The organism is Bradyrhizobium hipponense (genome assembly GCF_008123965.1).
In the GTDB taxonomy this organism is placed as follows: domain Bacteria; phylum Pseudomonadota; class Alphaproteobacteria; order Rhizobiales; family Xanthobacteraceae; genus Bradyrhizobium; species Bradyrhizobium hipponense.
This window is the reverse complement of the sequence record NZ_VSTH01000019.1, coordinates 109,894-166,915: the sequence shown is the minus strand read 5'-3', so window position 1 is coordinate 166,915 and position 57,022 is coordinate 109,894. Positions and strand designations below refer to the sequence as shown.

The window sequence follows — 57,022 nt, the reverse complement described above, 5'->3', positions numbered from 1 at the left end:
GGGCTCCTCGCAATGACGGCAGAAATCGAGACGCTACTTTCCAGCCACATACTCCGCCCACCCCTTCGCCCGCAGGCTGCACGCCGGGCACCCCCCGCAGCCATAGCCCCACTCATGCTGGGCGCCGCGTTCGCCGAGATAGCAGGTGTGCGACTGCTCGCGGATGAGATCGACCAGTCCGTCGCCGCCGAGGTCATGTGCGAGCTTCCAGGTCGCAGCCTTGTCGATCCACATCAGCGGCGTGTGCAGCTCGAACTGTCTCGCCATCCCGAGCGAGAGCGCGGCCTGCATCGCGCGGATGGTGTCGTCGCGGCAATCGGGATAGCCGGAATAATCGGTCTCGCACATGCCGCCGACGATATGGGTGATGCCACGCCGGTAGGCCAGCGCCGCGGCGAAGGTCAGGAACACCAGGTTGCGGCCGGGCACGAAGGTGTTGGGCAGCCCGTCGGCGCCCATCGCGATCGCGACATCCCGCGTCAACGCCGTATCGGAGATCGCGGCCAGTGTTGGGATCGACAGCGTGTGGCTCTCGCCGAGCTTGTCCGCCCAATCGGCGCGCAGCGTCTTGACGCCGGCGAACAGGCTGTCACGGCAAGCAAGCTCGATCGCATGACGCTGGCCGTAGTCGAACCCCAGCGTTTCCACGCGCGCGAAGCGGCTCAAGGCCCAGGCGAGGCAGGTGGTGGAGTCCTGGCCGCCGGAAAACAGCACCAGCGCGGTTTCGGATGAAAATGCGTCACTCATGGCCCGCGCTTTAGCACTGCGGACGCTGCTCGCCAATCTGGCCCGCCAATCGGTGGAAATCGGCCTGTTCCGCCGGCTTGCGCTGGGAACGGCGGACCGCTTTTGGCATAAGTCTCAAGACCCAGGAGACGACCCCGCAATGACCCCTTCCCGCGACATTTCCCGCTTGATCGAGATCATGGCGGCGCTGCGCACGCCGGTGACCGGCTGCCCCTGGGACCTCGAGCAGAACTTTTCGACGATCGCGCCCTACACCATCGAGGAAGCCCATGAAGTGGTCGACGCGATCGACCGCGGCGATCTCGACGATTTGCGCGAGGAGCTTGGGGATCTTCTGTTGCAGGTCGTGTTCCATGCCCAGATGGCGGAGGAGCAGAACGCGTTCGCCTTCGGCGACGTCGTCGAGGCCATCACCCGCAAGATGATCCGGCGCCACCCCCACGTCTTCGCCGACAAGGATGGCAATCTCGCCTCCTCCCACGTCAAGGAAGTCTGGGACCGCATCAAGGCCGAGGAAAAGGCCGAGCGCGCCGCGCGCCGGCCGCCGGAGCAGACCTCGCACAAATCGCTGCTTTCGGGCGTGAAGGCCGGCCAGCCGGCGCTGACCCGCGCCATGGAGCTCCAGCGCAAGGCCTCGAGCGTCGGCTTCGACTGGAACGATCCGCGCGCGGTGCTGCAAAAGATCCGCGAGGAAGCCGACGAGATCGAGGCGGCGCTCGACCGCAACGACAGCGAGGGGCTTGCGGAAGAGACCGGTGACCTGATGTTCGCGCTGGTCAATCTGGCCCGCCACGTCGACGCGGATCCGGAAGCAGCCCTACGCGCGACCAACGCGAAATTCGAACGCCGCTTTGCGTTTATCGAACAGGCGCTGGAGGCACAGGGTCGAACGCTGGATCAGGCGTCGCTGGCAGAGATGGACGCGCTGTGGAACGCAGCGAAGGGGGACGAGAAACCGGCGTCAGAAGGGTGCACGGAAGCTCGCCGCTAACTCAGGTGTCGTCATGGCAAGGCCAGGATCCATTACCGCGACTGCAGTTTGTTGAAGCATGTCGGAGCCATCAGCGTGCCAATTTCCTACCGCTTGTGGTAATGGATCCCGGATCCGCGCTTACGCTTGTCCGGGACGACGTGGGGAGAGATCACGCCACACGCGGCACGGCGTCGAACCGGTTGACCACGATATCCCGCTTGGTCTCATCCACCCGCACCGTCATGTCGAAGCGGCCGTCGTGCAGCTCTTTCGCCAGGACCTCGGCATTGCGATGCAGCCAGCTGATGCCGGCGCCGTCGGCGGCATCGATCGAGAGATCGAGCGTGGTGCGTTTGGCGGCGAGCCGCTCCTCGATCGCGGCAAGCAGCGCATCGATCCCCTCGCCTGACACGGCTGAGACCAGCATCGCCGGATGATCCTCCGGCCTGCGCGCGGCGATGTTCAGGAGCTCCTCGCGCTGTTCCGCGCCATAACGATCAATCTTGTTCCAGACCTCGATGATACGGCCGGAATCGTCGGGGTTGATACCGAGTTGGCGCAGCACTGCATCGACGTCGCTCTGCTGCGCCTCGGCGTCCTCATGCGAGATGTCGCGAACATGCAGGATGACGTCGGCCTCTAGCACCTCCTCCAGCGTGGCGCGGAAGGCGGCGACGAGCTGGGTCGGCAGATTGGAGATGAAGCCGACGGTGTCTGACAGCATCGCCTTGCCACCATGCGGCAGGCTGAGCGCGCGCAGGGTCGGATCGAGGGTTGCGAACAGCATGTCGGCAGCCTGCACGTCGGCGCGCGTCAGGCGGTTGAACAGCGTCGACTTGCCGGCATTGGTGTAGCCAACCAGCGCCACGACGCGATAAGGCACGCGCTGACGCCCGGCGCGGTGCAGGCGCCGTGTGGCCTGAACCTTCTTCAGTTCGCCTTCGAGTTTGGAGATGCGTTCCTGGATCAGGCGGCGGTCGGCTTCGATCTGGGTCTCGCCGGGACCGCCCATGAATCCGAAGCCGCCGCGCTGGCGCTCGAGATGGGTCCAGGAGCGTACGAGGCGCGAGCGCTGGTAGTTGAGATGCGCGAGCTCGACCTGGAGCGAGCCTTCCTTGGTCTTGGCGCGCCGGCCGAAGATTTCGAGGATCAGGCCGGTGCGGTCGAGCACCTTTGCTTGCAACTCCTTCTCGAGATTGCGCTGCTGGATCGGCGCAAGCGCGCAATCCATCACCACGAGCTCGACATCGAGGCTGTTGGCAAGCGCCGCGATCTCCTCGACCTTGCCCTTGCCGATATAGGTGGCCGGGCGGATCTGGCTGATCGGCGCGATAATGGCATCCGCGATGACGAGATCGATCGCGCGTGCGAGGCCGGCGGCTTCGTCGAGCCGGGCCTGGGCGTCGCGCAGCACGTGACTCTCCGTTTGCGTGTCGGCACTGCCGGCGCGCACCCGCAAATAGGGGCCGATGACAAGCACCCGCCCCGTCTGCTTAGCCCCGGCCGACCGCGGACGGTCGGCCTCCCCGTCGAAATTCCGGGGTTCCAATCAGATCACTCTCAAGCCGGCTGGTCCTCGCCGCCTTCAAACAACTGGATCGGAGCGCCTGGCATAATGGTCGAGATCGCATGCTTGTAGACGAGCTGCGAGTGACCGTCGCGCCGAAGCAGCAAACAGAAATTGTCGAACCAGGTCACGATGCCCTGGAGCTTCACTCCGTTGACCAGAAATATCGTCAGTGGCGTCTTGGTTTTGCGAACGTGATTAAGGAAGGTGTCCTGCAGGTTTTGTGCGCGGTCTGCCGCCATTGTTTTTTTCTCGCTTTGAGTTTCTTTTTATTGCGCCGGTTGCGGCCCTCTTTGTGAAATTCGGAGCCTCTCCCGGCTGCCGTTCCTCATGAGATCCCCCTCGGAAGGAACAGCTGTTCGATTAGAGGACAGGTGAACTTATTAGGCAAGCCGCTTCACACGCCAGCCCATGCCGTACTGCCCCGAAAAACTACGGAAATCGATGATTTTCCTCGCCTATCCCTAAGGTCGAGCCGCAATCTTGCGGCGCTAGCCTACGCCGAGCGCTTTTAGCTTCCGGTGCAACGCCGAGCGTTCCATGCCAACGAACTCCGCCGTGCGAGAAATATTTCCTGAAAAACGGCTGATCTGGGCAATCAAATAGTCGCGCTCGAACACTTCGCGCGCCTCGCGCAGCGGCAAGCCCATGATGTGCTCGCCATTGTTGCTGGTCGGCATCGCCGGCACCATCGAGCCGACGTCCTGCGGCAGCATGTCGGCGGTGATGATCACCTCCGGCCCGCCCGCGGCGAGAATCATGACTCTCTCAACATTGTTGCGGAGCTGGCGCACATTGCCCGGCCAGACATGGGATTGCAGCACCGCCATCGCGTCTTGCCCGATCTGGCGCCTGGGCAGGCCGCTGCCGGCCGAAATCTGCTCCATGAAATAGTCGATCAGTTCCGGAATGTCCTCGCGCCGCTCCGACAGCGCCGGCACGCGGATCGGCACGACCGAAAGACGATGGTAGAGGTCCTCGCGGAAATGACCCGCCGCGATCTCCTCCTCCAGGTTGCGCGCGGTGGACGAGATGATGCGCACGTCGACCTGGACCTTGCCGGCACCGCCGACACGCTGGAACGACTGCTCGACCAGCACGCGCAGGATCTTGTTCTGGGTCTCACGCGGCATGTCCGCGATCTCGTCGATGAACAACGTGCCGCCATGGGCTTCTTCGAGCGCACCCGGCTTTCGCGGCTGCTCGCCGTTGGACTGCTCGATGCCGAACAACTCGTGCTCCATGCGCTCGGGCGTGATCGCGGCGGCATTAATCACGACGAACGGGCCATCGGCGCGGCCCGAGGCCATATGCAGCGTACGCGCGGTTAATTCCTTGCCGGCGCCGGCAGGGCCGACGATCAGGATGCGGCTGTTGGCCTTGGCCGCGCGTTCGATGGTCTGGCGCAGCTGGTTCATGCTGGGCGAGCGGCCGACGAGCGAGCTTGCGCTCGGTGCGAGCTGCTTCAGTTCCTTGACTTCGCGCTTGAGCCGCGAGTTCTCCAGCGCCCTGGTCGCGACCAGGATCAGCCGGTCGGCCTTGAACGGCTTCTCGATGAAATCGTAGGCGCCGCGCTTGATCGCTGCGACCGCGGTCTCGATGTTGCCGTGACCGGAGATCATCACCACCGGCAGATCGGCATTGTCCTTCTTGACCTGCTCCAGTAGTTGCAAGCCGTCGAGCTTGGAACCCTGGAGCCAGATGTCGAGGAACACCAGATGCGGCCTGCGGTTCGCGATCTCGGCCAGCGCCGTGTCGCTGTCGCGCGCGGTCCGCGTGACGAACCCCTCGTCTTCGAGAATGCCCGCAACGAGATCCCGAATATCGGCCTCATCGTCGACAATCAGAATTTCACTAGCCATGGGTCGCGCCTGTCTTGTCAGAGGCCTGTTGAGGCTTCGATCTTCGTTGAGTCATTGGTCTTTTCTTCCGGCTCTTTGGTTCCGGCAGCCGCCTGCTTTGTTTCCGGGTCCTTGGCGATCTTCGTGACCGCTTCCGTCGTTTCCTTGGTCATTTCTCCGGCGGCCGGCGCCTGCTCGGCCGCTTCGGCCTTGGCGGGATGGCCGGAGATCGCAAAGCGCATCCGCATCCAGGCGCCGCGCTGGCCTTCGCGGAAGTCGGAGGCGTCTTTCAACTCGATGCGGCCGCCATGGTCTTCCAGCACGCGGCCGACGATTGCAAGCCCGAGGCCAGTGCCCTTGGCGCGCGTCGTGACATAGGGCTCGAGCAGACGCGAACGCGCGACCTTGGGCAGGCCGATACCATTGTCGATGACGTCGATCAGCACGTCCTCGCCTTGGCGCGACACCACGACGTCGATGCGGCCCTTGCCATTGTCCCTGCCGAGTTCCTCCGGCGGGACCTGCTCGATCGCCTCGGTGGCGTTCTTGACGATGTTGGTGACCGCCTGCGAGATCAACCGCCGGTCGAACTGGGCGCGCAGCGGATCCTCCTTGAATTGAGCCTCGATATCGATCTCGGGATGGGCGACCTTCATCAGGAACACCGCCTGCCGTACGGTGTCGGCGACGTCCTCGCCCTCCATCACCGGCTTTGGCATGCGCGCAAAGCGCGAGAACTCGTCGACCATGCGGCGGATGTCGTCGACCTGGCGCACGATGGTGTCGGTGCACTGCTCGAAGATCTGCTTGTCCTTCTCCTCGGTGATGGACTTGCCGAACTTGCGGCGGATGCGCTCGGCCGAGAGCTGGATCGGGGTCAGCGGGTTCTTGATCTCGTGCGCGATGCGGCGCGCCACGTCGCCCCAGGCCGAGGTCCGCTGTGCCGAGACGAGGTCGGTGATGTCGTCGAGCGTGATGATGTAGCTGTCGTGCGGCTGGCTGGTCTTCTCGGCGCTGACACGGACCGACAGATTGCGCTCCTGCCCGTCGCGCGTGATCGTGATCTGGCCCTGCACAAGGCGCTGGGTCCCTTCCCGCGCCGCCTTCATCATCTCGTCGAGCTCGGGCAGGACGTCGGAGAGTGGATGGCCGAGCGTCTCTGCTTCGGAGTGCCCGATCAGCTTCTCGGCGGATCGGTTGAGGATGCCGACGCTGCCCGACGTGTCGACACCGATGATGCCGGCGCTCGCCGAGGACAGCACGGCCTCGATGAAGCGGCGTCGGCTGTCAATGAGATCGCTGGCATTGACGAGCTCGTCGCGCTGGCTGCGCAACTCCTGCGTCATCTTGTTGAAGGTCTCACCCAGCTGCGCGAGGTCGCCTTCCGACTGGTGCACCGGCACCTTGACGTTGAGGTCGCCGGTCGAGACCGTGTGGGCCGCGTTCATCAGCCGCCGGATCGGCGCCACTAGCGAGTTGGCGAAGTTCAGGCCGATCAGCACCGATGCCATCAGGATGGTCAGCGCGATCACCGCGAACATCAGCGCGAAGGCGACCTGGATGCCGAGCCGGCGCGACTCGATCTGGGCATATTCGGCGACGCTGACCTCGGTCTGCTTGAGCTGATTGACGACGTTCGGATCAAGCGGCCGCGCCACATAGAGGAAAGTGTCGCTGAACGCCCGCAGCCGGATCACCGCGGCGACGAAGCTGGCGTCCGGCAGCACGGCGATCTCGGGCTCGGACTCGTTGACGTTGCTGAGGAAGTCCGGTGCAGGCGGCGAATAGGCTAGCCGCATGCCGGTGTCGGCGGATTCCAGGATGTTGGTGTTCTTGTCGATGATCATCGCCCCCGGCAGGTTGCGGGAGCTGGCGCTGGCCGCCAACATTTCGCGAAACGACCGGCGATCCTGGTCGTAGAGCGGCCGGGCATGGGCGATGTCGTTGGCCATGCCGAGAATGTCGCCGCGGATCAGCTGCGCATGATCTTGCATGTAGGCCCGCGCGATCGTCAGCGAATTCTGGATCACCTCCTTGGTCGGTCCGGAGAACAGCCGGTCGAGGCCGCGCTCGAGGGTGACGTTGGCAACGACCGCGACCATCACCGCCGGCAGCACCGCCACGATCGAGAACAGGCTGACGACCTGGACATGCAGGCGTGCCGCCGCCCTGCCCCGCCGTCGCGCCAGGATCAGCTGCCAGAGTTCGCGGATGATGATCCCGACCAGGAGCAGGATCGTGGCCGCATTGACCAGATAGAAGGTCCGAACGACCTCCGGCGTAGGCTCGATGTTCGTCAGTCCGGTCAGGACCAGGAAGGTCAGGAACGCCGACAGCAGCGCCAGCGCCACGGCAAAAGGCGCCAGCCAGCGCCGCAGCGACCAGCGCCGGGGCTCTTCGGCTGGGGCCGTGTCAAAGGATGCGGCCGAGGGATCTGCGCTGGTCATTCCGGCAATGAGGTGCTGAAAACGGGGATCCGCAAGCGGCGGATACTGATGTATTCCTACCACAATGTTGCCAAATTGCGACAATTCCGCGGCGCCTACACCGGCACGTCCACAGGCATTCACCGGCCAGCGGGAACAGTTTTCCATCGCTGCGGCTTGCCCTCCATGGAGAGGTTCTTTCTTGCGATGATGATTTGCGCCGTTCTGCTGCTGATCGTGGCCGCGGACCTCCTCGTCAACGGGCCGGCCCTACACCAAGCGTCGGTGGACATGGCCTACGTCCTGCCGCCGTAAGGCCGGCTTATCAGATGAGTTCGAGGCCGATCGGCGGCCAGTCGAGCCATTCGCGCGGAACGTTTCGGCCCTGTCCGGACTTGGGTTCACCGCGTCAGCCACAATGGCCAGCGCATCCGGACAGGCTCAGCTCCGCTTTGGTAGGGGGAGCTGAGCCACCGTTCCGCGAAAACTAGCCGCCGCTCCGGTACACCTGGATATCGAGATCGCGGATCTTCTTCCGCAGCGTGTTGCGGTTGAGGCCGAGCAGGTCCGCGGCGCGGATCTGGTTGCCGCGGGTGGCAGCGAGCGCGGCCGTAAGCAGCGGCACCTCGATCTCCTTGAGGATGCGGTGATAGAGCCCGGGCGGCGGCACGCCGTTCGGAAAGCCCTGGAAGTGCGAGGACAGGTACGCCTCCACCGCGCCGCCGAGATTGTCGACGCCCTGCTGGACCGCGGCCCCCGGGCTCACCGAGGGCGGCGCCAGTTCGCCGTCGATCACCGAGGCGGTGATCACGTCCTGCGGGTAGAGTGCCGCGAGGCGCCGCGCCAGGTTTTCGAGCTCGCGCACGTTGCCCGGCCAACGATGCTGCTTCAGCCGCTCTAGTGCCAGCGAGTCGAGCTTCTTCGGCGGCAGGCCATCCTTCTCGGCCAGTGCGAAGAAGTGACGGATGAGATCCGGCAGGTCCTCGATGCGTTCGCGCAGCGGCGGCAGCCGCAGCGGCACGACGTTGAGGCGGAAGAACAAATCCTCGCGGAACAGACCCTGCTGGATCAGGACGCGCAGATCCTTGTTGGAAGCCGCGACGATGCGCACGTCGGTCTTGATCGGGGTGCGGCCGCCGACGGTGGTGTATTCGCCCTGCTGGAGCACGCGCAGCAGGCGGGTCTGCGCCTCCATCGGCATGTCGCCGATTTCGTCGAGGAACAGCGTGCCGCCTTCGGCCTGCTCGAACCGTCCGGAGGCGCGGGTGTTGGCGCCGGTGAAGGCGCCGCGCTCATGGCCGAACAGCTCGGACTCGATCAGGTCGCGCGGGATCGCCGCCATGTTGACCGCAACGAACGGACCGTTACGGCGCTTGCCGTAATCGTGCAGCGCGCGCGCCACCAGTTCCTTGCCCGTGCCGGACTCGCCCGTGATCATCACGGTGAGGTCGGTCTGCATCAGGCGCGCCAGCACGCGGTAGATTTCCTGCATCGCCGGCGAACGGCCGACCAGCGGGATTGCTTCCATCTCGGCGTCTTCGTCCGGCGTCGAGGTGCGCTCCTTCGGCTCGGCGAGCGCGCGGCCGACGATGGCGATCAACTCCTTCAGGTCGAAGGGCTTCGGCAGGTATTCGTACGCGCCGCGCTCGGAAGCGCGGATCGCTGTCATGAAGGTGTTTTGCGCGCTCATGACGATGACCGGCAAGTTCGGCCGCATCTTCTTGATCCGCGGCAGCAGATCGAAGGCATTTTCATCCGGCATCACCACGTCGGTGATGACCAGATCGCCCTCCCCCTGACTGACCCAGCGCCAGAGCGTTGCGGCATTGCCGGTGAGCCTGACTTCGTAGCCGGCGCGGGAAAGCGCCTGATTGAGAACCGTGCGGATGGCGGTGTCGTCATCTGCAACGAGAATGCTACCTGCGGGCATTGTTAATCCTCATTTTGCCCCCTGTGATGCAGACGACGACTTCCCGGCAGAGCCGTCGCGACTGCTGTGATCGGCATATTTCACCGATGTCGAGTACATCGGCATCAGCACGCGGAAGGTGGTCTTGCGCGGCTGAGATTCGCATTCGATGATGCCCCCGTGATCGCCGACGATTTTTGCGACCAGCGCCAGGCCGAGACCGCTGCCGGTCTGCTTGGTGGTCACGAAGGGATCGAACAGGTTGGACAGAAGATCGTCGGGCACGCCTGGTCCGTTGTCCTTGACGCAGAATTCGAGCGGCAGGGATACCCTGGATTTTTGACCGGGGACTGACAGGCGTACGCCGGGGCGGAACGCGGTGGTGAGCTGGATCTCGCCATCGGGAACGTCGATCAGGGCTTCGGCGGCGTTCTTGACGAGATTGAGGAATACCTGAATCAGCTGATCCTGGTTCGCCAGCACCGGCGGCAGCGAGGGATCGTAGTCCTCGACGAAGCGGATGTTGCGGGCAAAGCCGGATTGCGCCAGCCGCTTGACGTGATCGAGCACCGAATGGATGTTGACGGGACCGCGCACCACGGGACGTTCGTCGCCGAACACCTCCATGCGGTCGACCAGCGTCACGATGCGGTCGGCCTCGTCGCAGATCAGCCGCGTCAGCATGCGGTCTTCGGACGAAGCCTGCTGCTCAAGCAGCTGGGCCGCGCCGCGGATGCCGGACAGCGGATTCTTGATCTCATGCGCCAGCATGGCGGCGAGCGCGATCACCGAGCGCGCGGCGCTGCGATGGGTGAGCTGGCGGTCCATCTTGTCGGCGATGGTGCGCTCCTGGAGCATCACCACGATGTGGCCCGGCCGCTCGGTCAGCGGTGCCACATGCAGATCGACCTGGCGGTCGCCGCCCATGCGCGGTGTGCCGAGATCGACCTTGTATTCGTTGACCGGAGAATTCGACGAACGCACCTGATCGATCAGGGCCAGCAAGGGGCTGCCGAATGGCACCAATTCCTTCAGCGACTGCCGCTTCAGGAATTGCGTCGATATCTCGAAGAAGGCTTCGGTCGCGATGTTGGCGGCGACGATCTTGCCGTCCGGCCCAATCAGGAGCACGGGATTGGGAAGAGCGTCCAGGATCGCCTCGCTGTCGGACGGAAGCGGCCGACGATGTTCAGCAGCCGAGCTCATGCAGCAGCGCTCCATGCGAAGTCGTCGAAGGCATCTTGCAGTGACCGGTGAACGAGGCGCGGATCCTCGGAGGTGAGAATCTTCTGGCGCCACGCTTTCAGCTTCTCCGCCGGAGCGCGGCTCGCGTCGGCCGCGACGTCGAGCGCCCAGCCGAGATGCTTTCGCGCATGCCGGAGCCCGATGCGCAGGCCGTAGAGCGCGCAGACACCCTCATAAAGCGTGCGGACATAGCCAAGCTGCGCCTCGAGCGACGGCGCGGCTTCAGCCGCCCCACCCCTCAGGCGCCGGCCGATCTGGCCGGGCAACCAGGGTTGGCCTTGTGCGCCGCGACCGATCATCACGGCGTCAGCGCCGGAGGCATCGAGTGCCGCGACCGCTTTCTCATAAGACGTGATGTCGCCGTTGACGACGAGCGGAACCGAGATCGCCTCGCGGACCGCGCGGACCGCGTCCCAATCGGCCTCGCCCTTGTAGAACTGGCAGCGGGTGCGGCCGTGCACGGTGACGAGCTTGACGCCGGCGGCTTCCGCGCGCCGCGCCAGTTCCGGCGCGTTGCGGCTGCGGTCGTCCCAGCCGAGCCGCATCTTCAGCGTCACCGGCACTTTCACCGCTGCGATGGTCGCGTCGATCAAGCTGACGGCATGGTCGAGATCGCGCATCAGCGCCGAGCCGGACTGGCCGCCGGTGACATGACGGGCCGGACAACCCATGTTGATGTCGATGATGTCGGCGCCTTCGGCTTCCGCGATCCGCGCGCCCTCTGCCATCCAGTGCGCCTCACAGCCGGCCAGCTGAACCACATGCTGACCAACGCCGGTCGCTTCGCAGCGCAAACGCGACATCGCGCGGCCGTTGACGAGTTCGTCGCTGGCGGTCATTTCGGAGATGACCAGACCGGCCCCCAGTTCGGCGGTCAGCCGCCGGACGGGCGAGTCGGTCACTCCCGACATCGGCGCCAGGAAGACCGGGGTGGCGACATCAATATCGCCTATTTTCAACGGCTTAGAGCCTGATCTTGCCGAGCCGGTCACAATGATCTCGTTAATAGGCAGGGCCTCATCGCGTCTGCCATGACCTATCTTGCGCACAATTCTTGTGCAGTCAAGCGTCATGCCTACAGTTTAGACAGTTCTGTAGATCTTTCAAGTGCAGTGCAACAAAATGCTGTTTCCCACAATCCGGGGAAACCTCTTTTATTGCGGGCCTGCCGTGCTAGAGGCTTGCCGGCAATCACCCACTCCCGACTCTTCATCACGAACTGAGTATTTGAGTCTTATGGCGAAATCACAACGCACCGCAGTTGTTCTCGTCGCAGCCGGACGCGGCCTGCGCGCCGGTGCAGGCGGGCCGAAGCAGTATCGCTCGATCGGCGGCCAGCCCGTGATCTATCGCGCCATGGAAGCCTTCAGCCGTCATCCCGACGTGTCAGTGGTGCAGCCGGTGGTGAATCCCGATGACAGCGTCATGTTCACGGCAGCGGTCGCAGGATTGAAGCACGAACCGCCGACCGGTGGTGGCGCGACTCGTCAGGCGTCGGTGCTCGCCGGTCTCGAAGCGCTGGCCAGGCACAAGCCCGACATCGTCCTGATCCACGACGCCGCGCGGCCCTTCGTCTCGGAAGGCCTGATTTCGCGCGCGATCGACGCGGCCAGCCGTACCGGCGCCGCGATCCCCGCCATTGCCGTCACCGACACCATCAAGCTCATCGGCGAGGGCGGCAACGTCGAGGACACGCCGGACCGGGCGCGGCTGCGAATCGCGCAGACGCCGCAATCCTTTCGTTTCGACGTCATCCTCGAGGCGCATCGTCGCGCGGCGAAGGACAGACGCAGCGATTTCACCGATGACGCGGCGATTGCCGAATGGGCGGGATTGACGGTAGCAACCTTTGAAGGCGATGTTGCCAATATGAAACTCACCACTCCCGAGGACTTCGTGCGCGAGGAAGCGCGCCTGGCCAGCCTGCTCGGCGACATCCGGACGGGCACCGGCTACGACGTGCACGCCTTCGGCGAAGGCGACCACGTCATGATCTGCGGCGTGCGCGTGCCGCACACCAAGGGTTTCCTCGCCCATTCCGACGGCGATGTCGGCCTGCATGCGCTGGTCGACGCGATCCTCGGCGCGCTCGCCGATGGCGACATCGGCTCGCACTTCCCGCCGAGCGACGTGAAGTGGAAGGGCGCATCCTCCGACCAGTTCCTGAAATACGCCATCGATCGCGTCGCGCAGCGCGGCGGCCGCGTCGCCAATCTCGAGGTGACGCTGATCTGTGAGCGGCCAAAGATCGGCCCCTTGCGCGACACCATGCGCGCGCGCATCGCCGAGATCTCCAGCGTCGACATCTCTCGCGTCGCGGTGAAGGCGACCACCAGCGAACGGCTCGGCTTCACCGGACGCGAGGAAGGTATCGCGGCCACCGCGAGCGCCACCATTCGCCTGCCCTGGGAGGTGTAAAGCCATGGGCGGCAGCGACGCACGCGCCCTCTCCCGCTCGCTGCTCGATCTGTGCCGGATGCGCAAGCTGACGATCGCGACGGCCGAGTCCTGCACCGGCGGCCTCGTGGCCGGCGCGCTGACCGACATCCCCGGCTCTTCCGACGTGATCGATCGCGGCTTCGTCACCTATTCCAATGATGCCAAGCGCGCGATGCTCGGCGTCGAGGCGAGCACGCTGACGAATTTCGGCGCGGTCAGCAAGGAGACCGCGATCGCGATGGCGGTCGGCGCACTCGAGCGCGCCGGCGTCGACCTTGCGGTTGCCATCACCGGCATTGCCGGTCCCGGCGGCGCCACGCCCGGCAAGCCGGTCGGCCTCGTCCATTTCGCCGTCGCCGCCCGCGACGGCCGCATCGCCCACCGCGAACATCGTTTTGGGGCGATCGGCCGCAGCGCCGTGCGCGCCCGCTCCGTAGCCGAGGCGCTGCGCATGCTGATGGATCTCGCCCGCGGCCCGCAAGTCTCGGTCAAGCCGCGCCGTGAAGCCGCCAGCCGCCTGCGTCCGCGCGTGGCGCGCTCCTCGCCGCGCCGGCACGCCGTGAAGCGGAGGCCGCCGCGGTCGCCGCGGGGCTGAAGTCCCGTCGCCGGCTACGACGATGCCAGCTTCCGTCGCCCGTAGATCGCATCTGCCCGCTTCTCGAAGGCCGCGGAAAAGCGCGCGAACGCGGCGTCGAACATCGAGCCCATCAGCAGCGCCAGCATGCGGCTTTTGAACTCGTAGGCTAGGAAAAAGCCGACGTCGCAGACGTCATCGCCTTTCGGTTCGAACGTCCAGCGGTTTTCGAGATTGCTGAACGGGCCTTGCAGATATTCGACCAGGATCTTGAGATTGGCGCGGTCCAGCGTCACCCGGCTGGTGAAGGATTCCTTGACCAGTTTGAACGACACCGTCATGTCGGCGATCAGCACCTCGGTGCCGTCAGGCTTCGCCATCCGCTGCCGGACTTTCAGCCCGCTGCACAGCGGCACGAATTCCGGGTAGCGCTCGACGTCGGCGACCAGATCAAACATCTCGGACGCGCTGTGGTTGACGCGGTGCTTGCTCGAAACTCGGTGCATGTGAGTTCAGCGCGCGACCGCGGCCCGCGCTGCCTTTAGTCTCGCAAAATCCTCGCCGGCATGGTGCGACGAACGGGTGAGCGGGCTCGCCGACACCATGAGGAAGCCCTTGGTGTAGGCGACCTTTTCGTAGGACGAGAACTCGGCCGGTGGCACGTAGCGCATCACGGCGTGATGCTTGCGGGTCGGCTGGAGATACTGGCCGATGGTCAGGAAGTCGACGTCAGCCGAACGCAGATCATCCATCACCTGCTGCACCTCGTGGCGCTCCTCGCCGAGGCCAACCATGATGCCGGACTTGGTGAAGATCGTGGGATCGAGCTCCTTGACCCGCTGCAGCAGCCGGATCGAATGGAAGTACCGTGCACCGGGCCGCACGGTGAGATAGCGCGACGGGACGGTTTCCAGATTGTGGTTGAAGACGTCCGGCTTGGCCGACACGACGACCTCCAGCGCGCCCTCCTTGCGCAGGAAGTCGGGCGTCAAAATCTCGATCGTGGTCGACGGGCACGCGGCGCGGATCGCGCGGATGGTCTGGGCGAAATGCTCGGCGCCGCCATCGGCAAGATCGTCACGATCGACCGAGGTGACGACGACGTGGGCGAGCCCCAGCTTGGCCACGGCCTCGGCGACGTTGTGCGGCTCGGCTGCATCGAGGGCATTGGGCATGCCGGTCTTGACGTTGCAGAAGGCGCAGGCGCGGGTGCATGTGTCACCCATGATCATGAAGGTCGCGTGCTTCTTGTCCCAGCACTCGCCAATGTTCGGGCAGCCCGCCTCCTCGCACACCGTATGCAGGCCGTTGGCCCGCACGATGTTGCGGGTGTCGGCATAGCCACGGGTGTTCGGCGCGCGTACGCGGATCCAGTCCGGCTTCGGGGGCGAAGCGGAATCGGGCCGGTTCACCTTTTCGGGGTGGCGCGGGCGCAACGGGTTCGAGATGGTATCGACAATAACGACCATGGGGTGTCCGGTCTGTTCAGGTCCTACCTAGTCGGTCTCGCCAAGCACCGCAACCCGGCTCGCCCTGCTTCAGGGAACATGGCAGATATGGGCAATATCCTGCTCTGTTCTCTGGCGATTCTCACCACGAATGACTCCAAGAAAGCCGTCAATCTCGAATGCTTCCACACCATGGCTCGGCAAGCCGCTGAAGCGTGCCTTTTTCGCGCGCAGCGTCCACGAGGTCGCGCCCGACTTGATCGGCGCGACCATGCTGGTCGACGGTATCGGCGGCCTCATCGTCGAGGTCGAGGCCTATCATCATACCGACCCCGCGGCGCATTCTTATCGCGGGCCGACGCTGCGGAACCAGGTGATGTTCGGCCCGCCGGGCTTTGCCTATGTCTACCGCTCCTACGGCATCCATTGGTGCGTGAATTTCGTCTGCGAGGAGGAAGGCTCGGCGAGCGCGGTGCTGATCCGTGCGCTGGAGCCGACCCATGGGCTCGCCGCGATGCGCCGCCGCCGCCATGCTGCCGATGTGCACGCGCTGTGCTCGGGCCCGGGCAAGCTGACGGAAGCACTCGGCATCACCGTCGCCCACAATGCCCTGCCCTTGGACCGGCCGCCGATCGCGCTGCACGCGCGGACGGCCGAGGTCGAGGTGGCTATCGGTATCCGGATCGGCATCACCAAGGCGGTCGAGCTGCCCTGGCGCTACGGCGTCAAAGGCTCGAAATTCCTCAGCAAGCCATTTCCGAAGTGAACGTCACTACGACGCCTGCTTCAGCCGCTCCAGCGCCTCCAGCAGCTTCGTTTTGCGCGCCAGTGCCGCCTCGCGCTTTTCGCGCTCCTCCTCGACGACCTCTTCGGCCGCGTTGGCGACGAACTTCTCATTGGCCAGCTTGGATTCGGCGCGCTTGACGTCGGCGTCGGCTTTGGCGATCTCCTTGTCGAGGCGCGCGCGCTCGGCGGCGACGTCGATCACGCCCTTTAGCGGCAGCGCGGCGACCTCGCCGCGCACCAGGAGCTGAACCGCGCCGTCGGGGGCGCGATCGGCGAAGGAGATGTCCGACAGGCGCGCCATGCGCTTGATGACGTCAGTCCAGCGTGGCGCGCGCTCTTTGGTTTCGGCGGAAGCGCCGACGAGCACCAGCGCCGTCAGCGTTGCCGGCGCAATGTTCATCTCGGCGCGCACCGAACGGATTTGTGTGATCAGGTCGATCACCCAGCCGATCTCGGCTTCCGCCTTCGGATCGGTGAAGTCGGCATGGTCGAAGACGGGCAGCACCCAGGCCGGCGAAACCAGTGCATCAGTCGGCCCCGTCGTCACCGCGAGCATCGCAAGCTGCTCCGGCGTTGGCCCGGCGGGCTTCAGCGGCCACTGTGCCAGCGCGAGCAGCCCTTCACGTTTGGCCGTCACCTCCCACAACTCTTCGGTGATGAAAGGCATGAAGGGGTGCAGAAGCTTCAAGATCTCGTCGCGGGCCCAGGCGACCATGGCCCGGGTCTCAGCTTTGGCCGGACCGTCCGGGCCGAGCAGCACGGGCTTTGCGAGCTCGACATACCAGTCACAATAGACGTTCCAGACGAAGCGGTAGATCGCACCGGCGGCATCGTTGAAGCGGTAGGCTTCGATCGCCTCGGTTACCTCGCGCGTAGTGTGCGCGCTCTCATGTGCGATCCAGCGGTTCAGCGTCTCCTTCGCCTTCGCCGGCTCGAAGCCCTCGGGCACCGCGCAGTAATTCATCTCCGCGAACCGGCAGGCGTTCCAGAGCTTGGTCGCGAAATTGCGGTAGCCCTCGACGCGGCTGGTGGCGAGCTTGATGTCGCGCCCTTGCGCCGCCATCGCCGCCAGCGTGAAGCGCAGCGCGTCGGCGCCGTATTCATCGATCAGGTGCAGCGGATCAATCACGTTGCCCTTCGACTTCGACATCTTGGCGCCCTTCTCGTCGCGGACGAGGGCGTGGATGTAGATGGTCGAGAACGGCACTTCCTTCATGAAGTGCAGGCCCATCATCATCATCCGGGCGACCCAGAAGAAGATGATGTCGAAGCCGGTCACGAGCGCATTGGTTGGATAGTAGCGTTGCACCTCCGGCGTCTCGTCGGGCCAGCCCAGGGTCGAGAACGGCCACAGCGCCGAGGAGAACCAGGTGTCGAGCACGTCCTCGTCGCGGGTGATGAAGCCCTCGCGCTTGTCGCGATCGAGCGCCATCTCGCGGCCCTGCTCGACCGTGATGACCTCCTGCTCGACGTAATAGCCGAGCGCGTGGCTGACGGCCTCTTCCTCGGTCTCGGCGACGAAGACCTTGCCGTCCGGACCATACCAGGCCGGAATCTGGTGGCCCCACCAAAGCTGGCGCGAGATGCACCAGGGCTGGATGTTCTCCATCCACTCGAAATAGGTCTTTTCCCAGTTCTTCGGCACGAAGCTGGTTTCGCCCGAACGCACCGCCGCCATCGCCGGCTTTGCCAGCGTCTTGGCGTCGACGTACCATTGGTCGGTGAGATACGGCTCGATCACGCTGTTGGAGCGGTCGCCGTGCGGCACCATGTGGGTGTGCGGCTCGATCCGCTCGACGAAGCCGAATGCTTCCAGCCGTTCGACGATGCGCTTGCGCGCCGCGAAGCGATCGACCCTGTGAAACTCCTCGGCGAATTGCGCGGCGCCCTCCGGCAGGCCGCGCAGGTAGTCCTCGTTGTCGAGAAGATCGAGGCAGCCTTCCTTGTCGAGCACGCTGATCTGGCGCAGGCCGTGGCGCTTGCCGACTTCGAAATCGTTGAAGTCGTGCGCCGGTGTCACCTTGACCGCGCCCGAACCCTTTTCCGGATCGGAATAGTCGTCGGCGACGATCTGCACCTTGCGGCCGACCAGCGGCAGAATCACGTGCTTGCCGACGAGCTTCTGATAGCGTTCGTCGTCGGGATGCACGGCAACGCCGGTATCGCCGAGCATGGTCTCGGGTCGCGTGGTGGCGACGACGATGAAGCTCGCCGGATCGTCCGGGCTGAAGGTCTTGCCCTCGATCGGATAGCGCAGATACCAGAGGTGGCCCTTGACCTCGGTCTGCTGCACCTCGAGATCGGAGATGGCGGTGAGCAGCTTGGTGTCCCAGTTCACCAGCCGCTTGTCCTTGTAGATCAGGCCATCGCGATGAAGCTCGACGAACACCTTGACGACCGCCTTCGACAGGCCCTCGTCCATGGTGAAGCGCTCGCGCGACCAATCGCAGGAGGCGCCGAGCCGCTTGAGCTGGTTGATAATGGTGTCGCCGCTCTCGGCCTTCCACTGCCAGACCTGCTCGAGAAACTTCTCGCGGCCCATCTCGCGGCGGCCGGGCTGTTGCCGCTCCATCAACTGCCGCTCGACCACCATCTGGGTGGCGATGCCGGCATGGTCGGTGCCAGGCTGCCACAGCACGTCGCGCCCGCGCATCCGCTCGAAGCGGCACAGGATGTCCTGGAGCGTGTTGTTGAGGGCGTGGCCCATGTGCAGCGAACCCGTCACGTTCGGCGGCGGGATCACGATGGTGAAGGGCACCGCGTCGCGGCGGTCGGGGCGACCGGCCTTGAACGCAAGGCTGTCCTCCCAGACGACAGACATGCGCGATTCGATATCGGCGGGCTGGTAATTTTTCTCGATCATGGGGCTGCTAGAAAGCCGCGCGCGGGGGCCAAGTCAAACGAAAAGGTCAACGGCCGCCGCGCGAGACCCGCTCGATTTCCGCCTTCACAATGCGTTCAACGAGCCCCGGCAGGTTGTCGTCGAGCCAGGACTTCAGCATCGGGCGCAGCATCTCCTTGACCAGGTCCTCCAGCGTCCGCGCATTGCTGCTGAGCACCGTGTGGGCCAGGGAGTTGAAGGCCGATTCCACAGCCGAGACCGTCGTTTGCGCCAGGATCGGCTGCTGCGGCGGCAGCGATGGCGCGTCGAAGTCCACCGGCGCATACGACGGCGGCGGCGCAGGACGAGATGGCGGCGCCGATTCGGCGAATTCGAGATCATCGCGCGGCTCGACCCTGCGAAAGCTCGGCGGCGGAGCCGGTGTCGGCTCGGGAACCTCGACCGCCATCTCGTCAGTCAGTTCGAGAACGTCAGCTTCGGGCTCGGGCTCCGCTTCGGGCGCGCGCATCTCGGGTGCGGCGGTCGCACTATCGAGCCCGGCCAGCAGCGCGTCGATATCGTCCTGGTTGTTGGATTCGGCCGCCGCAGGCGGCGGAGGCGGCGCCGGCTTAGCGGCGGGCGGCGGCGCGGGTTTCTCGGCAGCCGGCTTCGCGGGCGCGACCTTCGATGGCGGAATGTCGTTCATCGCCTGCGGCTTTGGTGCAGGCGCTGCGGGCGCAGGCGCAGGCTTCGCGGCCTCGGCCGGCGGTGGCTTGGCCTCGTCGTCGGCAATGATGCGCCGGATCGAGGCCAGAATCTCCTCCATCGAGGGTTCTGTGACCTTTGCAGGCTGCGTCATCTCCGACTCCACATCCTCAACGCCCTCGCATGCGTTATTTTACACCAAGCGCGCCAGGATTGGCCGGTTCCGGACCGGCGGCCCGACATTTTCATCGTGACAGCCAGACTTGTCCCCAGATCACGGCGCAACGTACGGCCGTGCGCCCTATCCCCGGCACCCGACCTTTGCGCAAACGACGCCGGGCACGGGCGAATCGACCCGCAACTTCTTGGCAAGGCTATGTCAGGGAATTTGACGATTGCAAGCAAACCGCCGGTCGGCCTCGGCTATTCGCGAGGCCGACCTGATTGCGGCAATCAGCGTCCGTCGGGCGTGCGCACGCCGGCCCAGCTGTCGCGGACCTGATGGTAGTGCACGCTGGGATCGTAAACCGAGGTCCCAAGGCCGAGCACCTGCGGCGACAGACGGCCGACGGCGGACAGAACGTTATAAGATGCAACGACCCGGTCATGCTGCGCGGTAACCAATGCGACTCGCGCATTGACCAGCGCCTGCTGCGCGTTGAGCACGTCGAGGGTGGTGCGCTGACCGGCCTTGGCTTCTTCGCGCACGCCGTTCAGCGCGATCTCGGACGCCGTCACCTGCGCCTGCGCGGATTGCACCTGCGCCTTGCCGGCCTGCAACGAGCCCCACCACTGCACGACGGTCGCACGAGCCTGATCGCGAGTCGTTTCGAGATTGAGACGCTGCTGCGCCAGGTTTTCCTTAGACTGGCGGATCAGCGAATATTGATTGCCGCCGTCATAGAGCTGCCAATTGGCCTGCGCGATAGCGGATGCGCTGTTTGACCTGAATTGAATCAGGGACTGCTCGTCGGCACGCGTGGCGTTAAGCTGCAGCGTGACCGTCGGCAACAGCGCACCTTCGGCGACCTTGACCTGCAAATAATTGACGTCGATGCCAAACATTGCGGCCGTGACGTTGGGATTCTCGATCAGGCCGAGCTCGACGGCCGCGGCGAGCGTCGGAGGCAGGTACCGGTCGACCGGCGAGCCCGGCGCGAGGTTCACCGGCTCGTTGCCGATGACGCGGCGGAAGTTCGCGCGCGTCGTGTTGAGATTCGCTTCGGCGGTGAGCGCCTGCGTCCTGCCGGCAGCCAGCTGCGCTTCCGATTGCGCGACGTCGGTCCGCGTCACTTCGCCGACGTTGAAGCGATCGCGCGTTTGCTTCAGCGTCTGCTCGAGCACGCGCACGTTGCTGCGCTGGACTTCGAGCGTCGCAGCATCGCGAAGATAGTCCATGTAGGTCGTGGCAGCCTGGAGCAGCACGCTCTGATCGAGGCTGCGCAGCGCTTCGCGGGCACCGGAAACCTGGCTCTCCGCAGCGCGCGTCCGGTTGCCGGTGATGTTGCCGTTATAGAGCGTCTGCGAGGCGGTCACGCCGACGCTGCGGGGCGCCGTGGGCCCGTGGAACGGGGCACCCCCCACCGAGCTCTGCTGATCCTGGTATTGATAGCCGCCACTCGCCGTCAGCGAAACTTTGGGCCGGTAGCCCGACAAGGCCTGCGGCACGTTTTCGTCGGTCGAGCGCACCTGGGCGCGCTGCGCGTTGAGCTGCGGATTGTTCTGATAGGCGCGCACCAACGCGCCCTCGATCGTGTCCGCCAAGGCAGGCGTCGGCGCAGCCAACGCCATCAGCAGGACCGAAACCGCAGCTCCGGTGAAGAGCTTCACCCCATGCATCCGTGAAATTCCGTTCATTCTAACGCCAAGCTCGTGCCCGCGAGCCTGGTTACGTATCCGAGTGGAGTCGTTGCCCCGTAGCAACATAGGACGGGGTCAAGCGCGACGGAACCACCTGAGGGTGGTTCTCAGTGGAAACTCTTCACGTGCAGCATCCCGGCCACACTTCTGATTCAGAACGGGATTTTACGGGGCCGAAACGGTCTTTTGGGCCTTCAGAAGACGAAGGAGGCAGCCCGTTCCAGCCCGGGAAGGACCGGGGCTGCGGCATCGAACAGCGCCCGATAGCCGAATTCGCCGTGGGAACGGGTGACAATCACGGCCCGTGGCGGCTTGGATTCGGCCGAGACTCCCACCAGACGCCCTCCCTCCTTGAGCTGACCGAACAGCCCTTCCGGCGTCACTTCGGTGGCGCCATTGAGGACGATCACGTCATAGGGAGCAGCAGCCGCATCCCCGTCGGCGCAGGCAGCAGCCTTGCAGGTCACGTTGGCAAGCCCGAGGGCGGCAACGGCATCCTTGGCCTTCGCGGCAAGGGCCGAATCGCATTCGGTGGCAGTGACCTGGCGCGCGAGCTTGCCGGTCAGCGCGGCGAGGTAGCCAGTGGCGCAGCCGACGACCAGCACGTTGTCGCCCTCGCCGATCTCGGCGGCCTGGAGCAGCTTGCCGGTCAGCGCCGGCTTGATCAGGAACCGCTTGGCGGCGCCTTCGCTCACGTCGAGGTCGAGATCGAGATAGGCCAGGGCTTGTCGGCCGGCGGGCACGAAGGCCTCGCGGGGAACTGCGATCATGGCATCAAGAATGCGGCGATCGGTGACGTCACTAGTGCGCACCTGGCCATCGACCATTTTTAGGCGCGCGGTCGAGAAACCGGACATTTGCGGACCCTGCAATGCGGACGATGCCGCGGACGAAATTTGGCGGCATCTTTGGAACAGGCTCCACGAAAACGCAACACGTCCGTTGCCCCGCAAGACGAGGTCGGCGCGGCTCACGGCATGAGCGGCCGGAACGCCTATTCGATCGCGACTGCGAGGCGGCCGATCAGGGCGGCGACCTCGTCCAGCCGTGTCGAATCCGGTGTCTCGACGGCACGCGCAAGGCGCGCGACGCATTCATCGTCACTGAGCTCAGGAATGCCGGACGGCAGGATCGAGGGGGCAAGCTGGAAGTGGTCGACCTGGATGTCTCGCATGCGGAATCAGCTCCGTTGGGTCCGGCACTGCAACGCTCGATCTGAATTGAGTCGATTTGGCGCCGGCCTCATGGCGCGACGGCGCCGCCACACACATCTGTTTGATGCGCGATTCCATAGCCAATTCGGCACGATGCACAATTCAGACAGTGCTGCAGCAGCATCGCGCATCGCATCAGCATGCGGCAGCAACCCATTGAAATAACGGTAGAATTTGGCTCCCCGGGCTGGATTCGAACCAGCGACCATCCGATTAACAGTCGGATGCTCTACCGCTGAGCTACCGAGGAAAAGGGCGAACCGACGTTCGCGCGCGGCTGCGTATAACAAAGCCGCTTGCGCTTGCAAAGGACGAATTCGTCATCTTTCCGCGGAGGGTTTCTGGATTGTTTCGCTGCGCTCGCAACGACGGAGCGTGGGGCACTGCCGCTCTCTACCAACGTGATCCTCAGTCGTGGACATAATTCTACATCCTCGCGGCTTGCTTCGCCCGAGCTTTGCTTGATCACGGCTCCCTCTTGTCAGGGCGCAGGGAAGACCGGGTGCCGGCTGGCACCCGCGGTCCACTGTGCGAATACGCGCTACAAAAAAATTGCACAGCGGCATACAGGTGAAGCCAAAACAACCGGCCTTCCCTGCGCAGTGGTTTTACGGCTTATGCCGAGCTCTCCCCGGGGAGCGATGCACTATTGCCCCCGTCGCCTTGCAGATAGCTGATGCGTTTACCCGGTCGGGCAGCACGCGTCACCGCAAGACTTGACGCACAGACCCCGGGCGCCAGGACGACACGGTTTTACCGTACGCTGACCGCACCGGTCGTGCGCGCGACGCGATCGCTCACGGTCTCCCGCCCTGCGATGCCTATCGCGCCAGTGCTGCCAGCGTCCACCACGGCTCACCCCGCGTTTCGTGACGATCGCGATACGCCCCTCTGACTGGGGATGAGGTGCAGCACAAATACGCCAAAGCCGAATTTCGGTAAAGCGGAATGTTTTTGCTCAGGCGGATTGACCCGCAGTTTGGGTGTTTTGTCCGACGGGCAGCACAACGGATTGGAGCCCGCCTCACGGCCGCCGGCAGACCAGGTCAATCTCGATCAGCGCGTCATAAGCAAGCCCGGTGACGCCGACGCAGGTCCGGGCCGGCAGCCGGCCCGGTGCGAAGAACGCGCGGTAGGTCTCGTTCATCGCGGCGTAGTCCTCCTTGAAGCGCGTCAGATAGATGCGCGCCATCACGACGTGCTCGAGGCCGAGATCAAGACCGGCGAGCACCACCTTCAGGTTCTCCATCACCGCACGCGTCTGGGCGACGATACCGTCGGGCAGCACGCCCGGCGTTTGCGGCGTATCCGGCATCTGGCCGGTGACGAAAACAAAACCGCCGGTCTCGACGGCGTGGCTGAAGGGCGCGACCGGCTTCGGTCCGCCGCTGATCATGTGGAATTTCACGTTGGTTATCCTTGGTTCTAAGGCGCGCTTTTCAAGGGGCGTCCTGGAAGATGCGCTTGCTGATGATCGCGTGCACGCCCCAATTACCGTCGACCACCTGGGTCACCCCGAAATCGACCGCCGCCGACATCAACGCGATCGCCTCATCCTCGCTCAGGCCCTTCACGTTCATCAGGAAACGCCGCATCTTCCGGAACGCGTCCTTCATGGCGAGGTCCAGCGAGGATTTGGCGTAGACCTCGCTCTGGCCTTGCGCGCCGAACTCGGCGAGATAGTTGGGATGGCTGAATCCGGTCAGCACCCATTCGGTCGCGGTCTCAATCAAGGGATAGCTGAGATCGGCGAAGGGGCGGCCGGCGAGGTCGGCCTTCTTGTGCAGGATCACCTCGAAGGTGCCGGTCATCGAGCATTCGATCGCGGTGCCGCTCAATTCACCATCGCCCTGCGCGGCGTGGGGATCGCCGACCGACAAGAGCGCACCGGGAACAGACACCGGAAGATAGACGGCCGCCCCCTTCCCCAGCCGCCAATTGTCGAGATTGCCGCCGAAATAGGACGGCGGCACCGAGTCGATGAAATCGACCTCACGCGGCGCCACCGCGATCACGCCGAAATGCGGACGCAGGGGAATGCGGATGCCGTCGAGCACGTCATGGCGGCGCTTCACCGTGCCTGATACGACGGGAACGCCGGGATAGTCGTAAATGGCGTGCACGACGCCGAAGGGATCCGTCTGCGGCTCCCAGCGGTAGGAATAGAGCGCGCGGGCATGCGGCGCGTCGGTATCGTCGAAGATCTCGTAGATCGTCACGGCCTCGCGGGGCTTCGGCCCTGAAAGGAATTCGTCGTAGTGATAGCCCCACCAGGCCGCGACCGAGGAGCCGAATACGCGACCTGCATGTTTCGGATGGCGGCTCGCACGCGGCACGATATCGAGGATGCGCACCTCCAGCACGTCGCCGGGCTGGGCGTCCTTCACTGCCACAGGTCCCGTGCAGATGTGGACGCCAAATCCCTCGCCGGCGCCGCGGCCGAACACGCTGGCGTCCATCGGGCCGGCGCCGCGGCGATCCACGTTCTTCCTGTCGGCTGTCCAGCCGAACACGCTTTCGGCCGCAGCATCGCCCGCGATCATCAACTCGGGATCGTCGGAGGCGTGCTGGGTCAGCGTCTCGATGGTGATGGTATCGCCCGAGGCGATTTCGAGCTGCGGCGAGAGCGAGCGGCTGAAATAGCCCCAATGGATGCGGCTGGTCTCGGTCGGAAGATGATGGTGCTGGCGTCCAGCCGTTCTCGGCTCATCGGAATCAGCGCGGCAGATGTTGCTGCGCACCTCCGCACCCGCCTGATGCGCGCGGAGTTGCGCTAGCGCCTCCTGCGGCCAACCACGCTGACCGGTGATTTGCTGCAAGGTCGCTCGTTCCGCCTCCTGCTGGCGGAACTCGCGCGGCGGCAGGCCGAAGCGGTGGCGGAAGGCGCGGCTGAAATGCGCGGAATCACCAAAGCCATAGGCATAGGCGATCTCCGAGATCGAGCGATGCGCCTCGGACGGATTGGACAAATCGGCCCAGGCGCGCTGCAGCCGGCGTTCGCGGACATAGTGGGTGAAATTATCGCCGACCGTCTCGAACAGCTTTTGCAAATAGCGCTCGGAAATCCCCTCAGCCTGCGCGACGCGCGCCGGCACCAGTTCGGGATCGTCGAGCCGGCGTTCGATGGTCTGGCAGATCCGGTGCAGCAGTGCAGCCTGTGTTGCGCTCGATCCGGCATCGGACGTTGAGGCCGCCAATTGATGCGCGAGCGTCAAAAGCAGATCGACGAGGCTTTGCGCGACCGCATTCCATTCGGCATCGCTCAGGGTGTCGAGCGTGCGTGCGGTGACATCGAGGAGGCGCGCGAACACATCGGCGAAGCCACTGGGCGGAACGACCCGGGGCTCGCCGAGCCGCGGCTTGCCCGAGAGGCGCCCATGCAGCGCCTCCGAGGTCACCGACAGCACGATCGCGCGCATGTCGCGCTGGAACACGATGCTCCAATCCCCGCTACGCGGCAGCAGCACGAGATGGCCGACCGGGACGATGCGATGACCGCCGGCGCTTTTCAGCACCATGCCGTCCTCGACCGGCATCAGCGCGATCAGAAGGTCTTCGTGCGATTGCGCAAATGGACCGATGCTCTGCGCGCCCGCGGCCATACGCGTCAGCGCGACGCCCGCGGCTCGGCGATGCGACGCCGTGGCGTGCCCGTCGAAGAAGGAATGGCCGGTAGCGGGTTGCAGGCCGACGGCGGCCAGCACGTCCCGCCAGGCTTCGGGGCGGTCGTCTTGCGCGTAGGATTCGCTCGTGAAGGGACGGAAGCTCATTGGATCGACCCAGATTGCAGTCGATCGAAGCAACCTCTGTGCCAGACGCACGCGGTCATCCGTCGCAGCGACAGGCCGTAAATGGTCTCCGCTTTTCACGTGTTCATCTCGAAAACGGACTGTCCTTCAACGTGTTGGAGCATGATGGGTTCGAATTGACGCACTGCTCGTCATTCCGGGGCGACGCAAAGCGTCGAACCCGGAATCCATTTCACCACCGTCTCTGCGCCCGATGGATTCCGGGTTCGCGCTTGCGCGCGCCCCGGAATGACGAGGCGGAGAATTAGTCGCACCGGAAGATGTTCTTGCGGATAGTGCCATGGACGCCCCAATTGGCATCGACCACCTGGGTCACGCCAAAATCGGCGCCGACCGACAGCAGTGAGATCGCTTCGTCCTCGCTCAGGTGATGCACAGTCATCAGGAAGCGCCGGAGCTTGCGGAATGCATCGCGCATCGCACGATCGAGGCTGGAATGGTTGGCAATCTCGGTTTGCGCGTCGGCGCCGAGCGCGGCGAGATAGTTCGGATAAGTGAAGCCGTAGAACGACCAGGCCTGATCGCTCTCCAGCATCGGATGGTCGAGACCTTCGAGGCTGGTGCCGGCGAGGTCGGCGTTCTTGTGCAGGATGAATTCGAAGTCGCCGGTGAGCGAGGTCTCGATCGCGGTACCGCCGAGCTCGCTGTCGCCTTGCGCGGCATGGGGATCGCCAACCGAGAAATAGGCGCCGGGGACTGCGACCGGATAGAACATTCGCGCGCCCTTGCCGATGCGCCAGTCGTCGATGTTGCCGCCGGTATAGCTTGGCGGGATCGAGCTGACGAAGTCGGCTTCCGATGGCGCCAACCCCATGGTGCCGAAGTGCAATCGTGCGGGCACCTTCACCCTGGCGAGGATGTTCTCGCGCTTCTTGATGGTGGCGTGGTCGACGCGGACGCCGGGATAATCGATGGTCCGATGCACGATTCCGTCGGGATCGGTCTGCGGCGCCCAGACGTAGTTGTAGACCGCCTTCGCGTAGGGCTCGCCGGAGGTGTCGAGCTCGAAGATGGTGATGACTTCGCGCGGCTTCGGCTCCTCGATCAGATCGTGATAGTGAAAGCCCCAGTTCGCGGCGACGTTGGAGCCGAAGCAGCGGCCGGCATGGCAGGCGCTGCAACTCGGCCGCGGCCGGACGTCGAGGATGCGGACTTCCAGGATGTCGCCGGGCTCGGCGCCTTCGATCGCGACCGGTCCCGTCAGAAGATGCACGCCGATCCCCTCGCCTGCGCCGCGGATGAAGGGTCCTTCGACCGGGCCTGAGCCGCGGCGCGCCACTGCCTTGTGCTCGCGCGTCCACTGGAACACGCTCTCGGCGCCGGCATCGCCCGCGATCATGCGCTCGTAATCGTCGTTGGCGTGATGGGTCAGCGTCTCGATGGTGGCGCGATCGCCGGAGCGCAGCGTCAGGGCCGGGCTGACCTTCTTCGAGAAATAGCCCCAGTGGACGGTTTTCGGCGATACCGGCAACGTGACATGCTTCATGAGACGATCTCTTTTGACTTGCTCTGTTTTGACTTGGTCTGCTTTGACCTGGTCTGTTCGGGGAACGCGGTCATCCGCCTTGCGACACCGGACGGCAGGCTCATCGCACCGCCTCCGGAATCTTGTCGGCTTCCATCACGCTTAGGAAACGGGCGGTCAGCGGATTGCGGGGGTTGGTGAGCACCTCGTGCGCCGGCCCCTCTTCGATGATCGCACCGCCGCTCAGGAAAGCGACGCGGTCGGCCACTTCGTCGGCAAAGCGGATCTGGTGCGTCGAGATGATCATGGTGAGACCGTCGTCGATGGCGAGGCGCCGGATCACCTCCAGCACCTCGTTGACCAGCTCGGGATCGAGCGCCGAGGTCGGCTCGTCCAGCAGCAGCACGCTGGGATTCGGTGCAAGCGCGCGGGCAATGGCGACGCGCTGCTGCTGGCCGCCGGAGAGATGCCGCGGCAGCGCGTCCGCGCGATGCGCCAGTCCGACCCGATCGAGCAGCTCGGCAGCTCGGCGCTCGGCATCGATCCGGGTCATGCCGTGGACCCAGCGCAGGGGACCGGCGACGTTCTCCTTGGCCGAGAGATGGGCGAACAGGTTGAACTGCTGGAACACCATGCCGACGCCCACGGTCGCCCGTTCGTTGGCGATCGCTCGCGGCGACAGCAGCTTGCCGTCGTCATCGAAACCAAGGCGGCGGCCGCCGACGCGCACGGTGCCTGCATCCCAGCTTTCGAGATGATTGATGCAGCGGAGCAGCGTGCTCTTGCCGGAGCCGCTGGGACCGAGCAACGCGACCACCTCGCCGACGCGAACGGTCAGATCGAGGCCGCCGAGCACTTTCTGCCCGCCGTAGCTCTTGGCGAGGTCCCTGGTCTCGACCGCGACGTTGTTGCGCGCGATCGTCGCGGCACGCCGGGTGCGTTCTTCGCGGGTCAACGCCAGCGGTGGCGCTTCAGCGAGCTCCGCCTGCACAGGGCTGGGATCGTGCGCCGTGGCTGCGGCAAGCTCGAGTTTCGTGGCAAGATCGACGCGGCGCCACGGCAGATAATCAGCAAGCTTGCGCTCGCGGCCCTTGGCGCGGTCGAGATCAAGCAGCCATTCAACGAACAGCTGGATGACACTGATGGCAAAGGTCAGCACGAGGTACAGCAGCCCCGAGGCGAAGAAGATCGAGAAGAAGTCGAAGGTCGAGGACGCAAGCTGGGTCGAACGCAGCGTCAATTCCTGGACCGCGACGACGGAAGCGAGTGAGGAGTTCTTCAGCGCGCTGACCGCTTCGTTGCCGAAGGCGGGGATCATGGTACGGATCGCCTGTGGCGCAATCACCCGCCACATCAGGACCCGTGGCGTCATCCCGAGCGCCTGTCCCGCCGTCACCTGCCCGCGATCGACCCCGAGCACGCCCGCACGCAGCATCTCGGCGATGAACGGCGCCTCGTTGCAGGCAAGCGCGAGACCCGCGGCCAGCACCGCCGGCAGCTTGATGCCGATATGCGGCAGCGCGTCATAGGCGAACACCATTTGCAGGATCAACGGCGTGCCGCGGAAGATCACGGTGTAGGCCCGGGCGATCGCCGCCAGCAGCCAGAAGCGGGACAGCTGCATGCCGGCGAGGATCAATCCGAGGATCAGTCCGCCGCCAAGCCCGAGGGCGGTCACCTCAAGGGTGAGCTCGATGCCCTCGAGCAGATACGGCATGCTCAGGTAGTGGAGGAACAGCGACATCAGTCAGCCGTCAGGATGTCCGGTTCCTTGAAGTTGTTCACATCGAGCTCCCACTTCTTCAGCAGCGCCATGTGCGTGCCGGCCTTCTGCACCTCGATCAGCGCGGCGAGCACGGCGTCGCGGAATTTCGGCTTGTCCTTGGGAACAGCGATACCGACCGAATACGGGATCGTCACCGCGATCGCCTTCTCCAGCTTGTCCGGATAGGCCTTCACCGCGCTGTCGACGGTGTTGACGTCGTTGACATAGGTGTCGGCGCGGCCGGCGAGGATCGCCTGGATGCAGTTAGCGTTGTTGTCGTAGAGCTGCACGGTCGGCTCAGGCTTGCCGGCCTTCTTGCACTCCGGCATCAGGGCCTGGATCAGGGGCACCTCGACATAGCCGGTGTTTTCGGCGGCAGCCGCGCCGCACATCGACATATTGATGCCGTTGATGCCCTTCGGATTGCCCTTGGCCACCAGCACGCCGTCGAACACCTTCGAATAGGTGATGAAGTCGGCGGCCTTGGCGCGTTCCTTGGTGGCATAGATGTCGGAGATGACGATGTCGGCTTGTCCTGCGGCAAGCGTGGTGAGGAGTGCCGCAAACGTCACCGGCTTGTAGGTCAGCTTGAAGCCGAGGCAGTCGCCGATGGCCTCGCCGAGATCGATGTCGAAGCCGATATATTTGCTGGGATCTTTCGGGTCGATCGTCTCATAGCCCGGGGTATGCGGGTTGATGGCGTTGACCAGCGTCTTGCCCTTCCAGTCCGGATATTTGTCCTGGAGCGCGGCGCAGGCCGCGGGCGCCGCGGCTTGCGCGCTGGGTGGTGCTGCGGCGACGACGCAGAGCGCGATGGCCGCGCCGAGCGCGACCTTGCGCCATGGCAACGATGCGCGCGCCGTCCCCCGCGCCCGGGGCAAAACCCATCTCTCCATGTCCAGCTCCTTCGAATTGTCATGGCGGCTGCCATGTTCCAAAACTCGAGAGCCAACCTAGTCGGAAGGAGGACCACAAAGCTTGTCCGCGGGCGTACAAAAAATTGGATGGGCTCGGCCTGTAAGTTGGGCAGGCCGCTGCACAAAAACCGTTCGCAGGTGGGGAGCACTGCGATCCAGAATTCCGAATTGGGCGAAATCAGATGGTTTCGATATGCGCGGTAATATGTCCGACCCGAGAATCATTCGATCTGCCGATTTGACAGATACGTGACGTCAGGAAGACGGATCCTGGCGACCACCTCCGTGCGAACTACCGTCGTCCACAGCCTGTCCGCAGCATATCCACAGACCGGTGCGGCGAATTCGCGAGGCCGCGCCAGCCACTTGCTGCGCCCGAACCCACAGGGTTATCCGCCGGCCTGATCGAACAAGGAGCGGCAAGCCTCGCTCAAACTCGCCCGGTATTGGATGGATTCGGCCTGTGAGCTGGGGCAGGCCGCTGCACAAAATCGGTTCGCAGGCGGGGAGCATCCAGAATTCCGAATTGGACGAAATCAGATGGTTTCGATACATGCCAGATCCGAGAATCATTCGATGTGCCGATTTGACAGATATGTGACGCCTGGAAGACGGACCCTGGCGACCACCTCGCTGCGGCGACCGTCATCCACAGCCTATCCGCAGCATATCCACAGAGCGGCTGAGGCGAATTCTCAAGGTCGCGGGAGCTACTTGCTGCGCACGAATCCACAGGGCTAGCCGCCGGCCTGATCGAACACGGAGCGGCAAGCCTCGCTCAAACTGGCCCGCTTGCGGCGCAGGCACGCCGTGATGGCCCGGACGTTGGGAATTTCGCCGGCGCAGAGCCTGTAGACGTCTGGCGTACAGGCCCGGCGTTGCTCCTGCGTCCCCTGTGCGTTGGCGGCGGACGCAAACAGCGTCAGAAACAACCCCACCGTCGAGGCGCGCCGCGCCCGGCTCCTGACACCCGCACACCGCAAGAACCTTGCCTTCATGACCAAGTCTCCTCGCTGCCTGCCGACCTCCGGCGCGCGTTTAGCCGGTGCCTGCCAGAGGTAGGAGAAATATGCCGCGGAGAATGTGATCTCTTTCACGCTTGCGGAGGCCGGCGGGAACCTAGGGTTCCCCGGCACTTTTCAGAAATCGTTAACCGATCGGGGCCCAATCGCCGGATCGTTAAAATGCGAACGATCGGCTCAATCCGGAAACAAGCCGGCTTTGCGACATTGTGCCGTCCGCGTTCCGGAGGGTGCGATGAGCGAAGCCGAATTCAACTTGCTGCTGGATACCGTCCGTGACGCCATGATCCATGAAGAATTGGCGTCCGTACCCGAGGAGGAGTTCATGCCGCGATCGTGGAGCTTCGACGCAACGCCCAACGCCGCCAACGACAACGAAGGCGCCTGGCCCCTCCTGCCCTTTCCCGAAGGCTGGTACGCGGCCTGCTGAGCCCGACGCGAACCTCTAGCCTCTAGCCACGCATCGAGACCCGGCGCGCGGCCTGATCGGGTCTGGTACTCTCAAGTCTTGGCGTTCAAGTCTTGGCGTTCAAGTCTTGGCGTTCAAGTCTTGGCGTTCAAGTCTTGGCGTTCAAGTCTTGGCGTTCAAGTCTTGGCGTTCAAGTCTTGGCGTTCAAGTCTTGGCGTTCAAGTCTTGGCGCTCTCCTCGCCGCCCTGCGGCGCCCGGTTGGCATCGGCCGGGGGAAAGATGCTGTCGTAGATCGCACGGGCCTCGCGAATGAGACGAGCCCGCTCCAGCTCAGATTTCGGAACAAATCGGACGACGTCGCTCACGTGCTCTCCAGCTTTCGATTGGTCGGGAATGCATCACCCAGCCAATGCGAACTCTGTGCCAAGCAGCTGAATCGGGGGTTGCCGGCAAGCCCCGTGCAAACCCGGGGTGGGCGCGACGGCAGTGGCCGCCCGCAGGTCTGGCGCAGACTGCCGAATCGAATTTGTGCTGTTATATCAATAGCTTGTGATGGAGGCCACGTCGGGAATCGAACCCGAGTAAACGGTTTTGCAGACCGGCGCGTAACCACTCCGCCACGTGGCCCCAACGAGGGCGGATCAATAGAGCGGATCAATGGTTTAGGCAACCCCGAGCGGCTATCGCTGTACCTCCGCAATAGCGGCAACCTTCTCGGCCGTGCCGACGGCGGCGATCCGGCCCTCTTCGAGCAGGATCGCGCGATTGCAGGTGCTCTTGATGAGGTCGACGTCTTCCGAGGCCAGCACCAGAGCGGGCCGATCACGGTGCGCCGGTAGCGCAGCGAAATATCCATCAGGGCGAGTGCGCCCCAACGATCAAGCTGCGCGGTATGAGTGGCCCTGGAGTCAGGCCCGTTTGCCGCGTCGGACACCGCGGCGGCGGTCCTTGGTTGCCGGTTTTGGCGCCAGTTCCGGCATCTCGGCCTGGACCTCGCGGTAGCGTGTCAACAGCCGTTCAAAACTGGCGTGCAGCGTGTCGGCGATATCGGGGCGCCGCTCCAGGCCGGCCAGAACCGTCGCGGCGGCTTCGATGGTCGAGAGCCCGTCTTTGCGCGGCTCGCGGCGCAGGCGGCCGTAGCGCGACGGGTGCGCCGGGTTGAGGATCACACGCTGGCATTTCAGCATCCAGGGATTGCGCCACCACAGCGCCTTTGCCTGGCTCCAGGTTCCATCGAGCAGCACCACGCCTTCGAGCTTGCCCAGGATGGCACGCTGGTTCTCCGCGACCTCGCCCTTGCGGGTGAGTGCCAGGATCTCGCCTTCGGCCTCGAGATCGGCCGCGCGCGCCGAGCCCAGATAGAGCACGGCCCAGCGCGCGGCATTCTCGACCGGCTGCCCCAGCGCCTTGGACAGGCTCGGCCAGGACAGGCCGACCCGAACTATCGCCTTGGGGAAGTGTTTTGCCGTCAGCCGCGCGGTGCCGAGAGCCCTGTCCTGCTCCTGTGGATGCTGCAGGATCAGGAGTCCCAGGCGGTTCTCAATCGGCGTGACGCTGTCGCAGATGCACAGCGGCATCGGCTTCTGGCAGTGGGGGCACTCGGGAATCGGCTCAACGGCTGCGGCCGCCGTCTCTGCTGGGTTCGACATGACCGCCGCTATACGCTCCGCGCGGCGCTTCAACAACCCGCCTATTCCGCCGGCGCGCCGACGACGCGCGGCTCGGAGCGCCGCCGCAGGCGGTCGATCAGGAGGTAGATCACCGGCGTGGTGTAGAGCGTGAGGATCTGCGAGACGAACAGGCCGCCGATGATGGTGATCCCGAGCGGGCGCCGCAGCTCCGTGCCGGGGCCGGTCGCAACGACCAGCGGGATGCCGGCGAACAGCGCCGCCATCGTCGTCATCAGGATGGGACGAAAGCGCGCCTGGCACGCTTCGAAGATCGCCTCGGCCGAAGACAGACCACGCTGGCGCTCGGCGTCGAGCGCGAAGTCAACCATCATGATGCCGTTCTTCTTGACGATGCCGATCAAGAGGATGATGCCGACGAAGGCGATCACCGTCAAAGGCGTGTTGGTGAGCTGGAGCGCGAGTAGCGCGCCTAGCCCCGCCGAAGGCAGCGTCGAGATGATGGTCAGGGGATGGGCGAGGCTCTCATAGAGCACCCCGAGCACGATATACATCGCCACCAGCGCGCCGAGGATCAGCAGTGGCTGGCGACCGCTGGTCTTGGCGAAATCGCCGGCGTTGCCGTCAAAGCTGCCGCGGATGCCTTCCGGCATATGCAATTCGTCGACCGCACGCTGAATGCTTTGCGTCGCAGCCTGAAGCGGCACGTCCGGCAACAGGTTGAACGACACCGTGGTCGAGGGAAACGACTGCGAATGATACACCGCAAGTGCGGCGAGCCCGCGCGTCGCATGCACCACGGCTGACAGAGGCACCTGTGCGTCGCCCGCGCCAGCGACATAGATGCGATCGAGGTTGGAGGGATCGACCTGGAATTTCGGGTCGATCTCCAGCACGATCATGTACTGGTTGCGCTGGGTGTAGATGATCGATATCTGCCGCTGCGAGAAGGCATTGTTCAGCGCGTTGTTGATGTCCTGGACGCGGACGCCAAGCGCCGATGCCTTCTGTCGGTCGATGCTCAGCGTCAGCTGCAGCCCGCCGGGGTCGCGGTCGCTGGAGATGTCGGTGATGCCCTCGACGCTCTCCATGCGCTTGGCCACGATCGGCGCCCATTGCTGCAACAGGCCGAGATCGGTGCTGGAGAGCGTGTACTGGTAGTCGGAATCGCTCTGGCGCCCGCCAGCACGCACGTCCTGGGCGGCGAACATGAACAGGCGGATGCCCGGCACCGGGTACAAAGCGCGCCTGAGACGGTCGATCACCACTTGAGTCGAGACGTGGTCGCGCTCCTCCGGCGGCTTCAGGCTGATGAACATGGTGCCGCGATTGGAGGTCGCCGGCCCCGGACCTCCGCCGCTCCCGACGGTCGAGCCGATCCCGGCTACGGCCGGATCCTGCATCACGATTTCGGCGAGCCGTTGCTGAAGGCCCAGCATCGACTGGAACGAGATGTCGGCCGAGGCCCGCGTCGCCCCGATGACGAAGCCGGAATCGTCCGTCGGGAAATAGCCCTTGGGCACCTTGATGTAGAGCGTCACCGTCAGGGCGATGGTGGCGAAGAACACCAGCAGCGTCAGCAGCGGAAAGTCCAGCGCCGCGCGCAAGCTGCGGGCATAGAACGCGACGATGCGTGACAGCGAGCCCTCGATGATGCGGTCGAACAGCGTCGCGGTGCCGGACGTGGTCTGCCGGATGTAATGGGCGCAGATCATCGGCGTGACCGTGAGCGACACCAGGGTCGAGACCACGATCGCGAAGGTCAGCGTCAGCGAGAACTCGCGCAAGAGGCGGCCGACGATGCCGTCCATGAAGATCAGCGGCGTAAAGGCCGCGACCAGCGACAGGCTGATCGAGACCACGGTGAAGCCGATCTGCCGGGCGCCCTCCAGCGCCGCCTGCATCGGCCGCATGCCATGCTCGAGATTGCGGAACATGTTCTCGATCATGACGATGGCGTCGTCGACCACGAAGCCGACCGAGATCGCCAGCGCCATCAGTGACAGATTGTCGATGGAGAAGCCCGCGACCCACATGCCGGCGCAGGTCCCGGCCAGCGCCAACGGCACCGAGATGCCGGCCGCAATCGTCGGAGTCACGCGCCGCAGGAAGACGAACACCACAACCATGACCAGGACAGCTGTCGCCAGCAGGGTCCACTGCATGTCCAGCACGCTGGCGCGGATCGTGCTTGTGCGGTCGACCAGAGTGGAGACCTCGACGCCGGCCGGGATCCATTGCTTCAACTCCGGGATCAGTGCCTTGACCCGGTCGACGGTATCGATGACGTTGGCATCGCCCTGCTTGGTGATCTGAATCAGCACCGCCGGCTGCTTGTTGAACCAGGCAATCGAGCGAGAGTTGCGGACGGAATCATCGATGTCCGCGACGTCGGACAGCCGCACGAAATTGCCCTTCGTGCTCTTGATAACGATGTCGCGGAACTCTTTGGCCGTACGCATCTGCCGGTTGAGCGAAAGGGTCTCGCTCTGGCGCTCGCCGTTGAAGATGCCGGCGGGACCGAGCGGGTTCGCGTTGACGATCGCAGTACGGACGTCGTCCGTCGCGATGCCAGCATTCGACAGCGCAACCGGATTGAGCTGGACGCGCACCGCCGGCTGGTCCGCGCCGCTGATCGTCACATTGCCCACGCCCGGGACCTGCGAGATGCGTTGCGCCAGGACTGTATCGGCGACGTCGTAAATTGCGCTCGCGGCAAGGGTCTTGGAAGTCAGCGCCAGCACGAAGACGGGAGCGCCGGCGGTATTGGCCTTGCGGAAGCGCGGCAGCGTCGGCAGATCGCTCGGCAGGTCGACCAACGACGCGTTGATGGCCGCCTGGACGTCGCGGGCGGCCTTATCGATGTTGCGGCCGATGTCGAACTGGAGCTGAATGCTGGTTGTGCCCAGCGAACTGGTCGAGGTGATCTGGTTGAGGCCGGCGATTTCCCCGAGCCGCCGCTCCAGCGGCGAAGCCACCGTCGCCGCCATCACTGAAGGGTCGGCGCCGGGCCGGCTCGCCGAGACGAAGATGGCGGGGAAGTCGACGTTCGGCACCGAGGCGACGGGCAAGAACTCGTAGGCCACGACACCCAGCAGGAACAGCCCGATCGACAGCAGCGTGGTCGCGACCGGCCGGCGGATGAAGGGCTCCGAGATAGATGGCATCACTGCATCCCCTCGGTAGCCCCCGCCACCGGCGGTCCACCCGGCTCGACCGGCGGAAGCGCGCGCTCGAGGCGGCGGTTGATGCGGTCGAGCGCCAGGTAGATTACCGGCGTGGTGTAGAGCGTCAGCAGCTGGCTCAGCAGCAGGCCGCCAATGATGGAGATGCCGAGCGGAAAGCGCAGCTCGGCGCCGGTGCCGCTTTCGATCGCGAGCGGCAGCGCGCCGAACAGCGCGGCCAGCGTCGTCATCATGATGGGGCGGAAGCGCAACAGGCAGGCCTGCACGATCGCTTCGGTCGCCGGCATGCCTTGCCCGCGCTCGGCCTCGAGCGCGAAGTCGATCATCATGATCGCGTTCTTCTTGACGATGCCCATCAAGAGGATGATGCCGATCAATCCGATCACGGAGAGGTCCTGTCCGCACAGCATCAGCGCCAGGATCGCGCCGACGCCGGCCGAGGGCAGCGTCGACAGGATCGTGATCGGGTGGATGTAGCTCTCATAGAGCACGCCGAGCACGATGTAGATCGTGATCACCGCGGCGAGCAGCAGCCAGGGCTGGCCCGCGAGCGCCTTGGCGAATTCAGCGGCGTCGCCGGCATAGACGCCGACGATGCTGTTGGGCATGCCGATGCGGGTCTCGATCGTCTTTACCGCCTCGACCGCTTCACCGAGCGCCGCGCCGGGCGCGAGATTGAAGCTGAGCGAGATCGCGGGAAATTGTGCCTGATGCGAGATCGCGAGCGGGGCCGTCGTGCGCTTCAGCGTCGCGACCGCCGACAGCGGCACCTGCGCGTTCGGCGCGCCGACGGTAGTGCTCGCGCCGCCCGGCAAATAGAGCTTGGACAGGATCGAGGGATCGCGCTGATACATCGGCAACGCCTCCAGCACCACGCGGTACTGGTTGGCCTGGCCGTAGATGGTCGAGATCTGGCGCTGCGCAAACGCGTCGTTGAGCGTATCCGTGATGCCCTGGAGGCTGACGCCGAGCTGGCCGGCGCGGGTGCGGTCGACGTCGAGCTGCGCCCGCAGGCCACCCTCCTGGGCCTCCGAGGAGACGTCGCGGAATAGCGGATCGCGCCGCATCTCATCAACCAGCTTGCGCGCCCATTCCGATACCAGCGTCGCGTCGGTGCCGGTCAGCGTGTACTGGTATTGCGAACGGCTGGACTGGGTGGAGATCTGCACGTCCTGCACCGGCTGGAAATAGACGGTCATGCCGGGGATGCCCGCAACCCTCTGCTTCAGTCGGGCGATCACCACGCTGACATCGTCGCGCCGCTCGCCACGCGGTTTGAGCGTCATGACAAGGCGACCGACATTGGTGGTCGGGTTGACCGAGCCCGCGCCGATTACCGAGACCACGCCGGTGACGTCGGAATCGGCCTTGATGGCGTCGGCGGCCTCGGCCTGCCGCTTCTGCATCTCCACGAATGACACGTCCGCCCCCGCCTCCGTCACCGCCGTGATCGAGGCAGTGTCCTGGAGCGGTAGGAAGCCTTTTGGCGCGACGACGTAGAGCACGAGGGTCGCAGCCAGCGTGGCGAAGGTCACGACCAGCGTGGCGCGCTGACGCTCCAGCACCCAGAGCAGTGTCCGGTGATAGAACTCGACGGTGCGGTCGATGAAACGGCTGACGGCCGCGAGCCCCGGCACCGCCAGCTCTGCGTGGGCGTGCCTGAGCAGGCGCGAGCACATCATTGGTGTCAGCGTTAGCGAGACCACCGCAGAGGTCACAACCGCGATCGTCAGCGTCAGCGCGAATTCGCGAAACATCCGTCCGACCAGGCCGGACATGAACAGCAGCGGGATGAACACGGCGATCAGCGACACCGTCAGCGAGATCACGGTGAAGCCAATTTCGCTGGCCCCCTTCAGCGAGGCCTCCATCGCGCTCTCGCCGTTCTCCATGTGGCGGACGATGTTCTCGATCATGACGATAGCGTCGTCGACGACGAAGCCGGTGCCGATCGTCAGTGCCATCAGCGACAGATTGTCGAGGCTGAAGCCGGCGAAATACATGATGCCGAAGCTGGTGATCAGCGACAGCGGCAGCGCCACGCCCGCGATCAGCGTGGCGCGCAGCGAGCGCAGGAACAGCAGCACCACGAGCGTCACCAGCACGACGCTCAGGATCAGCGTGAACTGGACGTCGTGGACGGAGGCGCGAATGGTGACGGTTCGATCAGAGACGATGGTGAGGTTCACGCCGGCAGGAATCGCGCGCTGAACTTTCGGGATTTCGGCGCGGATCTGGCTGACGACGTCGATCACATTGGCGCCGGGCTGGCGCTGGATATCGATGATGACGGCCGGCGTGCCCTGGTACCAGCCGCCGGTGCGGTCGTTTTCCAGGCCGTCCACGATCTGCGCGACGTCGCTGATCGTAACCGGCGAGCCGTTGCGATAGGCGATAATGATCGGCTTGTAGGCCTCGGCCGCGGCGATCTGGTCGTTGGCCGCGATGAGGTAGGATTGCTGCGCGCCGTCGAGCGAGCCCTTCGGCCCGGAGACGTTGGCGCTGGCGATCGCGGTGCGCAGATCCTCCATGGCGATGCCGTAGGCCGCGAGCCGCGCCAGATCCGCCTGGATGCGCACGGCGGGTTTCAGCCCGCCGAGCACGGAGACGCGCCCCACCCCGGAGATCTGGCTCAGCCGTTGCGCCAAAATGGTATCTGCGATGTCGCTCATCGCCCGCAGCGAGATCGTCTCCGAGCGCAGCGCCAGCGTCATCACCGGCGCATCCGCCGGGTTCACCTTGGCATAGGTCGGCGGATAGGGCAGCGTCTTTGGCAGGACGCCGGCCGCGGCATTGATGGCGGCCTGCACGTCCTGGGTCGCGCCGTCGATGTCGCGGTTGAGGTCGAACTGAAGCGAGATCTGGCTGACGCCGAACGAGCTGGTCGAGTTCATCGCCGTCAGCGACGGAATCTGCCCGAGCTGCCGCTCCAGCGGCGCGGTGATCAACGAGGCAATCACGTCGGGGCTTGCACCGGGCAATTGCGTCGTCACCTGCACGGTCGGAAAGTCGACCTGCGGCAGCGCCGAGACCGGCAAGGCGAAATAGCCCAGCAGTCCGCCGATCAGCAAAGCGATGCCGAGCAACGAAGTCGCGATTGGCCGGCGGATGAATGGTTCGGAGACGCCCATGAGCTGCGCCTTGCGCTCAGGCGGCTGTTGTCGGAATCATGGCTGCTTTGCTCCGCTGCTCGCTGCCCCTGGACTTGGCGGAGGTCCCGGCGCCGGCCCGGTCTGTCCTTTCTGGTCGCCTTCGCTGCTGTTTCGCTTGGCGCGGAGTTCACCGCCCTTGCCTTGCCCGTCCTTTTGCCCCTCGCCCTGGCCTTCTTTGACGCCCTCCTTGGGGCCATCCTTCTTCTGAGCGTCGGGCCCACGCGAGCGCTTGCGTGGCGCCAGATCGGCCGATGGCGTTTGATCGCTGCGGCCGACGATCACCTTGGAGCCGTCGGACAGATTGGCAAAACCTGTCGTCACCACCTTGTCGTTCGCCGACAGGCCGCTGGCGATGACGGCGTCATGCTCGTTCTGCTGCGTCACCGTCACCGGTTTAGCCGAGACGATGTCGCCCTCGCCGATGACGTAGCTGAATGTCCCGATCGGGCCGCGTTGCACCGCCGAGGTCGGCACCACCAGCGCCTGCGTCAGCGTCTCGACCTTGAGGCGGACATTGACGAACTGGCCGGGCCATAGCTGATAGTTGGCGTTGGGGAATTCCGCCTTGAGCCTGAGCGTGCCGGTGGTCTGGTCGACCTGGTTGTCGATGCCGGTGAGCTTGCCGGTGTCGATCACGGTGACGCCGTCATTGCCGAACACGTCGACGGCGAGCGCGCCCTTGGCGGCGGCCGCATTGACTCGCATGATCTGCTGTTGCGGCAGGCTGAACCACACAGCGATCGGCTGCAACTGCGTGATCACCACGAGGCCGATGGTGTCTGAGGCGTGGATGATGTTGCCCTGATCGACCTGGCGCAGGCCGACGCGCCCCGAGATCGGCGCAACGATCTTGGTGTAGCTAAGCGTCGCCGCCGCATTGTCGATCGCGGCCTGGTCTGCCTTGACCAGCGCCTCGGTCTGCGCGACCAGCGCGCGCTGCGTATCGGCCTGCTGCTTGGAGCCGGCGTTCGACGCGGCGAGCTGCTCGTAGCGGGTCAGGTCAATGCGCTGGTTGGCGAGCTGCGCCTGATCCTGCGCCTTCTTGGCGACGGCCTGGTCATACGCCGCCTGGTAGATCGCAGGATCGATCTCGCCGACCACATCGCCCTTCTTGACGTCCTGGCCTTCGGTGAAATTGACCGCGATCAGCTTGCCGTCGACCTGCGAGCGCACGGTCACGGTGTTGAGCGCGCGGATCGCGCCGACGCCGTCAAGATAGACCGGCACGTCCTGGATGCGTGGGGTCGCCGCCAGCACCGGCACCGGCAGGTCGGGCCGCTGGTTACGGTTGTTTGCCGGCTGTTGATGCATGGCGGTCCAGCCGAGATAGCCGAGACCGCCGAGGATCGCGAGCGTGATCAGCGTCATGACGAAGCCGCGGCGGCGCGATCTTTTCGCGCCTGCCTTCTTCGCATCGTCCTTGGCGTCCGGCTTAAAGAGCATTGACCGGTTTCTCCATTCGCGGCTCCCAACCGCCGCCGAGCGCCTGATACAGGCTGACGATGGCCAGAAGCCGTGCGAGTTGTGCTTGGGATAGCGCGTCTTCGGCCTGGAACAGGGTCAGCTGCGTGTTGAGCACGGTGACGATATCGGCCGTGCCGGCGTGCAACTGCTGCTCGGAGAGATCGAAGGCGCGGCGCGAGGCAGCAACAACGTCGCGCTGCAATTGCAGCTTGATCGTGGTCTGCTTGATCGAGAACAGCGCATTGTCGACGTCGGCAAAGGACTGGATGATGGTCTTGCGGTAGGTTTGGAGCAACTCGTCCTGCCGCGCCTTGGCATATTCGAAATTGCCGAGGATCTTGCCGCCGTCGAAGATCGGCTGGGTTGCGCTGCCAACGAGCTGGAAGAACGCCGCGTGCGGCTGAAACAGCGAGACCAGCGCCGAGCTCTGATAGCCGCCATTGCCGGTCAACTGGATGCTCGGAAAGAACTGCGCGCGGGCATTGCCGATGTTCGCTGTGGCGGAAGCGAGCTGCGCCTCCTGCCTGCGGATGTCTGGCCGCTGTGTCAAAAGCTCCGACGGCAGGCCCGGCGTTACGCGCGGGATCGCGATCCGGTTCAGCGAGCCGCCGAGCACGCGCACGCTCTCCGGCGGCCGCGCCACCAGCACCGCGAGTGCGTTGGCGTTCTGGTCGAGCGTCTGGCGCAGCGGCGGCACCAGCGCCTTCTGGTTGGCCAGCACGCTCTCCTGCTGGGCGACATCGAGATCGGTGCCGGTGCCGGCCTTGCGGCGCTCGCGGATGGCATCGAGAATGCGCTGCGCGCTCGCGATGTTGCCCTGTGCTGTCTTCAGGCGATCCTGCGAGGCCAGCAACTGGAAATAGGCGTTGGCGACGCTCGCGAGCGTCGTCAGCGCAACCACATCACGATCGAAGCGGTTGGCATTGGCGGTCTCTTCCGCCGATTGCAGCGCGTCGCGGTTTTGGCCCCAGAAATCAAGCTGGTAACTCGCGCTCAGTGAGGCCGAATAGTTGACGACCTCCCGGCCACCAATGGAAAGACCGGACGCGCTTGCGCCTGAGGTGCGCGAATAGGTTTCCGACCCGCCGGTCGACACGCTCGGCAGCAACGCCGCGCCCGCCTGCCGCGCCTGGGCGTCGGCCTCGACGATGCGCGAGACCGCAGCCGCGATGTCGAGGTTGACGGTCTGCGCCTCCTCCATCAGTTGCGTCAGCTCCGCGGAGCGGAAGCCGCGCCACCAGTCCAGCGTCGGCCGGGCGTCCGGCTTGCCCGCATATTTGTACTGTGCGGGAACGTCGAGCGCGGGATCGGGAAGATCCTGGGTCAAGACGCAGGCTCCCGAACTTGCGGCGAGGCAAACCGCAGTCAGCCAGCGCGCCGCACGCAGCGTCCGGGAAGCGGACCCAAGAGATCGCCGCATGGCGACCGCCGGAACTTGCCGTGTCACATCCACCCCCTGCCGGGCAGGTCCAGCCGCCAACGCGCAAACGGGTTAACCGATTCGCGGCAAAACAGGTGGGGGCCTTTGGGCAACTCGTTCACAGGCGATGCTTTTCTGCGGGACCTGAAATCCATCCTAGCCGGGTGCGGAACTGCGGGACAGTCCCGCACCTGCGAAACGGTCACGTGAACGCGTCGATCTCCGGTGCGGGAGAATGCCAAATCGCATTGTCTCGCAAGGACTTTTTGCACTCATGCCGTATTTCGAAGCGCCTTCAAGCTTACCAAGATTTCATGTGATATTGGGCGCCACACCAGCGCCCGGCCAACGAAGCCGGCCCCGTGCGCCCCGGGAATCCCGGCCGAAGCGCACCTTTGCTTGCAGACCAGGGATGCCTGCGGGTGCGCATCGTCATCATCGAAACGGGATCGCCAGACCGTCAACCTTTAGTTTCGGAGCATGTGCCGGTCGAAGGCGTATGGCAGATGGCAAAATCATGGCAGCTGACAAAATCCGCGCTTATATTCCTAATGCTGACTGCATGCGGGGCGCGCTCAAGGTCTGGCGAAATGAAGAGTTGGGCGCGCTTGGCTCGCGGTCGGACCGTACCCGTTCAGGTGATGGATCCGCCAATGCCGAATGTCGTCTCGGTGACGCCCGAAAATGTGGAAACAGTACTCGCCGACCTGCCGCGCATCGTTCGCATGGCGCTCTACTTCGGCTCGCGGCTGCGGCGCGGGACGCTGGACATCACCCTGCCCGACGGTCGCGTGATCCGCCTTGGTGGCCAGGAGCCGGGCCCGAATGCGGCGATGCGGCTGCACAATTATGGCTTTGCCTCGCGCCTGATCAACGGCGGCGATATCGGGATTGCGGAAGCCTATCTCGCCGGCGACTGGGATACGCCGGACCTCACCCAGTTCCTCTATCTGTTCTGCGTCAACCATGACCTGATCGAAGCCATGCTGCGCGACAAACCGCTGATGCGGTTTGTCCAGCTGGTGCGGCACTGGTTCAGGCGCAACACCCGCCGCCAGGCGCGGCGCAACATCCACGCCCATTACGACATCGGCAATGCGTTCTATTCGGCCTGGCTCGACCCCACCATGACCTACTCCTCGGCCCTGTTCGAGGAGAGCTCATCAGACCTCACCGCGGCGCAGGCCAACAAATACCGCAGGCTGGCTGAAGCGCTCGACTTGAAACCCGGCCAGAAGCTGCTGGAGATCGGCTGTGGCTGGGGCGGCTTTGCCGAATTTGCCGCGAAGACGTACGGCACAAGCGTGGTCGGCCTGACGATATCGACCGAGCAGCGCGATTTCGCGCAAAAGCGCATCCACGAAGCGGGCCTTGCCGAGAAGGTCGAGATCCGCCTCCAGGACTATCGCGACGAGCGCAACCGCTACGACCGGATCGCCTCGATCGAGATGATCGAGGCGGTCGGCGAGCAGTTCTGGCCGAAATATTTCGCACAGTTGCGTGACCGGCTGCTGCCCGGCGGGCTTGCCGGCATCCAGGCCATCACCATCCAGGACAGACTGTTCCAGAGCTACCGGCGCGAGGTGGACTTCATCCAGCACTACGTCTTTCCCGGCGGCATGCTACCCTCGCCCGCCGTGCTCAAGTCGCTCGGGGACCGGTTCGGCATTCCCGTTATCGGCGAGCGCATCTTCGGACAAGATTATGCCAAGACGCTTGCCAGTTGGCGAAATAACTTCCGTGCCGCCTGGCCTGGCCTCATCCCGCTGGGTTTTGATGACCGGTTCCGGCGGCTGTGGGAGTATTATCTGTCTTATTGCGAGGCCGGATTCCTGTCCGGGAATATCGATGTCCGGCACGTCATCTTCGCAAAGCAGCAATAAGAGTTTGCAGGGCCGGCTTGTATGGCCGGTGGCCCTACTTTAGGGTCAGCGCCCACGTCATAAACCAGCCGGTAATTGCCTGACATGACCATCAAAAATGACGTTGTCGAAGCCATCGGCAACACCCCGCTCATCAAGCTGAAGCGCGCCTCGGAATTGACCGGCTGCACCATTCTCGGCAAGGCCGAGTTCATGAATCCCGGCCAGTCCGTGAAGGACCGCGCCGGCAAATGGATGATCCTGGAGGCCGAGAAGCGCGGTGAGCTCAGGCCTGGCGGTCTCGTGGTGGAGGCGACCGCCGGCAATACCGGCATTGGCCTTGCGGTCGTCGCAAGCGCGCGCGGCTACCGCACGCTGATCGTGATCCCGGAGACGCAGAGCCAGGAGAAGAAGGAATTTCTCAAGCTGTGCGGCGCCGAGCTGATCGAGGTGCCGGCTCTGCCCTATGCCAATCCCAACAACTACCAGCATGTCGGCCGCCGCCTCGCCGATGAGTTGCGCAAGACCGAGCCGAACGGCGTGTTGTTCGCAGACCAGTGGAACAATCTCGACAACGCGAAGGCGCACTACGAATCCACCGGCCCCGAGATCTGGGAGCAAACCGGCGGCAAGGTCGACGGCTTCGTCTGCTCGGTAGGCACTGGCGGCACGCTCGCTGGCGTCAGCCGGTACCTCAAGGAAAAGAACAAGGACATTGTCACCGCCTGTGCCGATCCGCACGGCTTCGGGATGTACGAGCTTTTCAAGAATGGTGAGGTGAAATCGACGCCGGGCGACTCGATCACCGAAGGCATCGGGCTCGGACGCAAGACACCAGTCATCGAGACCGCGAATGTCGATGATGCCTATCTCATTTCCGACACTGAGGCCGTCAGCGTGATCTACGAGCTGCTCCAGCACGAAGGCCTCTGCCTCGGCGGCTCGACCGGCATCAACATCGCCGGTGCCGTGCGCCTCGCAAAACAGCTCGGGCCGGGCAAGACGATCGTGACCGTGCTGTGCGATTCAGGCAGCCGCTACCAGTCGAAACTGTTCAATGCGGACTTCATGCGCGCCAAGAATCTCCCCGTGCCGGAGTGGCTGGAGAAGCGCAGCAACATCAAGCCGCCGTTCGTCTAGCGCCTGGTGCGCCTAGCTCCAGCTCGAACGCGGCGTACCCCGAAAAGCCGAGCCCTATGGCCTATCCGTAGGCGCGGCGCTCGGCGCAGCGTCTCGATGGATCGCCGCGGCAAACGGCCGGGCCGTCATGGTTCGAGACGCGTGCTTGGCACGCTCCTCACCATGAGGAATCACGTCACCGCAGGATCTGGCTCAAGAACAGCTTCGAGCGCGCATGCTGCGGGTTGGCGAAGAATTCGTTCGGCGTGTTGGCCTCGATGATCTGGCCGGCATCCATGAACACGACCCGGTTGGCGACTTCCCGGGCAAAGCCCATCTCGTGGGTGACCACCAGCATGGTCATGCCTTCCCGGGCGAGGTCGACCATGGTGTCGAGCACTTCCTTGACCATTTCGGGATCGAGCGCCGAGGTCGGCTCGTCGAACAGCATCACCTTCGGGTTCATGGTCAGCGCGCGGGCGATCGCGACGCGCTGCTGCTGGCCGCCGGACATCTGCCCCGGAAACTTGTTGGCCTGATGCGGGATCTTGACCCGCTCCAGGAATTTCATCGCGTTGATTTCGGCGTCCTTCTTCGGAATGTTGCGCACCCAAATCGGCGCCAGCGTACAGTTCTCCAGCACGGTCAGGTGCGGAAACAGGTTGAAGCTCTGGAACACCATGCCGACCTCGCGGCGCACCGCATCGACGTGCTTGAGATTCGGTCCGAGCTCGATGCCGTCGACGACGATCTCGCCCTCCTGGAACTCCTCGAGCGCATTGATGCAGCGGATCAGCGTCGACTTGCCCGAACCGGAGGGGCCGCAGATCACGATGCGTTCGCCCTTCTCGACCGAAAGATCGATGTCGCGCAGCACGTGGAATTCGCCGTACCATTTGTTGAGGCCGGAAATCTTGACGATGGGGCTGTTGGACATGGTGAGCTCGATCAGTTGCGGCGGTGGGCGTTGAGGCGGTGCTCGACGAACAGCGAATAGCGCGACATTCCAAAGCAGAAGATGAAGTAGATGATGCCGGCGAAGGCAAAGCCGGTGAACGCAGTCGATGGCGTCGACCATTTCGGGTCCGAGAATGACGCCCTGAGCGAGCCAAGAAGGTCGAACAGCGCCACGATCGAGACCAGCGAGGTGTCCTTGAACAGCGAGATGAAGCTGTTGACGAGGTTGGGGATGACGTGGCGCAGCGCCTGCGGCAGGACGATCAGCGAGGTCATCTTCCACCAGGACAGCCCCAGGGCGGCCGCCGCTTCGCCCTGCCCGCGCGGGATCGCAGCTAACCCGCCGCGGACGTTCTCGGCCTGATAGGCGCCCGTAAACAGCGAAATTCCAATCAACGCGCGCACCAGACCGTCGACCGTGAAATTGCCGGGCAGGAACAAGGGCAGCATGTAGGTGGCGAAGAACAGCACGGTGATCAGCGGCACGCCGCGCCAGAACTCGATGAAGGCGATCGAGAAGATCCGGATCAGGGGAATGGTGGAGCGGCGGCCGAGCGCCAGCACGATGCCGATCGGCAGCGAGGTAACGATGCCGGTCACGGAGACCACCAGCGTCACCAGCAGTCCGCCCCACAAATTCGTCTGCACGATGGGCAGTCCGCCGTGATCGAGCCCCATCAGCTTGATGATGATCGCAACGGCGACGAAGGCGGCGATGCTCGATGCGAGGGCGCGCCAGCCGGCGCGTACGCCACCGCCGAGGAAGAAGGCGATCAGGGTGACGACGACAGCCGTGATGGCGAAATCGGTCCAGACCGACTGCCCCGTCCCCTGGAGCTGGTCGCGCAGCCAGGTCAGCGGATAGATCAGCCAGTAGATCGCGGTGCCCACCAGCAGGATGAGGTTGCCGACGACCCACAGTAGCGGTCCGATTGACGAGCTCTTGCTGAGGCTGAGCACGGCCTGTCCGGCGCCGATGATGCTGTCGTCGAACAATTGCAGCAGGCCGGCCGTCCAGCTCAGGCCGAAGCCGCCGAGACCACCACCGTGCAGCAGGAAGAACGCGACCATCGGAAAGGCGAAGAAGAACAGGCCGGCGTTGAACCCCTTCGCCGGCAGGCGCGGAATCAACAGCGGCAACAGCAGAACCACTGCCAGGACGAGAGTAAGATTGACCCGCCAGCGTTCGGCCTCGGGATAGAAACCGTAGATCAACTGCGGAAGCTTGGCCTGGATGTAGGGCCAGCAGGCACCGACGGCAAATCCTGCAGTCTCTGCAAGACAAGAGGTCCGATCGTTGCCCGACCAGACCGCATCGACCACCAGGAACTTGACGGAGGGAACGATGGTGAACCAGAGCAGCAAGGCGCCGGCGATCGTGAGCAAGATATTGGTCGGCGAATTGAACAGGCGGGTGCGCACCAGGCCGATGAAGCCCGTGGTCTTCACCGGCGCCGGACGTTCGGCGACCAGATCTTCACGGATGAAGGCGGACGAGGTGATATCGCTCATGCGCCGAGGCTCCGGCTGATGCGCCAACCGTAGATGCTCATGACGGCGCTGGTGATGAGCGAGATCAGGAGGTAGACGCCCATCGTCATGGCGATGATCTCGATCGCCTGACCGGTCTGGCTCAGCGACGTGCCGGCGAATACCGACACCAGGTCGGGATAGCCGATCGCGACTGCTAGCGAAGAATTCTTGGTGAGGTTGAGATACTGGTTGGTCAGCGGCGGCACGATGACGCGCATGGCCTGCGGCACGACGATGAGCCGGAGCGTGGTGCCGCGGCTCAGCCCCAGTGACGCTCCCGCCTCCATCTGTCCGCTGTGCACGGAGAGAATGCCGGCGCGCACGATCTCAGCGATGAAGGCGGCCGTGTATGTCGACAAGGCCAGCGCCAGCGCTACGAACTCCGGGATGATCCGCGATCCGCCGGCGAAATTGAAACCCTTGAGCTGCGGCAGCTCGAAGCTGAAGGGCGGACCGAACACCAGCATCGTGAGCAGCGGAAGCCAGAACAGGAGCCCCAATACATAGGGCCAGATGCGGATCAGATGGCCGCGCTGAAACAGCGCACGCCGCGCATAAAAGCGCAACGCCAGCGACGCGACGATGCCGAGCGCTAGTACCGCCAGAAACGCCTCGAACCCGGATTCGGCGATCGGACTGGGAACGACCAGTCCGCGGTTGCTGACGAAGAAGATGCCCAAAAGGGATATGCTCTGTCGCGGGTTGGGCAATGCCGCGAGCACCGCCAGGTACCAGAATAGGATCTGAAACAGAAGCGGCAGGTTGCGGATGATCTCGACATAGAGCTCGCCGATGCGCGACAAGAGCCAATTGGGTGACAACCTGCATAGCGCAACGATGAAGCCGATCGTCGTGGCGAAGACGATGCCCACCACCGAGACGATGAGCGTGTTCAGGAGCCCGACCATGAACACGCGCAAGAACGTGTCGGACCCCGTGTACGAGATCAGGGTCTGATTGACGTCGAAGCCTGCATTGTTCCTGAGGAAGCCGAAGCCAGCGGCAATGTGCTGGTTCTCGAGGTTGGTGCGGGCGTTGGAGACGATTTCATAGGCAATCCAGCCCAGAATCGCCGCGAACGCAAACTGAACGGCGATGCCGTTCCAGCCGGTCTTGCCGCCCAGCACGCGCCTGATCTTCAGCGCGATCTGGGCTGGCGGTTTGCGGGCCTCGGTGCTCATGCCGCGGGCGGCGCGCGCGGATCAGCGGATCGGCGGCGCGTACTGGAGACCGCCCTTATTCCAGAGATTGTTCAGACCGCGATTGATGGCGAGCGGCGAGCCCGCGCCAACGTTGCGATCGAACATCTCGCCGTAATTGCCGACGGCCTTCACGATCCGCACCACCCAGTCCTTGGTCAGGCCGAGCTGTTCACCGAAATTGCCGTCGCTCCCGAGGACGCGCTTCAGCTCCGGATTTTCGAGCTTCGCCTTCTCATCGACGTTCTTCGCGGTCACGCCGAGCTCTTCGGTAGTGATCAGGGCGAACAGCGTCCATTTCACGATGTCGAACCACTGGTCGTCGCCGTGGCGCACCATCGGCCCGAGCGGCTCCTTCGAGATGATTTCCGGGAGCACCATATGCTCACCGGGATTGGCAAGCTTCAGGCGATTGGCGTACAGGCCCGACTGATCGGTGGTGAAGACGTCGCAACGGCCAGCTTCATAAGCCTTGACGGTTTCGTCGTTGGTGCCGAACGCGATCACCTCGTACTTCATGTTGTTGGCCTTGAAGTAGTCGGCGAGATTCTGCTCGGTGGTGGTCCCCGTCTGCACGCAGACTGAGGCGCTGTTGAGCTCGAGTGCCGAATTCACCTTGAGCGATTTCTTCACCATGAAGCCCTGCCCGTCATAATAGGTCACGCCGGTGAAGTTGGCACCGAGCGAGGTGTCGCGCGAGATGGTCCAGGTGGTATTGCGCGAGAGCACGTCGATTTCGCCGGATTGCAGCGCCGTGAAGCGATCCTTGGCGGACAACGGCACGAACTTGACCTTGGTCGGATCGTTGAAGATCTCCCCCGCGATCGCGCGGCAGACGTCGACGTCGAGCCCGGTCCAGTTGCCCTTGTCGTCGGGCGAGGAGAAGCCCGGCAGGCCCTGGCTGACGCCGCAGGACAGCATGCCCCGGTCCTTGACGGTCTTGAGCGTTTGCGCATCTGCAGCCTGGGCGGTGAGGCCGGCGGCGAAAGCGAGGGTGAGAGCCAGGGTTACGCGTTTCATGGGCTTTTGGCCTTTCAAAGTCGTCTCAATATCTGGAACGTTGTCTCAGGATCGTCTCCGCCCGGGCCAGCCGTATCAAGACTGGCCTTGCAAGAGTCATGCTGAAAAACTCGCCGAACACTCGCCCATCCCGGGAGGCCATACCTTCATCCCTGCCGCACGCGCCCGCCACGATGATTATGGCGCACGGTCCGGTCAGACGATGGATCGAAGGTCGCGGCAGGCCCCTCAACATGCGGCGACTGAATAGCACCTACGCATCTGAGAGCGACTGGCGAGCCGGGTCAAGGGGTTGACGGGACTCTTCTGTGTTCTGTTATTAACGACAGCGGCCTCCGGCCGGCCCGTGGGCGCGACGCGTGCCCGGCGGAAACGCGGTTTTGAAAGCAGACGCATGGATTCCTCAGACCCCCTCCAGCAGCACGCCGAGACCCGGCTGGTCACCTCCGGCCGCGACACCAAAGCGCAGAAGGGGTTCGTCAATCCGCCGGTCTTTCACGGCTCGACCGTGCTCTATCCGACCGCCGAGGACCTGCACGCCCATCGCGGCGAGTTCCAGTATGGCCGCCATGGCACCCCAACCACCAGGGCGTTCCAGGAGACGCTGATGGCGCTGGAGGGGCCCCAATGCGCCGGTGTCGGCATTGCTCCGTCCGGGCTGGCGGCGATCTCCACCACTCTGCTTTCCGTGCTGAAAGCCGGCGACCATCTGCTGGTCTGCGACAACGTCTACCGCCCTACGCGCAATTTCTGCAACGGCCTGCTCGCCCGTTACGGCATCGAGACCAGCTATTTCGACCCGCTGATCGGCGCGGGCATCGAAAAGCTGTTCAAGCCCAACACAAGCGCGGTACTGGTCGAGGCACCAGGCTCGCAATCCTTCGAGATGCCCGACATCCGCGCCATTGCCGATGTCGCGCATGCGCACGGCGCGCTCGTCATCGACGACAACACCTGGGCAACCCCGCTCTATCACCGCTCGCTCGAACAGGGCGTCGACATCAGCATGCAGGCTGCCACCAAATATATCGGCGGTCATTCCGACATTATGTTCGGCACCATCTCCGCCAATGCCAAGGCCTGGCCGCAGATTGCCGAAGGCGTCCGCCTGCTCGGCGTCTGCGCCGGCCCCGACGACGTCTTCCTCGCGCTGCGCGGCCTGCGCACATTGTCGGTTCGGCTCGCGCAACATCATCGTTCCGGCCTCGATATAGCGCGCTGGCTCGCGACCCGGCCCGAGGTCGCGCGCGTGCTGCATCCGGCGCTCGAAGCCGATCCGGGCCATACGATCTGGAAGCGCGACTTCACCGGCGCATCGGGCCTGTTCAGCATCGTGTTGAAGCCGGCGCCGCAGAAAGCCGTCGATGTCATGCTCGACACGCTCAAGCTGTTCGGCATGGGCTTCTCCTGGGGCGGCTTCGAGAGCCTCGTGATTCCCTTCGATTGCGACAGCTATCGCACCGCGACCAAGTGGGCGCCGGGCGGCCCGACGCTGCGTCTGCATATCGGGCTCGAAAGCGTCGACGACCTCAAGGCCGATCTCGACCGCGGCTTCGCTGCCCTCAAGGCTGCAATGTGAGCCTGCTCACTGGGCATCACGCCTGAGGACGCGGCACCGCGCCTTTTGGGAACGCGCGGCTGCCGTAGACGTTAACGCCGACGCGCCAACAAATGATTTGATCCGTTGTGGTTTGGCGCTAGCCTCACCACTCGACTCCAATCCGGACACGGAGCATGGGAACGTTGGTTCTGCTCGATCTGATGGGCGGCGTGGCGCTGTTGCTCTGGGGCCTGCACATGGTCCACAGCGGGATTCTGCGCGCTTTCGGTCCCGACCTGCGGCGGCTGCTCGGCAAGGCGCTGAGCAACCGCTTCAGCGCCTTTGCCGCCGGCCTCGGGCTGACGGCGCTGCTTCAGAGCAGCACCGCGACCGCGCTGCTCACGAGCTCCTTCGCCGCCGAGGGCCTGCTCAGCCTCGTCGCCGCGCTCGCCATCATGTTAGGGGCCAATGTCGGCACGACGCTGATCGTGCAGGTGCTGTCGTTCAACATCGCAGCCGTTGCGCCGGTCCTGTTTGTGCTCGGGCTCGTCGCCTTCCGCTTGGGCCCGCGCTCGCGCATCAAGGACATCGGCCGCGTCCTGATCGGCCTCGGCCTGATGCTGCTGTCGCTGCATATCCTGCTCGACACGCTGGCGCCGGCCGAGAATGCACCGGGCGTCCGTGTCGCGATGTCGGCGATTACCGGCGATCCCGTGCTGTGCATCGTCATTGCCGCGCTCATCACCTGGGCGGTGCATTCGAGCGTCGCCAGCGTGCTGCTGATCATGTCGCTGGCCTATTCGCAGTTCATCTCGCCTTACGCCGCGCTCGCGCTGGTGCTCGGGGCCAATCTCGGCAGCGCCATCAATCCCGTGTTCGAAGGCGCCAAGCGTGACGATCCTGCGAGCTATCGCCTGCCGGTGGGCAATCTCATCAACCGCGTGATCGGCATCGTCCTGGTCCTGCCGTTCCTGGGCACGATCGCCGAGCACATGCAGGCCTGGCAACCCGATCTCGCCAGAATGACGGCGGCCTTCCACATTGCGTTCAACGTCGGCACCGCCGTCATCTTCATCGGCCTGCTCGACGCCATGTCGCGCCTGTTGACCCGGATCCTGCCCGATCGCGTCCAGGAGGCCGATCCGGCCCGGCCGCGCTATCTGGACGAGACCGCGCTGGAGACACCGTCACTGGCACTCGCCGATGCCGCCCGCGAGACCCTGCGCATGGGCGACCTCGTCGAAATCATGCTGCGCAAGGTGATGGCCGCCATGATGACGGGCGACCGGGCGCTGGTCGACCAGGTCTCGAAAATGGACAATTCCGTCGATGGCCTCGACGAAGCCATCAAGCTCTATGTGACGAAGCTGATGCGGGGCAGCCTCGACGAGAGCGAGGGCCGGCGCGCGATGGAGATCATCTCCTTCGCCATCAACCTCGAACATATCGGCGACATCATCGACAAGAGTCTCAGCGAACTCGCGACCAAGAAGATCAAGCGGCGCTTCCAATTCTCGGCGGAGGGCGCCGAGGAGCTCGCCGCCTTCCACAAGCGCACAATGGATTCGCTGCGGATTGCCTTCGGCGTGTTCATGGCGGGCGACGCCAACGAGGCCCGCAAGCTGCTGGTCGAGAAGACGGCATTGCGTAACACCGAGCTTGCAGCGGTCGAGCGCCATCTCGAGCGTCTGCGCGAAGGCCGCCCCGAGACCATCGAGACCACGTCGCTGCATCTCGACGTGCTGCGCGATTTGCGCCGCATCCATTCGCATATCTGCTCGGTGGCCTATCCCGTGCTGGACACAGCGGGCGAGCCTTACCGCAAGAGCGAGGCGGATGCGGCCGCCCTGCCCGCGTCAGGCGCGGCGTCAGCGCTGCCGCGCTAGTCCCGGCCGCATTAGCGATCGAGCGTCTTCGAAGCAGTGCCGTGGTTCTTCCAGATCAGCATGATGTTGCGAACATAGATGATGGTGGCGAAGACCTGTCCGAGGATGATGACGGGCTCACGCTTCACGATGCCGTAGATCAGCGTCATTAGACCGCCGCCCATGGAGCAGAACCAGAACGCCATCGGCACCACGCTGTTGCCGGCGCGCTCGCTCGCGATCCATTGCACCAGGAAACGCGCGGTGAAGAACAGCTGCGCGATCAGGCCGAACGCGAGCCAGAAGTCGAACTTGGCGATGAAGACGTCATAGAAATAGTTGCTCAGCGCCTGGCCGTATTGGATGATCATGCCTTCACCTCAGTCACATCCGGTGTCGGCTTCTTGCGGCGGATCAGCCACCACACGCCGGCGAGATCCATGATCCCGATCCACAGCCGGTCGAAGAAGCCGTAATTTGAGACGCCGGAATGGCGCGGCCGGTCGATCACGTCGACATAAGCGATCTCGTAACCTTCACGGCGAACCAGTGCCGGAAGGAAGCGATGCAGCCCGTCGAAATAGGGCATTGTCAGGAAGACCTCGCGCGGGAACGCCTTCAGCCCGCAGCCGGTGTCGCGCGTGCCGTCCTTCAGGATCGCGTTGCGGATGCCATTCGCCACCCGCGACTGGAATTTCTTGAAGCCGGTATCCTTGCGCCCGACGCGTTGTCCGGCAGCGAGACCGACGCGCCCCGCTCCCTGCTCGACCGCAGCGATCAGGTCCGGCAGGAAGGCCGGATTGTTCTGGCCGTCGCCGTCGAGCGTGGCCACGATCGTGCCGCGCGCTGCGCGCACGCCACTGCGGACCGCGGCGGACTGACCGGTCGATCTGGCGTGGCGAAGCTGACGCAGATTGTCCCGCTGCCGCATGATCCCGGCGAGACGTTCGCCGGTCGCATCGGTCGAGCCGTCGTTGACGTAGATGATCTCGTAGGCCCAGCGGCCGTCGAGCGCCGCACCAATCTCCGCGATCAGAGGCGCGATGTTATCGGCTTCGTTGCGCACGGGAACGACGATGGAAACCGAAGGCTGGGACGACGACAAATCGAAAGCTCGTGGTTGGAATTGGCCTGCCCCGGGGAACCGGGCCCACCGGCAGGCAGCCGCTTTTATGGGGCCGATGCCCCGTGGGCAACCCTTTTGAGGCGGCCCGCGACCGGCCCCGGAAGCGCCACGATGGTGCCGTCGGCGCGGATGGCAAAGCCGAGCCTTCGGGCCGCAAACCAGTACCGGACCGCCATAGCGCCGACCAGGCCGACCAGGGCGCCGGCCACCACGTCACTCGGATGGTGCGCAAGCAGCACCAGCCGCGTCAGCAGGATCACGATTGCGTAGGTGAACATCAACACGCGCAGGCGCGGCCATAGTGCGGACACCGCAAACGCCAGTGCGAAGGCCGTCACCGCGTGTCCGGACGGCAGACTGGCATAAGCTCCCGTTCCCTCGAACGGTATGAAATTGAACGGATTGGCCTGGCCGCCGACGAATGGACGCCCGCGGCCGATGAGAAATTTCAGAATCTCGGCGACGAACACGGGGACGGCAACGGACAGAAACATGAATTGCAGCCGGGTGCCGAGGCCGAGCAGGAGCGTGCGGTGGATGCCGTGCAAGCTGGCCGCAACAAGGGCGACGGCCACGAGCACCAGGCCCAGCACGGAGAGCACGTACTCGTCCTTGCCGAAATCGGTGAGGATGCGGATCGGCCACAGCCCCGGCGTGCCACGCGCCGGCATTAACTGGATCTCGGTGCGGTCGAACGCGACCATGAGCGCGATGACCAGCGCCGCGCCCGCCATGCTGAGCCACAGCGAATGCCGCGCCAGCTTCCGCGCGGCCTCGGCACGGCGCGAATGCGATGGCGTGCGCACCAGCTGCGCAAGCGCACCCCAGGATACCGCGAGCAGTTGCGCGGGATAGCCCGCGCGCGGCGCGATGTCGCTGGATGCCGACATCCTACTCGGTACCTTCCGAGCGGAAGATCGAGATCGAGATCGCGCGCCCTTGCGAGAAGTTATAGCCATCGATGCGCGCGCCGACCTTGTAGCGCAGCCCGGTCGCCTCGGCGCGCTGCACGAAGCTGCGCTCCGAGCGCTGCTCGATCAGCGCGAAGCGGCAGCTTCCTTGCCGCAGGAAGTCCGCTGCGCCCGACCCGTCGGTGAGCAGCGTCGAGGTGCCGGTCAGGAACACCAGGCTCGGCTCGTGATAACCTGCCGATGCCGCCTTCGGCCCAACGCAGGTGACGCCGCGCAGGGCGCGCGCGATCTCGATGCTCGGAAACAGCGGGATCAACGAGGGCAGCACGATTCCGTAGATCGCCACCGCCAGCATCAGGGCGGCGACCAGCGCGTTGAGCAGCGAGCGCTCGGCGCGGTTGTTGTCGTGGAGCCACCAGGCGAACAGCCCGAAAATCAGCGCAGCCGCGATGAACGGCCAGGCCACGAAAGCTGGCTGCCGCGTCAGCATGACGGCGCCCACCACCGCGATGATCGAGCCGCCCGCCGGGATCGCGAACCACCAGGCCGAGCCGCGCATCAGCCAGGACCACGACAGCACGCGTCGCTCCAGCGCGCCGGCGGTGAGAATCGCGATCGCCGGATAGAGCGGCAGCACGTAATGCGGCAGCTTGGTCAGCACCGCCTCGAACACGATCCAGGACGGGACCAGCCACGCCAGCAGGAATTGCGCGCCGGGCTCGCGCCGCGCCCGCCACACCGCCGGCGCCGCCATCGCCGCAAGCGGCGCGCCGGGCCAGAACGTGATCCAGAACAACGCCAGGTAAAGTCCGGGCGGCGCGCCGTGGGATTCCTGGGCCCCTAACTTGCTCAGCATGTCGCCGCCGACGGAATCGGCGAAGAAGGCATCGCCTGCGCGCCAGAAGATCGCGACGAACCAGGGCAGCACCAGCACCAGCATCCACATCAGGCCCCAGACCGGGCGCAGCTTCCACAGCCAGGACGCGTCGCGGTCCTGGATTGCGAGCGCGACGATGGTCAGGCCTGCGAACATCAGGATCAGCGGTCCCTTGATCAGGATGCCGACGGCCAGCGCGGTCCAGAAGATCGCGGGCCAGCT

General features: G+C 64.6%; 46 protein-coding genes and 2 tRNA genes (1 of these 48 cut by a window edge). 10 read left to right on the top strand and 38 right to left on the bottom strand.

Annotated features, from left to right (window positions below; genetic code table 11):
* Positions 1–33: 33 nt before the first annotated feature.
* On the bottom strand, positions 34–747 hold the full coding sequence (gene queC, locus FXV83_RS06995; RefSeq protein WP_148738461.1) for a 7-cyano-7-deazaguanine synthase QueC: 714 nt from the start codon (positions 745–747) through the stop codon (positions 34–36).
* A gap of 139 nt (positions 748–886) precedes the next feature.
* Between queC and mazG the strand changes: the two genes are divergently transcribed.
* Positions 887–1,738, top strand: a complete 852-nt coding sequence (mazG, locus tag FXV83_RS06990) for a nucleoside triphosphate pyrophosphohydrolase (protein WP_148738460.1) — start codon at positions 887–889, stop codon at positions 1,736–1,738.
* Between the two features lie 151 nt (positions 1,739–1,889).
* On the opposite strand, the gene hflX is transcribed toward mazG, so the two are convergent.
* From hflX to FXV83_RS06970, 4 genes are all read right to left on the bottom strand, one after another.
* Entirely contained in the window at positions 1,890–3,269 is a 1,380-nt protein-coding gene (gene hflX, locus FXV83_RS06985; protein WP_187435721.1) for a GTPase HflX, read from the bottom strand.
* Between the two features lie 11 nt (positions 3,270–3,280).
* Entirely contained in the window at positions 3,281–3,529 is a 249-nt protein-coding gene (gene hfq / locus FXV83_RS06980; protein ID WP_007591126.1) for an RNA chaperone Hfq, read from the bottom strand.
* A 249-nt stretch (positions 3,530–3,778) separates the two neighbouring features.
* Entirely contained in the window at positions 3,779–5,149 is a 1,371-nt protein-coding gene (gene ntrX / locus FXV83_RS06975; protein WP_148738458.1) for a nitrogen assimilation response regulator NtrX, read from the bottom strand.
* A 17-nt stretch (positions 5,150–5,166) separates the two neighbouring features.
* Positions 5,167–7,575, bottom strand: a complete 2,409-nt coding sequence (locus FXV83_RS06970; protein ID WP_148738457.1) for a sensor histidine kinase — start codon at positions 7,573–7,575, stop codon at positions 5,167–5,169.
* 165 nt (positions 7,576–7,740) lie between these two features.
* Between FXV83_RS06970 and FXV83_RS44865 the strand changes: the two genes are divergently transcribed.
* The gene (locus FXV83_RS44865; RefSeq protein WP_283811696.1) at positions 7,741–7,869 is read left to right on the top strand and encodes a hypothetical protein; all 129 of its coding nucleotides are present in this window, start codon (positions 7,741–7,743) and stop codon (positions 7,867–7,869) included.
* A 172-nt stretch (positions 7,870–8,041) separates the two neighbouring features.
* Here FXV83_RS44865 and ntrC read toward each other — a convergent pair whose 3' ends face one another.
* The 3 genes from ntrC to dusB are packed head-to-tail and all read right to left on the bottom strand — an operon-like array spanning position 8,042 to position 11,667.
* Positions 8,042–9,484: a nitrogen regulation protein NR(I) gene (ntrC, locus tag FXV83_RS06960; protein ID WP_148738455.1), complete on the bottom strand. Its 1,443-nt coding sequence runs from the start codon at positions 9,482–9,484 to the stop codon at positions 8,042–8,044.
* A 9-nt stretch (positions 9,485–9,493) separates the two neighbouring features.
* Positions 9,494–10,669 (bottom strand): two-component system sensor histidine kinase NtrB, encoded by a 1,176-nt coding sequence (locus tag FXV83_RS06955; protein WP_148738454.1) that lies wholly within the window; start codon positions 10,667–10,669, stop codon positions 9,494–9,496.
* Positions 10,666–11,667, bottom strand: a complete 1,002-nt coding sequence (dusB, locus tag FXV83_RS06950; protein WP_187435720.1) for a tRNA dihydrouridine synthase DusB — start codon at positions 11,665–11,667, stop codon at positions 10,666–10,668. The genes FXV83_RS06955 and dusB overlap by 4 nt, the downstream gene beginning before the upstream one ends.
* 277 nt (positions 11,668–11,944) lie before the next feature.
* Here dusB and FXV83_RS06945 point away from each other — a divergent pair, with 277 nt between their 5' ends.
* Positions 11,945–13,126 carry a bifunctional 2-C-methyl-D-erythritol 4-phosphate cytidylyltransferase/2-C-methyl-D-erythritol 2,4-cyclodiphosphate synthase gene (locus FXV83_RS06945; RefSeq protein ID WP_148738452.1) on the top strand — a complete coding sequence of 394 codons (1,182 nt, stop codon included), beginning with the start codon at positions 11,945–11,947 and terminating at the stop codon, positions 13,124–13,126.
* Positions 13,127–13,130: 4 nt separating this feature from the next.
* Positions 13,131–13,742 (top strand): CinA family protein, encoded by a 612-nt coding sequence (locus FXV83_RS06940; protein ID WP_148738451.1) that lies wholly within the window; start codon positions 13,131–13,133, stop codon positions 13,740–13,742.
* Between the two features lie 14 nt (positions 13,743–13,756).
* Here FXV83_RS06940 and FXV83_RS06935 read toward each other — a convergent pair whose 3' ends face one another.
* On the bottom strand, positions 13,757–14,227 hold the full coding sequence (locus FXV83_RS06935; RefSeq protein ID WP_148738450.1) for a type II toxin-antitoxin system RatA family toxin: 471 nt from the start codon (positions 14,225–14,227) through the stop codon (positions 13,757–13,759).
* Between the two features lie 6 nt (positions 14,228–14,233).
* Complete coding sequence (gene lipA / locus FXV83_RS06930) at positions 14,234–15,190, bottom strand: lipoyl synthase (RefSeq protein ID WP_148738449.1); 957 nt, start codon at positions 15,188–15,190, stop codon at positions 14,234–14,236.
* Between the two features lie 130 nt (positions 15,191–15,320).
* On the opposite strand from lipA, the gene FXV83_RS06925 reads away from it, so the two are divergent.
* Entirely contained in the window at positions 15,321–15,935 is a 615-nt protein-coding gene (locus FXV83_RS06925; RefSeq protein WP_148738448.1) for a DNA-3-methyladenine glycosylase, read from the top strand.
* A gap of 6 nt (positions 15,936–15,941) precedes the next feature.
* Here FXV83_RS06925 and FXV83_RS06920 read toward each other — a convergent pair whose 3' ends face one another.
* The 12 genes from FXV83_RS06920 to FXV83_RS06860 form a co-directional block, all read right to left on the bottom strand.
* Positions 15,942–18,818, bottom strand: a complete 2,877-nt coding sequence (locus FXV83_RS06920) for a valine--tRNA ligase (protein ID WP_148738447.1) — start codon at positions 18,816–18,818, stop codon at positions 15,942–15,944.
* 46 nt (positions 18,819–18,864) lie between these two features.
* Positions 18,865–19,635, bottom strand: coding sequence for a PopZ family protein (locus FXV83_RS06915; RefSeq protein ID WP_187435719.1), 771 nt, complete (start codon positions 19,633–19,635; stop codon positions 18,865–18,867).
* A gap of 299 nt (positions 19,636–19,934) precedes the next feature.
* On the bottom strand, positions 19,935–21,320 hold the full coding sequence (locus FXV83_RS06910; protein WP_148738506.1) for a TolC family outer membrane protein: 1,386 nt from the start codon (positions 21,318–21,320) through the stop codon (positions 19,935–19,937).
* A 215-nt stretch (positions 21,321–21,535) separates the two neighbouring features.
* Positions 21,536–22,198, bottom strand: a complete 663-nt coding sequence (locus FXV83_RS06905; RefSeq protein WP_187435718.1) for a protein-L-isoaspartate O-methyltransferase family protein — start codon at positions 22,196–22,198, stop codon at positions 21,536–21,538.
* Positions 22,199–22,335: 137 nt separating this feature from the next.
* On the bottom strand, positions 22,336–22,515 hold the full coding sequence (locus FXV83_RS06900) for a hypothetical protein (RefSeq protein WP_148738445.1): 180 nt from the start codon (positions 22,513–22,515) through the stop codon (positions 22,336–22,338).
* A 215-nt stretch (positions 22,516–22,730) separates the two neighbouring features.
* Positions 22,731–22,805, bottom strand: a tRNA-Asn gene (locus FXV83_RS06895).
* Between the two features lie 774 nt (positions 22,806–23,579).
* Positions 23,580–23,963, bottom strand: a complete 384-nt coding sequence (locus FXV83_RS06885) for a RidA family protein (protein ID WP_148738444.1) — start codon at positions 23,961–23,963, stop codon at positions 23,580–23,582.
* Positions 23,964–23,994: 31 nt separating this feature from the next.
* The gene (locus FXV83_RS06880) at positions 23,995–26,325 is read right to left on the bottom strand and encodes an acetamidase/formamidase family protein (protein WP_187435717.1); all 2,331 of its coding nucleotides are present in this window, start codon (positions 26,323–26,325) and stop codon (positions 23,995–23,997) included.
* Positions 26,326–26,608: 283 nt separating this feature from the next.
* Positions 26,609–27,850: an acetamidase/formamidase family protein gene (locus FXV83_RS06875; RefSeq protein ID WP_148738442.1), complete on the bottom strand. Its 1,242-nt coding sequence runs from the start codon at positions 27,848–27,850 to the stop codon at positions 26,609–26,611.
* A gap of 100 nt (positions 27,851–27,950) precedes the next feature.
* Positions 27,951–29,573 (bottom strand): amino acid ABC transporter permease/ATP-binding protein, encoded by a 1,623-nt coding sequence (locus FXV83_RS06870; RefSeq protein ID WP_148738441.1) that lies wholly within the window; start codon positions 29,571–29,573, stop codon positions 27,951–27,953.
* Complete coding sequence (locus FXV83_RS06865; RefSeq protein ID WP_148738440.1) at positions 29,573–30,490, bottom strand: ABC transporter substrate-binding protein; 918 nt, start codon at positions 30,488–30,490, stop codon at positions 29,573–29,575. The genes FXV83_RS06870 and FXV83_RS06865 overlap by 1 nt, the downstream gene beginning before the upstream one ends.
* Positions 30,491–31,248: 758 nt before the next feature.
* A complete protein-coding gene (locus FXV83_RS06860) occupies positions 31,249–31,509 on the bottom strand; it encodes a hypothetical protein (protein WP_148738439.1) in 261 nt (86 codons plus the stop codon).
* 259 nt (positions 31,510–31,768) lie between these two features.
* Between FXV83_RS06860 and FXV83_RS42495 the strand changes: the two genes are divergently transcribed.
* Positions 31,769–31,963, top strand: coding sequence for a hypothetical protein (locus FXV83_RS42495; RefSeq protein ID WP_187435716.1), 195 nt, complete (start codon positions 31,769–31,771; stop codon positions 31,961–31,963).
* A gap of 197 nt (positions 31,964–32,160) precedes the next feature.
* Here the strand turns inward: FXV83_RS42495 and FXV83_RS42490 are convergent, their stop codons facing one another.
* The 8 genes from FXV83_RS42490 to FXV83_RS06805 form a co-directional block, all read right to left on the bottom strand.
* The gene (locus FXV83_RS42490; protein WP_187435715.1) at positions 32,161–32,307 is read right to left on the bottom strand and encodes a hypothetical protein; all 147 of its coding nucleotides are present in this window, start codon (positions 32,305–32,307) and stop codon (positions 32,161–32,163) included.
* Between the two features lie 188 nt (positions 32,308–32,495).
* Positions 32,496–32,569: transfer RNA gene (locus tag FXV83_RS06840), tRNA-Cys, on the bottom strand.
* Positions 32,570–32,622: 53 nt separating this feature from the next.
* Positions 32,623–32,817 (bottom strand): hypothetical protein, encoded by a 195-nt coding sequence (locus tag FXV83_RS06835; protein WP_210250725.1) that lies wholly within the window; start codon positions 32,815–32,817, stop codon positions 32,623–32,625.
* 33 nt (positions 32,818–32,850) lie between these two features.
* A complete protein-coding gene (locus tag FXV83_RS06825) occupies positions 32,851–33,591 on the bottom strand; it encodes a tRNA-uridine aminocarboxypropyltransferase (protein ID WP_148738436.1) in 741 nt (246 codons plus the stop codon).
* Between the two features lie 41 nt (positions 33,592–33,632).
* Positions 33,633–36,737 (bottom strand): efflux RND transporter permease subunit, encoded by a 3,105-nt coding sequence (locus FXV83_RS06820; RefSeq protein WP_148738435.1) that lies wholly within the window; start codon positions 36,735–36,737, stop codon positions 33,633–33,635.
* Positions 36,737–39,886, bottom strand: a complete 3,150-nt coding sequence (locus FXV83_RS06815; RefSeq protein WP_148738434.1) for an efflux RND transporter permease subunit — start codon at positions 39,884–39,886, stop codon at positions 36,737–36,739. Before FXV83_RS06815 ends, FXV83_RS06820 begins: the two co-directional genes overlap by 1 nt.
* A 36-nt stretch (positions 39,887–39,922) precedes the next feature.
* The gene (locus FXV83_RS06810) at positions 39,923–41,350 is read right to left on the bottom strand and encodes an efflux RND transporter periplasmic adaptor subunit (RefSeq protein ID WP_148738433.1); all 1,428 of its coding nucleotides are present in this window, start codon (positions 41,348–41,350) and stop codon (positions 39,923–39,925) included.
* The gene (locus FXV83_RS06805; RefSeq protein WP_235939326.1) at positions 41,340–42,791 is read right to left on the bottom strand and encodes an efflux transporter outer membrane subunit; all 1,452 of its coding nucleotides are present in this window, start codon (positions 42,789–42,791) and stop codon (positions 41,340–41,342) included. Before FXV83_RS06805 ends, FXV83_RS06810 begins: the two co-directional genes overlap by 11 nt.
* Positions 42,792–43,444: 653 nt before the next feature.
* Here FXV83_RS06805 and FXV83_RS06800 point away from each other — a divergent pair.
* Together FXV83_RS06800 and FXV83_RS06795 are read left to right on the top strand one after the other, a co-directional pair.
* The gene (locus FXV83_RS06800) at positions 43,445–44,674 is read left to right on the top strand and encodes an SAM-dependent methyltransferase (RefSeq protein ID WP_148738431.1); all 1,230 of its coding nucleotides are present in this window, start codon (positions 43,445–43,447) and stop codon (positions 44,672–44,674) included.
* A gap of 84 nt (positions 44,675–44,758) precedes the next feature.
* A complete protein-coding gene (locus FXV83_RS06795) occupies positions 44,759–45,793 on the top strand; it encodes a cysteine synthase A (RefSeq protein WP_148738430.1) in 1,035 nt (344 codons plus the stop codon).
* A gap of 175 nt (positions 45,794–45,968) precedes the next feature.
* Here the strand turns inward: FXV83_RS06795 and FXV83_RS06790 are convergent, their stop codons facing one another.
* The 4 genes from FXV83_RS06790 to FXV83_RS06775 are packed head-to-tail and all read right to left on the bottom strand — an operon-like array spanning position 45,969 to position 50,481.
* A complete protein-coding gene (locus FXV83_RS06790; RefSeq protein WP_148738429.1) occupies positions 45,969–46,709 on the bottom strand; it encodes an amino acid ABC transporter ATP-binding protein in 741 nt (246 codons plus the stop codon).
* A gap of 11 nt (positions 46,710–46,720) precedes the next feature.
* Positions 46,721–48,241, bottom strand: a complete 1,521-nt coding sequence (locus tag FXV83_RS06785; protein ID WP_148738428.1) for an amino acid ABC transporter permease — start codon at positions 48,239–48,241, stop codon at positions 46,721–46,723.
* Positions 48,238–49,443, bottom strand: a complete 1,206-nt coding sequence (locus FXV83_RS06780) for an amino acid ABC transporter permease (protein ID WP_148738427.1) — start codon at positions 49,441–49,443, stop codon at positions 48,238–48,240. Before FXV83_RS06780 ends, FXV83_RS06785 begins: the two co-directional genes overlap by 4 nt.
* A gap of 21 nt (positions 49,444–49,464) precedes the next feature.
* A complete protein-coding gene (locus tag FXV83_RS06775) occupies positions 49,465–50,481 on the bottom strand; it encodes an amino acid ABC transporter substrate-binding protein (protein WP_148738426.1) in 1,017 nt (338 codons plus the stop codon).
* A gap of 394 nt (positions 50,482–50,875) precedes the next feature.
* Here FXV83_RS06775 and metC point away from each other — a divergent pair, with 394 nt between their 5' ends.
* A complete protein-coding gene (gene metC, locus FXV83_RS06770) occupies positions 50,876–52,060 on the top strand; it encodes a cystathionine beta-lyase (RefSeq protein ID WP_148738425.1) in 1,185 nt (394 codons plus the stop codon).
* A gap of 155 nt (positions 52,061–52,215) precedes the next feature.
* Positions 52,216–53,907 (top strand): Na/Pi cotransporter family protein, encoded by a 1,692-nt coding sequence (locus tag FXV83_RS06765; protein ID WP_148738424.1) that lies wholly within the window; start codon positions 52,216–52,218, stop codon positions 53,905–53,907.
* An 11-nt stretch (positions 53,908–53,918) separates the two neighbouring features.
* On the opposite strand, the gene FXV83_RS06760 is transcribed toward FXV83_RS06765, so the two are convergent.
* From FXV83_RS06760 to FXV83_RS06745, 4 genes are all read right to left on the bottom strand, one after another.
* Positions 53,919–54,257: a lipid-A-disaccharide synthase N-terminal domain-containing protein gene (locus tag FXV83_RS06760; RefSeq protein ID WP_148738423.1), complete on the bottom strand. Its 339-nt coding sequence runs from the start codon at positions 54,255–54,257 to the stop codon at positions 53,919–53,921.
* The gene (locus tag FXV83_RS06755) at positions 54,254–54,991 is read right to left on the bottom strand and encodes a glycosyltransferase family 2 protein (protein ID WP_148738422.1); all 738 of its coding nucleotides are present in this window, start codon (positions 54,989–54,991) and stop codon (positions 54,254–54,256) included. Before FXV83_RS06755 ends, FXV83_RS06760 begins: the two co-directional genes overlap by 4 nt.
* Positions 54,992–55,056: 65 nt before the next feature.
* Positions 55,057–55,902, bottom strand: coding sequence for a phosphatase PAP2 family protein (locus FXV83_RS06750; protein ID WP_148738421.1), 846 nt, complete (start codon positions 55,900–55,902; stop codon positions 55,057–55,059).
* A 1-nt stretch (position 55,903) separates the two neighbouring features.
* A protein-coding gene (locus tag FXV83_RS06745) for an ArnT family glycosyltransferase (RefSeq protein ID WP_148738420.1) crosses the window boundary here: on the bottom strand, positions 55,904–57,022 show its 3' portion. The gene runs 624 nt beyond the window's last position; only the last 1,119 of its 1,743 coding nucleotides appear in the window; the start codon falls outside the window, past its right edge — the gene reads right to left on this strand; it ends in the stop codon at positions 55,904–55,906.

What these genes read in the sequence shown, in the direction of transcription:
- FXV83_RS06750 (WP_148738421.1), bottom strand. Translation starts at nt 55,902, where the DNA reads ATGTCGGCATCCAGCGACATCGCGCCGCGCGCGGGCTATCCCGCGCAA.
- queC (WP_148738461.1), bottom strand. Translation starts at nt 747, where the DNA reads ATGAGTGACGCATTTTCATCCGAAACCGCGCTGGTGCTGTTTTCCGGC.
- FXV83_RS06905 (WP_187435718.1), bottom strand. Translation starts at nt 22,198, where the DNA reads ATGTCCGGTTTCTCGACCGCGCGCCTAAAAATGGTCGATGGCCAGGTG.
- FXV83_RS06810 (WP_148738433.1), bottom strand. Translation starts at nt 41,350, where the DNA reads ATGCTCTTTAAGCCGGACGCCAAGGACGATGCGAAGAAGGCAGGCGCG.
- FXV83_RS06910 (WP_148738506.1), bottom strand. Translation starts at nt 21,320, where the DNA reads ATGCATGGGGTGAAGCTCTTCACCGGAGCTGCGGTTTCGGTCCTGCTG.
- FXV83_RS06945 (WP_148738452.1), top strand. Translation starts at nt 11,945, where the DNA reads ATGGCGAAATCACAACGCACCGCAGTTGTTCTCGTCGCAGCCGGACGC.
- lipA (WP_148738449.1), bottom strand. Translation starts at nt 15,190, where the DNA reads ATGGTCGTTATTGTCGATACCATCTCGAACCCGTTGCGCCCGCGCCAC.
- FXV83_RS06865 (WP_148738440.1), bottom strand. Translation starts at nt 30,490, where the DNA reads ATGGAGAGATGGGTTTTGCCCCGGGCGCGGGGGACGGCGCGCGCATCG.
- FXV83_RS06940 (WP_148738451.1), top strand. Translation starts at nt 13,131, where the DNA reads ATGGGCGGCAGCGACGCACGCGCCCTCTCCCGCTCGCTGCTCGATCTG.
- FXV83_RS06765 (WP_148738424.1), top strand. Translation starts at nt 52,216, where the DNA reads ATGGGAACGTTGGTTCTGCTCGATCTGATGGGCGGCGTGGCGCTGTTG.
- FXV83_RS06785 (WP_148738428.1), bottom strand. Translation starts at nt 48,241, where the DNA reads ATGAGCGATATCACCTCGTCCGCCTTCATCCGTGAAGATCTGGTCGCC.
- FXV83_RS06920 (WP_148738447.1), bottom strand. Translation starts at nt 18,818, where the DNA reads ATGATCGAGAAAAATTACCAGCCCGCCGATATCGAATCGCGCATGTCT.
- ntrC (WP_148738455.1), bottom strand. Translation starts at nt 9,484, where the DNA reads ATGCCCGCAGGTAGCATTCTCGTTGCAGATGACGACACCGCCATCCGC.
- FXV83_RS06880 (WP_187435717.1), bottom strand. Translation starts at nt 26,325, where the DNA reads ATGAGCTTCCGTCCCTTCACGAGCGAATCCTACGCGCAAGACGACCGC.
- FXV83_RS06815 (WP_148738434.1), bottom strand. Translation starts at nt 39,886, where the DNA reads ATGGGCGTCTCCGAACCATTCATCCGCCGGCCAATCGCGACTTCGTTG.
- FXV83_RS06795 (WP_148738430.1), top strand. Translation starts at nt 44,759, where the DNA reads ATGACCATCAAAAATGACGTTGTCGAAGCCATCGGCAACACCCCGCTC.
- FXV83_RS06935 (WP_148738450.1), bottom strand. Translation starts at nt 14,227, where the DNA reads ATGCACCGAGTTTCGAGCAAGCACCGCGTCAACCACAGCGCGTCCGAG.
- FXV83_RS06955 (WP_148738454.1), bottom strand. Translation starts at nt 10,669, where the DNA reads ATGAGCTCGGCTGCTGAACATCGTCGGCCGCTTCCGTCCGACAGCGAG.
- FXV83_RS06970 (WP_148738457.1), bottom strand. Translation starts at nt 7,575, where the DNA reads ATGACCAGCGCAGATCCCTCGGCCGCATCCTTTGACACGGCCCCAGCC.
- FXV83_RS06790 (WP_148738429.1), bottom strand. Translation starts at nt 46,709, where the DNA reads ATGTCCAACAGCCCCATCGTCAAGATTTCCGGCCTCAACAAATGGTAC.
- FXV83_RS06800 (WP_148738431.1), top strand. Translation starts at nt 43,445, where the DNA reads ATGCCGAATGTCGTCTCGGTGACGCCCGAAAATGTGGAAACAGTACTC.
- FXV83_RS06825 (WP_148738436.1), bottom strand. Translation starts at nt 33,591, where the DNA reads ATGTCGAACCCAGCAGAGACGGCGGCCGCAGCCGTTGAGCCGATTCCC.
- FXV83_RS06900 (WP_148738445.1), bottom strand. Translation starts at nt 22,515, where the DNA reads ATGCGAGACATCCAGGTCGACCACTTCCAGCTTGCCCCCTCGATCCTG.
- mazG (WP_148738460.1), top strand. Translation starts at nt 887, where the DNA reads ATGACCCCTTCCCGCGACATTTCCCGCTTGATCGAGATCATGGCGGCG.
- ntrX (WP_148738458.1), bottom strand. Translation starts at nt 5,149, where the DNA reads ATGGCTAGTGAAATTCTGATTGTCGACGATGAGGCCGATATTCGGGAT.
- hfq (WP_007591126.1), bottom strand. Translation starts at nt 3,529, where the DNA reads ATGGCGGCAGACCGCGCACAAAACCTGCAGGACACCTTCCTTAATCAC.
- metC (WP_148738425.1), top strand. Translation starts at nt 50,876, where the DNA reads ATGGATTCCTCAGACCCCCTCCAGCAGCACGCCGAGACCCGGCTGGTC.
- FXV83_RS42495 (WP_187435716.1), top strand. Translation starts at nt 31,769, where the DNA reads ATGAGCGAAGCCGAATTCAACTTGCTGCTGGATACCGTCCGTGACGCC.
- FXV83_RS06820 (WP_148738435.1), bottom strand. Translation starts at nt 36,737, where the DNA reads ATGCCATCTATCTCGGAGCCCTTCATCCGCCGGCCGGTCGCGACCACG.
- FXV83_RS06780 (WP_148738427.1), bottom strand. Translation starts at nt 49,443, where the DNA reads ATGAGCACCGAGGCCCGCAAACCGCCAGCCCAGATCGCGCTGAAGATC.
- FXV83_RS06760 (WP_148738423.1), bottom strand. Translation starts at nt 54,257, where the DNA reads ATGATCATCCAATACGGCCAGGCGCTGAGCAACTATTTCTATGACGTC.
- FXV83_RS44865 (WP_283811696.1), top strand. Translation starts at nt 7,741, where the DNA reads ATGGAGAGGTTCTTTCTTGCGATGATGATTTGCGCCGTTCTGCTGCTG.
- FXV83_RS06860 (WP_148738439.1), bottom strand. Translation starts at nt 31,509, where the DNA reads ATGAAGGCAAGGTTCTTGCGGTGTGCGGGTGTCAGGAGCCGGGCGCGG.
- FXV83_RS06805 (WP_235939326.1), bottom strand. Translation starts at nt 42,791, where the DNA reads ATGCGGCGATCTCTTGGGTCCGCTTCCCGGACGCTGCGTGCGGCGCGC.
- FXV83_RS06870 (WP_148738441.1), bottom strand. Translation starts at nt 29,573, where the DNA reads ATGTCGCTGTTCCTCCACTACCTGAGCATGCCGTATCTGCTCGAGGGC.
- FXV83_RS06875 (WP_148738442.1), bottom strand. Translation starts at nt 27,850, where the DNA reads ATGAAGCATGTCACGTTGCCGGTATCGCCGAAAACCGTCCACTGGGGC.
- FXV83_RS06915 (WP_187435719.1), bottom strand. Translation starts at nt 19,635, where the DNA reads ATGACGCAGCCTGCAAAGGTCACAGAACCCTCGATGGAGGAGATTCTG.
- FXV83_RS06775 (WP_148738426.1), bottom strand. Translation starts at nt 50,481, where the DNA reads ATGAAACGCGTAACCCTGGCTCTCACCCTCGCTTTCGCCGCCGGCCTC.
- FXV83_RS06925 (WP_148738448.1), top strand. Translation starts at nt 15,321, where the DNA reads ATGACTCCAAGAAAGCCGTCAATCTCGAATGCTTCCACACCATGGCTC.